At 65.9% G+C, this 57,130-nt stretch carries 51 protein-coding genes; 9 read left to right on the top strand and 42 right to left on the bottom strand.

Going from position 1 to position 57,130, the window contains the following annotated elements:
• The 6 genes from CAL28_RS09430 to CAL28_RS09405 are packed head-to-tail and all read right to left on the bottom strand — an operon-like array spanning position 1 to position 7,514.
• The gene (locus CAL28_RS09430) at positions 1 to 1,449 is read right to left on the bottom strand and encodes an NAD-dependent succinate-semialdehyde dehydrogenase (protein WP_094841152.1); all 1,449 of its coding nucleotides are present in this window, start codon (positions 1,447 to 1,449) and stop codon (positions 1 to 3) included.
• 2 nt (positions 1,450 to 1,451) lie between these two features.
• Entirely contained in the window at positions 1,452 to 3,185 is a 1,734-nt protein-coding gene (locus CAL28_RS09425) for a thiamine pyrophosphate-requiring protein (RefSeq protein WP_094841151.1), read from the bottom strand.
• A complete protein-coding gene (locus CAL28_RS09420; RefSeq protein WP_094844516.1) occupies positions 3,182 to 4,324 on the bottom strand; it encodes a M20 family metallopeptidase in 1,143 nt (380 codons plus the stop codon). Before CAL28_RS09420 ends, CAL28_RS09425 begins: the two co-directional genes overlap by 4 nt.
• Positions 4,325 to 4,332: 8 nt before the next feature.
• Complete coding sequence (locus CAL28_RS09415) at positions 4,333 to 5,286, bottom strand: PDR/VanB family oxidoreductase (protein ID WP_094841150.1); 954 nt, start codon at positions 5,284 to 5,286, stop codon at positions 4,333 to 4,335.
• Between the two features lie 34 nt (positions 5,287 to 5,320).
• On the bottom strand, positions 5,321 to 6,325 hold the full coding sequence (locus tag CAL28_RS09410; protein ID WP_094841149.1) for a D-2-hydroxyacid dehydrogenase: 1,005 nt from the start codon (positions 6,323 to 6,325) through the stop codon (positions 5,321 to 5,323).
• A gap of 1 nt (position 6,326) precedes the next feature.
• A complete protein-coding gene (locus tag CAL28_RS09405) occupies positions 6,327 to 7,514 on the bottom strand; it encodes an aromatic ring-hydroxylating oxygenase subunit alpha (RefSeq protein WP_176463938.1) in 1,188 nt (395 codons plus the stop codon).
• Positions 7,515 to 7,764: 250 nt separating this feature from the next.
• Between CAL28_RS09405 and CAL28_RS09400 the strand changes: the two genes are divergently transcribed.
• The 4 genes from CAL28_RS09400 (at position 7,765) to hslO (ending at position 12,030) form a co-directional block, all read left to right on the top strand.
• On the top strand, positions 7,765 to 8,637 hold the full coding sequence (locus CAL28_RS09400) for a UDP-2,3-diacylglucosamine diphosphatase (protein WP_094841147.1): 873 nt from the start codon (positions 7,765 to 7,767) through the stop codon (positions 8,635 to 8,637).
• 165 nt (positions 8,638 to 8,802) lie between these two features.
• Positions 8,803 to 10,479: an acyl-CoA synthetase gene (locus CAL28_RS09395; protein WP_094841146.1), complete on the top strand. Its 1,677-nt coding sequence runs from the start codon at positions 8,803 to 8,805 to the stop codon at positions 10,477 to 10,479.
• A 19-nt stretch (positions 10,480 to 10,498) separates the two neighbouring features.
• Entirely contained in the window at positions 10,499 to 11,020 is a 522-nt protein-coding gene (locus CAL28_RS09390; protein WP_094841145.1) for a gamma carbonic anhydrase family protein, read from the top strand.
• 89 nt (positions 11,021 to 11,109) lie between these two features.
• Positions 11,110 to 12,030 carry an Hsp33 family molecular chaperone HslO gene (gene hslO, locus CAL28_RS09385; RefSeq protein ID WP_094841144.1) on the top strand — a complete coding sequence of 307 codons (921 nt, stop codon included), beginning with the start codon at positions 11,110 to 11,112 and terminating at the stop codon, positions 12,028 to 12,030.
• A gap of 117 nt (positions 12,031 to 12,147) precedes the next feature.
• Here hslO and CAL28_RS29450 read toward each other — a convergent pair whose 3' ends face one another.
• From CAL28_RS29450 to CAL28_RS09285, 19 genes are all read right to left on the bottom strand, one after another.
• Complete coding sequence (locus tag CAL28_RS29450; protein ID WP_141218157.1) at positions 12,148 to 12,984, bottom strand: hypothetical protein; 837 nt, start codon at positions 12,982 to 12,984, stop codon at positions 12,148 to 12,150.
• 109 nt (positions 12,985 to 13,093) lie between these two features.
• Complete coding sequence (gene ftsB, locus CAL28_RS09370; protein WP_094841141.1) at positions 13,094 to 13,471, bottom strand: cell division protein FtsB; 378 nt, start codon at positions 13,469 to 13,471, stop codon at positions 13,094 to 13,096.
• A gap of 66 nt (positions 13,472 to 13,537) precedes the next feature.
• Positions 13,538 to 14,824 (bottom strand): phosphopyruvate hydratase, encoded by a 1,287-nt coding sequence (eno, locus tag CAL28_RS09365; protein WP_094841140.1) that lies wholly within the window; start codon positions 14,822 to 14,824, stop codon positions 13,538 to 13,540.
• Between the two features lie 93 nt (positions 14,825 to 14,917).
• Positions 14,918 to 16,573, bottom strand: coding sequence for a CTP synthase (locus CAL28_RS09360; protein ID WP_094841139.1), 1,656 nt, complete (start codon positions 16,571 to 16,573; stop codon positions 14,918 to 14,920).
• 169 nt (positions 16,574 to 16,742) lie between these two features.
• The gene (locus CAL28_RS09355; protein ID WP_094841138.1) at positions 16,743 to 18,623 is read right to left on the bottom strand and encodes an aminopeptidase P family protein; all 1,881 of its coding nucleotides are present in this window, start codon (positions 18,621 to 18,623) and stop codon (positions 16,743 to 16,745) included.
• 19 nt (positions 18,624 to 18,642) lie between these two features.
• A complete protein-coding gene (locus CAL28_RS09350) occupies positions 18,643 to 19,461 on the bottom strand; it encodes a M55 family metallopeptidase (protein WP_094841137.1) in 819 nt (272 codons plus the stop codon).
• A 27-nt stretch (positions 19,462 to 19,488) separates the two neighbouring features.
• A complete protein-coding gene (locus CAL28_RS09345) occupies positions 19,489 to 20,670 on the bottom strand; it encodes a DmpA family aminopeptidase (protein WP_094841136.1) in 1,182 nt (393 codons plus the stop codon).
• Between the two features lie 2 nt (positions 20,671 to 20,672).
• Positions 20,673 to 21,590: a glutathione ABC transporter permease GsiD gene (gene gsiD, locus CAL28_RS09340; RefSeq protein ID WP_094841135.1), complete on the bottom strand. Its 918-nt coding sequence runs from the start codon at positions 21,588 to 21,590 to the stop codon at positions 20,673 to 20,675.
• 7 nt (positions 21,591 to 21,597) lie between these two features.
• A complete protein-coding gene (gene gsiC, locus CAL28_RS09335) occupies positions 21,598 to 22,518 on the bottom strand; it encodes a glutathione ABC transporter permease GsiC (RefSeq protein ID WP_094841134.1) in 921 nt (306 codons plus the stop codon).
• Positions 22,519 to 22,608: 90 nt separating this feature from the next.
• Positions 22,609 to 24,165: a glutathione ABC transporter substrate-binding protein GsiB gene (gene gsiB, locus CAL28_RS09330; protein ID WP_094841133.1), complete on the bottom strand. Its 1,557-nt coding sequence runs from the start codon at positions 24,163 to 24,165 to the stop codon at positions 22,609 to 22,611.
• Between the two features lie 82 nt (positions 24,166 to 24,247).
• Entirely contained in the window at positions 24,248 to 26,170 is a 1,923-nt protein-coding gene (locus tag CAL28_RS09325) for a dipeptide ABC transporter ATP-binding protein (RefSeq protein WP_254926065.1), read from the bottom strand.
• Positions 26,171 to 26,216: 46 nt separating this feature from the next.
• On the bottom strand, positions 26,217 to 27,194 hold the full coding sequence (locus CAL28_RS09320; protein WP_094841132.1) for an isoaspartyl peptidase/L-asparaginase family protein: 978 nt from the start codon (positions 27,192 to 27,194) through the stop codon (positions 26,217 to 26,219).
• Positions 27,191 to 28,072, bottom strand: a complete 882-nt coding sequence (locus tag CAL28_RS09315) for a MurR/RpiR family transcriptional regulator (RefSeq protein ID WP_094844514.1) — start codon at positions 28,070 to 28,072, stop codon at positions 27,191 to 27,193. Before CAL28_RS09315 ends, CAL28_RS09320 begins: the two co-directional genes overlap by 4 nt.
• Before the next feature lie 210 nt (positions 28,073 to 28,282).
• Complete coding sequence (locus CAL28_RS09310) at positions 28,283 to 29,290, bottom strand: lysylphosphatidylglycerol synthase domain-containing protein (RefSeq protein WP_094841131.1); 1,008 nt, start codon at positions 29,288 to 29,290, stop codon at positions 28,283 to 28,285.
• A complete protein-coding gene (gene clsB / locus CAL28_RS09305) occupies positions 29,271 to 30,494 on the bottom strand; it encodes a cardiolipin synthase ClsB (protein ID WP_094841130.1) in 1,224 nt (407 codons plus the stop codon). Before clsB ends, CAL28_RS09310 begins: the two co-directional genes overlap by 20 nt.
• 49 nt (positions 30,495 to 30,543) lie before the next feature.
• The gene (locus CAL28_RS09300; protein ID WP_094841129.1) at positions 30,544 to 31,308 is read right to left on the bottom strand and encodes an endonuclease/exonuclease/phosphatase family protein; all 765 of its coding nucleotides are present in this window, start codon (positions 31,306 to 31,308) and stop codon (positions 30,544 to 30,546) included.
• A gap of 211 nt (positions 31,309 to 31,519) precedes the next feature.
• On the bottom strand, positions 31,520 to 32,182 hold the full coding sequence (locus tag CAL28_RS09295) for a CoA transferase subunit B (RefSeq protein ID WP_094841128.1): 663 nt from the start codon (positions 32,180 to 32,182) through the stop codon (positions 31,520 to 31,522).
• A 12-nt stretch (positions 32,183 to 32,194) separates the two neighbouring features.
• On the bottom strand, positions 32,195 to 32,893 hold the full coding sequence (locus CAL28_RS09290) for a CoA transferase subunit A (RefSeq protein WP_094841127.1): 699 nt from the start codon (positions 32,891 to 32,893) through the stop codon (positions 32,195 to 32,197).
• Positions 32,894 to 33,000: 107 nt separating this feature from the next.
• Positions 33,001 to 33,459 (bottom strand): acyl-CoA thioesterase, encoded by a 459-nt coding sequence (locus CAL28_RS09285; protein WP_094841126.1) that lies wholly within the window; start codon positions 33,457 to 33,459, stop codon positions 33,001 to 33,003.
• Between the two features lie 73 nt (positions 33,460 to 33,532).
• Here CAL28_RS09285 and CAL28_RS09280 point away from each other — a divergent pair, with 73 nt between their 5' ends.
• The 3 genes from CAL28_RS09280 to CAL28_RS09270 all read left to right on the top strand — a co-directional run bounded on the left by CAL28_RS09280 (position 33,533) and on the right by CAL28_RS09270 (position 37,151).
• Complete coding sequence (locus tag CAL28_RS09280) at positions 33,533 to 35,179, top strand: electron transfer flavoprotein-ubiquinone oxidoreductase (RefSeq protein ID WP_176463937.1); 1,647 nt, start codon at positions 33,533 to 33,535, stop codon at positions 35,177 to 35,179.
• Between the two features lies 1 nt (position 35,180).
• On the top strand, positions 35,181 to 36,071 hold the full coding sequence (locus CAL28_RS09275; RefSeq protein ID WP_094841124.1) for an NAD-dependent epimerase/dehydratase family protein: 891 nt from the start codon (positions 35,181 to 35,183) through the stop codon (positions 36,069 to 36,071).
• Positions 36,072 to 36,257: 186 nt separating this feature from the next.
• A complete protein-coding gene (locus CAL28_RS09270) occupies positions 36,258 to 37,151 on the top strand; it encodes a GntR family transcriptional regulator (RefSeq protein WP_094841123.1) in 894 nt (297 codons plus the stop codon).
• 27 nt (positions 37,152 to 37,178) lie between these two features.
• On the opposite strand, the gene ltaE is transcribed toward CAL28_RS09270, so the two are convergent.
• The 10 genes from ltaE to CAL28_RS09220 form a co-directional block, all read right to left on the bottom strand.
• Complete coding sequence (gene ltaE, locus CAL28_RS09265) at positions 37,179 to 38,195, bottom strand: low-specificity L-threonine aldolase (protein WP_094841122.1); 1,017 nt, start codon at positions 38,193 to 38,195, stop codon at positions 37,179 to 37,181.
• Positions 38,196 to 38,208: 13 nt separating this feature from the next.
• Positions 38,209 to 39,114: a DMT family transporter gene (locus CAL28_RS09260; RefSeq protein ID WP_254926064.1), complete on the bottom strand. Its 906-nt coding sequence runs from the start codon at positions 39,112 to 39,114 to the stop codon at positions 38,209 to 38,211.
• Positions 39,115 to 39,220: 106 nt separating this feature from the next.
• Positions 39,221 to 41,200, bottom strand: coding sequence for an acetate--CoA ligase (gene acs / locus CAL28_RS09255; protein ID WP_094841121.1), 1,980 nt, complete (start codon positions 41,198 to 41,200; stop codon positions 39,221 to 39,223).
• A gap of 237 nt (positions 41,201 to 41,437) precedes the next feature.
• Complete coding sequence (locus tag CAL28_RS09250) at positions 41,438 to 42,055, bottom strand: TPM domain-containing protein (protein WP_094841120.1); 618 nt, start codon at positions 42,053 to 42,055, stop codon at positions 41,438 to 41,440.
• A gap of 93 nt (positions 42,056 to 42,148) precedes the next feature.
• Complete coding sequence (locus CAL28_RS29910; protein ID WP_094841119.1) at positions 42,149 to 43,249, bottom strand: TPM domain-containing protein; 1,101 nt, start codon at positions 43,247 to 43,249, stop codon at positions 42,149 to 42,151.
• Complete coding sequence (locus CAL28_RS09240) at positions 43,249 to 43,860, bottom strand: LemA family protein (protein ID WP_094841118.1); 612 nt, start codon at positions 43,858 to 43,860, stop codon at positions 43,249 to 43,251. Before CAL28_RS09240 ends, CAL28_RS29910 begins: the two co-directional genes overlap by 1 nt.
• An 85-nt stretch (positions 43,861 to 43,945) precedes the next feature.
• Positions 43,946 to 44,956: a 4-hydroxyproline epimerase gene (locus tag CAL28_RS09235; RefSeq protein ID WP_094841117.1), complete on the bottom strand. Its 1,011-nt coding sequence runs from the start codon at positions 44,954 to 44,956 to the stop codon at positions 43,946 to 43,948.
• A 112-nt stretch (positions 44,957 to 45,068) separates the two neighbouring features.
• The gene (locus CAL28_RS09230) at positions 45,069 to 46,511 is read right to left on the bottom strand and encodes an MFS transporter (RefSeq protein ID WP_094841116.1); all 1,443 of its coding nucleotides are present in this window, start codon (positions 46,509 to 46,511) and stop codon (positions 45,069 to 45,071) included.
• Positions 46,508 to 46,915 (bottom strand): GlcG/HbpS family heme-binding protein, encoded by a 408-nt coding sequence (locus CAL28_RS09225; RefSeq protein WP_094841115.1) that lies wholly within the window; start codon positions 46,913 to 46,915, stop codon positions 46,508 to 46,510. Before CAL28_RS09225 ends, CAL28_RS09230 begins: the two co-directional genes overlap by 4 nt.
• Positions 46,912 to 48,792, bottom strand: a complete 1,881-nt coding sequence (locus tag CAL28_RS09220) for a propionate--CoA ligase (protein ID WP_094841114.1) — start codon at positions 48,790 to 48,792, stop codon at positions 46,912 to 46,914. The genes CAL28_RS09225 and CAL28_RS09220 overlap by 4 nt, the downstream gene beginning before the upstream one ends.
• Before the next feature lie 321 nt (positions 48,793 to 49,113).
• On the opposite strand from CAL28_RS09220, the gene CAL28_RS09215 reads away from it, so the two are divergent.
• Positions 49,114 to 49,800, top strand: a complete 687-nt coding sequence (locus CAL28_RS09215; protein WP_094841113.1) for a C40 family peptidase — start codon at positions 49,114 to 49,116, stop codon at positions 49,798 to 49,800.
• A 105-nt stretch (positions 49,801 to 49,905) separates the two neighbouring features.
• Here the strand turns inward: CAL28_RS09215 and CAL28_RS09210 are convergent, their stop codons facing one another.
• From CAL28_RS09210 to CAL28_RS09185, 6 genes are all read right to left on the bottom strand, one after another.
• Positions 49,906 to 50,223 carry a DUF2325 domain-containing protein gene (locus CAL28_RS09210; protein WP_094841112.1) on the bottom strand — a complete coding sequence of 106 codons (318 nt, stop codon included), beginning with the start codon at positions 50,221 to 50,223 and terminating at the stop codon, positions 49,906 to 49,908.
• 190 nt (positions 50,224 to 50,413) lie between these two features.
• A complete protein-coding gene (locus CAL28_RS09205; protein WP_094841111.1) occupies positions 50,414 to 51,358 on the bottom strand; it encodes a CysB family HTH-type transcriptional regulator in 945 nt (314 codons plus the stop codon).
• Positions 51,359 to 51,562: 204 nt separating this feature from the next.
• The gene (locus CAL28_RS09200) at positions 51,563 to 52,282 is read right to left on the bottom strand and encodes a peptidase E (RefSeq protein WP_094841110.1); all 720 of its coding nucleotides are present in this window, start codon (positions 52,280 to 52,282) and stop codon (positions 51,563 to 51,565) included.
• 47 nt (positions 52,283 to 52,329) lie between these two features.
• Positions 52,330 to 53,079 (bottom strand): hypothetical protein, encoded by a 750-nt coding sequence (locus CAL28_RS09195; protein WP_254926063.1) that lies wholly within the window; start codon positions 53,077 to 53,079, stop codon positions 52,330 to 52,332.
• Between the two features lie 36 nt (positions 53,080 to 53,115).
• Positions 53,116 to 53,472: a VOC family protein gene (locus CAL28_RS09190; protein ID WP_094841109.1), complete on the bottom strand. Its 357-nt coding sequence runs from the start codon at positions 53,470 to 53,472 to the stop codon at positions 53,116 to 53,118.
• Between the two features lie 76 nt (positions 53,473 to 53,548).
• Positions 53,549 to 54,130 carry a TetR/AcrR family transcriptional regulator gene (locus tag CAL28_RS09185; protein WP_094841108.1) on the bottom strand — a complete coding sequence of 194 codons (582 nt, stop codon included), beginning with the start codon at positions 54,128 to 54,130 and terminating at the stop codon, positions 53,549 to 53,551.
• A gap of 228 nt (positions 54,131 to 54,358) precedes the next feature.
• Here CAL28_RS09185 and CAL28_RS09180 point away from each other — a divergent pair, with 228 nt between their 5' ends.
• The gene (locus CAL28_RS09180) at positions 54,359 to 55,558 is read left to right on the top strand and encodes a YbfB/YjiJ family MFS transporter (RefSeq protein WP_254926062.1); all 1,200 of its coding nucleotides are present in this window, start codon (positions 54,359 to 54,361) and stop codon (positions 55,556 to 55,558) included.
• Here the strand turns inward: CAL28_RS09180 and CAL28_RS09175 are convergent.
• The gene (locus tag CAL28_RS09175; protein WP_094841106.1) at positions 55,545 to 57,038 is read right to left on the bottom strand and encodes a CoA-acylating methylmalonate-semialdehyde dehydrogenase; all 1,494 of its coding nucleotides are present in this window, start codon (positions 57,036 to 57,038) and stop codon (positions 55,545 to 55,547) included. The two genes, CAL28_RS09180 and CAL28_RS09175, sit on opposite strands and share 14 nt — an antisense overlap.
• Positions 57,039 to 57,130 lie beyond the last annotated feature (92 nt).

The raw sequence follows: 57,130 nt of genomic DNA, 5'->3' as shown, positions 1-57,130 counted from the left end.
CTAGACCGCCCTGATGACCGATTTGACTTCGAAGTGCTCGAGCAGCCCTTCGCTGCCCATTTCACGGCCCAGGCCGCTGTACTTGACGCCCCCGTAAGGAAGCTCGGGCGGCGTGATCGCGTAGGTATTGAGACTGAAGCAGCCCGCCCGGATACGTTCCTGCAGCAGCCGCGCGGATTTCAACGATGCCGTGAATGCGTACGAGGCGAGGCCGTAGTCGGTCGCGTTGGCGGCCGCGATCGCTTCTTCGATCTCCTCGAACGGCTGCAGCAGCGCCAGCGGGCCGAAGGGCTCTTCGCGCATCGCCCGCGCGCCGCCGCCGGCGCCCGCGATGACCGTCGGCTCCCAGAACGCGCCGGCCGCCGGCACGGCGCGCTGTTCACAAGGCGTCCCGCCGCCCGCCAACACTTCCCCGTTGTGGCGGACGGCGTCCTGCGTGAACTCGCGCATGGCCTGCACGCGACGCGCGTGGATCAACGGCCCCATGTCGACATCGCCGCGCTGCCCGTCGCCGACCCGCAGCGAGCGGGCCAGGGCGGCAAAGCGTTCGGCGAAGGCCTGGAACACGCCTCGCTGGACATAGAACCGCGTGGGGCAATTGCAGACCTGTCCGGCGTTGCGGAATTTAGCCGCGACGCCCTGGCTCGCCGCGCGGTCCAGATCGGCATCGTCGCATACGATGACGGGGGCATGCCCGCCCAGTTCCAGCGTCATACGCTTGAGCGCGGCACCGGCCAGCCCCGCCAGGCGACGGCCCACGGCCGTAGAGCCCGTAAAGGAAAGCTTGCGGATTTCGGGATGGCCGATCAGGCGCTCGGAAATTTCCGCGGGCCGGCCGAAAAGCAGGTTCAGGACACCGGGGGGAACGCCCGACGCCTCGCAGATGCGAGCGATCTCCACCAGGATGCCCGGGGTTTCCTCGGCGGGCTTGATCACGATCGGACATCCGGCGGCCAGCGCCGTGGCGATCTTGCGACCCGCGAGAACGGCGGGAAAGTTCCAGGGCGAGAACGCCGCGACCGGGCCTATGGGTTCATGCAGCACCAGTTGCTCCACGCCGGCAAAACGCGACGGCACGATGCGGCCATAGGCACGCCGGCCCTCTTCCCCCATCCACTCGAAGGTGTCCGCCGTGGCGATGACCTCGGCCAGGGCCTCGCGCAGCGGCTTGCCCTGCTCGCGGGTCAGGATGGCGGAGAGGGATTCCGCGCGCTCCCGCAGGGTCGTTGCGACCCGAGCGAGAATGCGTCCCCGCTCCAGCGGCGTCATGGCGCGCCATCCACCGAAGGCCCGCGCCGCGGCCTGGGCCGCACGATCGATGTCGTCCGGCGTCGCGATCGGCAGTTCCCCCAGCGGCTCGCCAGTCGCCGGATTGCGCACCAGCGTCGCCTCGCGCCGCGACGCGTCTATCCATTCCCCATCGACCAGCAGCCCGAGTCGCGGGTACATGGTCAGCCCCTGCCCAAAACGTTGACGAGCACCTGTCGGCCTTCATCCCGGGCGATCGCGATCGCCCGGCGCAAGGCGCCCTCGAGCTCGGCGCGCTCGGTCACGCGCAGGCCGACACCGCCGGACGCCTCTACATAGCGTTCGAAATCCGGCATCGGATCCAGCGAGCACAAGGGCGCCATGCCGTTGGCCTTCGCATGCGACCTGGCATAGTCCGCCGCGTGGGACGACGGGTAAATGCCCATCGTCGACTTGTGCACGGCCTCCCAGCCTCCGTTATTGAAAACCACGGCGACCACCGGCAGTCCATGCATGGCACTGGCGTGATGGCACACCGCCGGGTTGGCGAACAGATAGGCGCCGTCGCCCATGACCGCGATGACCGTGCGATGCGGCATGGCCTGCTTCGCGCCCAGCGCCGCCGGGTAGCCCCAGCCCAGGCCCGAGGCATCGGGATGCAGGAAATAGCAGCCGGGATCCACGAAGGAAAAACACTCGCGCACCGCGGAGTACTCATTGACCACGATCGCGTCGGCCGGCCGTACCGCATCGATGCATTCGGACAGGAATGCCTTGCTGATCGGTCCGCCCCGCTCGCGATCCCTGGCCATGCGCTGGGCCCGGTCGCGGGCGATGGCCTGGGCGCGCGCCGCGAGCCGGTGCCTGCGCTGGGGGGCCGAGTCCAACGCCCCGCATGCATGCAGCGCCGAGCCGAGCGCTTCTATCAACGCGCAAGCAGTGGTCGTGATGGCCAGGTCGCAGCGATGTCCACGTATGGGGTAACGCGAGAAGATGGGGTCCGTGCCGGCATGCGCGACGAATGCCGTGTCCGCGGGGGCGGCCTTGCCCGGGATCCAGGGCACATCCGCCTCGAGGAACAGCAGCGCGTCCGCCCATTCGAAGATCGGCCCCCGCTCATAGCCCATGTGCAGCGGGTGGCGGGATGGCGCGTTCACATAGCGCGGCCTGGCCTCGCCCACCCCTATCCCGAAGCGATCGCACAGGCCGGCCAGCGCGGCCACGGTGCGCGGATCGGCGCCGCTGGCCGTGCACATGATCACCGGCTCGCGCGCCTTGGCCAGCGCCCGCGCCAGGCGTTCGACGGCGCCCGCGTCGGGCGCGGGCGGCGACGGCAAGCCCGGCGGTGCATGCGGCTCGACGTTTTCGGCGGGCGCCGCCAGGACTTCGCGCGGCAGCGTCAGGTAGACCGGTCCGCGCGGTTCGCTCATCGAGGTCGCCAGCGCGCGGTCGACCACTTCCTGCAGCTGTATGCCGTCGCGCAGCTCGTATTCCCATTTGACCAGCTCCCGCACCATGCCGGCCTGGTCGAAAAGCTCCTGCCCCCAATGGATCTCGATGTCGCGGGCCCCCAGCCGGCCGTGCTCAAACAAGGGAGTGCGCCCCGCCGCGAACAGCATCGGCGCCTGGCCGCGCGCGGCGTTCATGACGCCGCAAAGCGCGTTGGCGGTGCCCACGGAGACGTGCAGCATCACGGCCTGCGGCAGCCCCGTCACCATGTAGTACCCGTGCGCCATGCCCATCGCCAGGTTCTCGTGCGCGCAGACGATGGGTCGGGGATATTCTTGCGCGTCATCCCCGGCGCGCGCATAGGCTTCCACGATGGGCGCGGTATCGGTGCCCGCGCCCACGTACAGGAAATCGATGCCGCGTTTCTTCAGCAGCGTCAGGAAGGCCTCGGCCACCGACCGGATGCCGGGCTGCGCGGCCGCTTTCATCCTGCGTTCTCCGTTTCCTCTTGCGCCCACTCGGCGATCATTTGCCGGTAGATGACGGTAGCCTGGCGAATGCGGCTTACGCTGCACCACTCGTCGGTCTGGTGCGCCTGCCGGGGTTCGCCTGGCCCGAGGATGAGCGTGGGCGCGCCGCCCAGCGCCGGTACCAGCACGGAAGCATCGCTGAAATAGGTGGCCGTGCGCAGCTCGAAAGGAGCGCCCGTGACGCGCGACGCGATGGCGGCCGTCCGCCGCACCCACGGCGTGTCGGGCGCCGTCCAGACGCCCGGCAGATCGATCGCCGTCTCGATCTCCATGTCCTCGTCCATCTCCGCGGCGATCCGTTGCCGCAAGTCGGCGTGGTCCATGCCCGGTATGGTGCGCAGGTCGATTTCTATCACCGCGCGATCGGGCACCGAATTGATATTCAGGCCGCCATGGAAGGTGCCGACGTTCAGCGTTGGCCCGCCCAGCGTGCGGTGAGGCGCAACGCCGAAATGAAAGCAGGAGAGGCGATGGGTGGCGCGCGCCGCCTTGTACACGGCGTTATCGCCGGCCTCCGGCATGGAGCCGTGGGCGGTAATGCCACGGGCGATGCCGCGCAGCCACAAGGCGCCCTTGTGGCCGACATACGGCATATTGGCGGTAGGTTCGGCGACGACCAGGGCGCCGGCCCTCCCCTGCAAGTCCTGCGCAACGATGGCCGAGGCACCGTCGCAGCCCGTCTCTTCGCCGGCCGTAATGATAAGGGTCAATTGCATGCCGTCGCGGGCACGCGGCGCTTCCAGGATGGCGGCGGCCACGAAGGCCGCCACGCCGCCCTTCATGTCGCTGGATCCGCGCCCGTACAAGCGGTCGTCGACGATAGCGCCGCCAAAAGGTGCCTGGCTCCATTCCTTGGTGCCCAGGGGCACCACATCGATATGGCCGGTAAAGACCAGGGCCCCCTTCCCGCCGGGAGTGCCTTTGCTGGCGATCAGGCTGGCCCTGCCATCGCCCAGCGGTACCAGGCGGACATCGAAACCGGCGTCGCGCAGCAGGCAGGCCAGGTACTCGGCGCATTCGCGCTCGTTGCCGGGCGGATTGACCGTGTCGAAGGCGATGAGCCGCCGGGTCAGGTCTATGGGGTCGGGGTGGGACATGGCGGCGTTCACAGATCCAGCAGCAGCCGGTGGCTATTGGCCCGCGAAACGCAGACCATCATGGTACGTCCCGCGGCACGCTCCTCGGGTGTAAGAAGCATGTCGCGATGCTGGGGCTCCCCCTCCAGGACAGCGGTTTCGCATGTCCCGCAGACCCCTTCTTCGCAGGCACATGGCACGTTCACGCCATTTTCCCGCAGTACCTGCAGGATTGTCCGATCGGCGGGTACCGGCAAGACCCTGCCCGAGCGTGCCAGGGTGATTTCGAAGGGCGCGTCGGGCGGCCAGGCGGTCTTGGGGGCGGCAAACCATTCGAAGTGCACATGGCCCGGCGTCCAGTGCGCCGTGGCCGCCTCCACCGCCTTCATCAGCCCTTGCGGGCCGCAGCAGTAGACATGGACGCCGTCCGGCTGATCGGCGAGAAGGGCCGGAACGTCGAGGGTCGGCGCTTCGCTGAAGTACGGCGTTACGCGTCCCCCGGGCAGGGCGCGCAGCTCTTCGTAGAATGCCGCATGGCCCGCCGTCCTGGCGCAATAGTGAAGGTGCCAGTCCTGCCCCCGCGCGGACAGCGCCCTCGCCATGGCGTAGATCGGCGTAATACCGATGCCGCCCGCGATAAGCAGGCTGCGCGTCGCCTCCGTCGCCAATGGAAAATGATTCCTGGGTCCGACGATGCCCAGCAGCGTTCCGACTTCGGTGCCGTCGTGAAGGCTGGCCGACCCGCCTCGTCCGGCCGCCTCGCGCTTTACCGCGATGCGATAGGCACGGGCATCCGCTGGGTCGCCGCACAGGGAATACTGGCGGATCATGCCATTGGGTACCTGCACATCGATATGCGCCCCCGCGGTGAACGGCGGCAGCGGCCGGCCGTCCGCCGGCGCCAGCTCATAGCACTTGATATCCATGGCCACCTCGCGGATCTCACGGATCCTGACCAGGCGGGATTCTTCGGCGGCCTGCATGGCACTGTGCCCTCGGTATGCGACGTTTAGCGGATCAGTAGGCGCGCCCCAGATCGACCTGGTTGGTCAAGGGCTTGCCGTCGAAGTAGTTGCGAATATTGTTGAAGAACAGGTCGAGCGTGCGCGGGACATAGTTCTCGATGTCGTCGGACAGCACGTGCGGCGTGATCAACAGGTTGGGCGTGTCCCAGTACGGCCAGTCCTTGCCCGGCGGTTCCGGATAGGTCACATCGATGACGGCCCCGCTCAGATGGCCGCCGCGCAGCGCCGCGTCCAGCGCGGCCGGGTCCACCAGGCCGCCGCGCGACATATTGGCAAACCCCGCGCCCTTGCGCATCAGGCCGAATTCCTTCGCCCCGAACATGAAGTGCGTTTCCGGCGTCAGCGCGGTGTTCGCCAGAACGAAATCGGCCCGTGGCAGCAAGGCGTGCAGCGCCTCGGGCGGGTGCATTTCATCGACATGCGGCTGCGGCCGACCGCTGCGGCGGATGCCCAGTACTTCCAGGCCGAACTCCTTGGCATATCTGGCGGCGCCCGCACCGATGGCGCCCACGCCGACGATCAGCAGGGTTTTTCCTTCCAGGGTGGAGGTAAAGACGCGATTCCATTCGTGCTTGCGTTGGCTCCAGTTCAGTTCCGGCAGGCGTGCGTTCAGCATCAGAAGAGCCATCAAGGCCGATTGCGACGCCTTGGGCACGTGCGCGCCGCTGTTGGTCAGCACCGTCACGCCGGCCGGCACCCAGTCCAGGGGCAGCAGGTAGTCCACCCCGGCGCCCAGGACCTGCAGCAGCTTCAGATTCGGCGCGTCGGTGGCCAGCGTCTGGTACGGAAAGCGGTAGGTGATCATCGCGTCGGCGGTCTTCGCTTCACGCGCATAGATATCGCCGTCCTCGCCCCAGGTCGTACTGATACGTTCGGCGACGTCAGGGTGGCGCGCCAGCGCCTTTTCGTACTGGTCCGGCCGTACGATGAATACCGGCATCAAGGAGCTGGCATTTTCGATATGGACGTGCAGCGGTTTACTCTTGTCGAAACCCATCTCAGGCCACCTCTTGCGTCATTTCGCCTTCGCGGGCGCGGCGTTGATCCTCTTCGTCGGGACCGATCACGCTATCGAGCACGCGATTGGCGATCCGATGCACGACGTACTCTTCCAGGGAAAACCGCCCGGGCCGATATGCACCGCTGCGCATGGCCCGCTGGACATTGGGATTGATGCCGATGTCTTCGCGGACCACCTGCGAATATCTTTCGTAGTAGTCCGGCCCGACGATGTCGCTGAAATCGGGCATCTCCACCGTGCTGCGCGGAAAGGTCCAGTTCTCGTAGAGGCGCAGTTTTTCGGGACCTTCGGGCAGATACTGGCGGAACTTCATGTACGAAGAGGTCAGGATGATCTGCAGGCTGGGCTGGATCCAGATGTGGTACAGCGTCGAGCCCTTGTTCGCATCCAGGCCGGGAATCGGCGGCAGGCCGGAATAGGCAACGATGCTGCGCTTGCTGGACATGGCCTCCCACGGGCCGTGCGTGCGTTCGAAGGACCAGTTCTGCGGATTGGCCGGGTCATGGTGGTCGCGATGAATCGTGGCCACGTGGTAGTTCTCGAAGGCGTTTTCCAACCACACCTTCCAGTTGCAATCCACCTCGTAGACGTCCTTGTTGGTCCAGACCATGTTCTCCAGGTCGTAGCCTTCGAGGAAAGCGGGCAGGTCGCCCAGCCACTCCAGCAAGGGCGGGGCCTTGTCGTTGAAGGTAATGAAAATGAAGCCGCCCCACAGCTCGGCGCGCACCTGGTTCAGCGTATGGTCTTCCTTCCTGAAACCCTCCACCCCGGCCATGGGCGGCGGATTGCCGGGCGTGGACATCAGCTTGCCGCTCAGGCTGTAGGTCCAGCTGTGATACGGGCAGACGAAGGCACGGCAATGGCCCGACTGTTCGGTAATGATGGCGCCCCGATGGCGGCATAACGCCGATTGAACGCGCACGTTGTTGGCGTCGTCGCGGACAACGACAAGCGGCTGGCCTATCACCTCGATCGAGAAATAGTCGCCCATCTTGGGCACCTGTTCGGCACGCCCCACGCACAGCCAGTCCTTGCGGAACATGGTGTCCAGCTCCCTCTGGTACCACTCCGGCGAGGTGTAGCACCACCCCGGCAGCGGAGACGCCTGGTGCAGGGGCCGCCGCGTGGCGGCATAGGGTTCGGGGGAAAAGATCGGGTCGGACATTCGCACTCCACCTTGTCGCATCTACTAAGCATCTAGTTAACTAGATGGTAGATAGCGTCCCAGGCAGCGTCAACTAGTTTGTCAGTTTTAAGGCGGAACTCCCGGGTTAATCCCGAGGGATTCCCGCGGCGCACCCATGAGGCGACCAGGCGGAAGCGGCGGCGTCCCGGCGGGGGCATCCGCCCGGCGTGTCATGAAACCGCCATGCCAATTTCACATCGGCGTCATCGCGCGGTGATTTCATGCCTGCATGACAGCGCGACCCGAGGGATATGTGGACGAGATTCGCCCGACGCATTGGCGCACCGTGTGGATTTCCGACTTGCATCTGGGCACGACGGGGTGCAAGGCCGAATTCCTGCTGGATTTCCTGGACCACAACGAAGCCGAGACGCTGTACCTGGTCGGCGACATCGTGGATGGCTGGCAATTGCGCAAGCACTGGCACTGGCCGCGCGCGCATAACGACATCGTGCAGCGCATCCTGCGCAAGGCGCGGGAGGGCACCCGGGTGGTATTCGTACCGGGAAATCATGACGAATTCGCCCGCGAATTCATCGGCTACGCGTTCGGCGACATCGAGATCGTCGACGAGGATGTCCACCACACCGCCGACGGCCGCAGGCTGCTGGTGCTGCACGGCGACCAGTTCGACGGCGTGATCCAGCACAGCAAATGGCTGGCGCACCTGGGCGATACGCTGTACCAGTTCGCCCTCTGGCTGAATCATTACTTCAACCGCATGCGGCACCGCATGGGCTTGCACTACTGGTCCTTGTCCCAGTACCTCAAGCACAAGGTCAAGAACGCCGTCGCCTTCATCACGGATTTCGAGCATGCGCTGGCCGGCGAGGCACGCCGGCGCGGCCTGGACGGTGTCGTCTGCGGCCACATCCATAAGCCGGAAATGCGCGACATCGATGGCGTCCTTTACTGCAACGACGGGGATTGGGTGGAAAGCCTGTCGGCACTGGCCGAAGACCATAGCGGCCGCCTGCAGCTGGTGGATTGGGCGGCCACGCTTGCCGAGCGGGTCGCCGGCGCGCCTCCCGCGCGCTCTCCGCGCCCGGTCTCCCTGCCTGCCCTGCCATCGGCCCTGCGCCGTCAGGGCAGGCACCCGTAGGCCCCCGAACGCCCGCGGAACATCCGTGAAAACCCTAGACATGAGTAGGGGCAACACGCCAATGTTGCAGATAGTGGCTCGCTAGGTCATGCTTGCGTCTGGGGCAATCCGGCCCCAAAAGCACTGCCGACGAGTTCCATCGTTGTAACCGCTCATAACAGGGCCATGAACGATCAATACCAGGCGCTTTACGACTCATTCCGCTGGCTAGTACCGACCCAGTTCAACATCGCCGAGGTGTGCTGCCACCGTTGGGCCGAGAGCGGTCTCGACGCGCGGCGCATTGCCATTTATTACGAAGACGAAGCGGGCAATAGAGAGGTCTGGACCTACGGCCGCCTGGCCGAAGCGGTGAACCAGCTGGCCAATGGCCTGTTGCGCATGGGCGTGGGCAAGGGCGACCGCGTGGCTGTTGTTTTGGGACAACGGCCAGAGACGGTCGTGGTCCATATGGCGACCTACAGCGTAGGCGCGGTCATCGTGCCCCTGTCCGGCCTGTTCGGTCCCGAAGCCCTCGAATCGCGCCTGCGCGACTCGGAGGCACGCGTGGCGGTGGTGGACGCCGCCTCCAGCGCCAATCTGCTGTCCATCGCCGAACAATGTCCGGCGCTGCAACAGATCATCGGCATAGGCTTCGCCGACGAACGCGTGCTGCCCTGGCGCAGCCTGCTGGCGCGGCAATCGGCGGACTTCAAGCGGATCAATACGCTGGCGACCGACCCCGCCATCCTCCTCTACACCTCCGGGACCACGGGCGCGCCCAAGGGCGCGCTGCTGCCCCATTCGGTGCTGATCGGCAACCTGCCGGGTTTCGTCGCCTCGCAGGACTGGTTCCCCAAGCAGGGCGATGTTTTCTGGTCGCCGGCGGATTGGGCCTGGACGGGCGGCATGATGGACGCGCTGCTGCCCACGCTGTATTTCGGCCATCCCATCGTCGGGACGCGCGGGCGTTTTTCTCCCGAACGCGCGTTTGAGCTGCTGGAGCGCTATCAGGTCACCAATACCTTCCTGTTCCCGACCGCCCTGAAAGCGATGATGAAAGCGGTCCCCGCGCCGCGCGAACGCTACAAGCTGGTGTTGCGCGCGCTCATGAGCGCGGGCGAAAGCGTCGGCGAAACGGTGTTCGGCTGGTGCCAGTCGGCACTGGGCATCACGCCGAACGAAATGTTCGGGCAGACCGAGATGAACTATCTGGTCGGCAATAGCCAGGCACGCTGGCCCGCCAAGCCGGGCAGCATGGGGCGGCCCTACCCGGGGCACCGGGTCGCCCTGATCGACGAGCAGGGACAGCCGGTCAAAACGGGGGAAATCGGCGAAATCGCGCTGAACCGCTACGACATCCACGGTCATCCGGACCCGATTCTCTTCCTGCAGTATTGGCGCAACCCCGCCGCCACCGCGGCCAAATTCTCGGGCGACTGGTGCCGCACAGGCGACCTTGCCCGCATGGACGAAGACGGCTACCTCTGGTACGCCGGCCGCAGCGACGATGTCTTCAAATCCGCGGGCTATCGCATCGGGCCGGGCGAAATCGAAAGCTGCCTGCTGGGACATCCCGCGGTGGCCAATGCGGCCGTCGTCCCCAAGCCCGACCCGGAACGGGGCGCGCTGGTGAAGGCCTATGTCGTCCTGACGCCGGAATTCGCCGGGCAGCCGACGGAAGGCATCGTGCAGGCCCTGCAGGACCACGTGCGCGAACGCCTGGCGCCTTATGAATACCCGAAAGAAATCGAGTTCCTCGAAGAATTGCCCATGACGACCACCGGCAAGGTCCAGCGGCGGGTACTGCGGCAGCGGGAAGAGGAAAAAGCGGAACAGGCGCGCGGCGACCAGCGCGCCTGATGCAACGGAGAACCGGGCCATGGCCATTTACGAACTCGACGGCGTCGCGCCGCGCATCGACGCCAGCGCCTATATTGCCGACAGCGCCGACATCATCGGCGACGTCACCCTGGAAGCGGAAGTCAGCATTTGGCCGCAGGTAACGATACGCGGCGACAACGCGCCCATCGTCATCCGCCGGGGCAGCAATATCCAGGAATCCTCCGTCCTGCATGTCGACAAAGGCCACGGCCTGATCGTCGAACCGCGCGTCACGGTGGGCCATCAGGCCATGCTGCACGGTTGCACGATACGCGAGGGCGCGCTGGTGGGCATCCAGGCCATCGTACTGAACGACGCCGTGGTGGGCCGCAATTGCCTGATCGGCGCCGGTGCCCTCATCCCGGAAGGCCGGGTCATCCCGGACAACAGCCTGGTCATCGGCATCGGCAAGGTCGTACGCGAACTGACACCGGAAGAAATCGACCAGATGCACCGCAATACGCAGGGCTATGTCGATCGGGGACAGGAATACAAGCGCGTGCTCAAGCGGATCGCCTGACAGGGCCTGCTCAGCCATAGGCTCGATGGCCCTAATGAGAGGGCGGGCGCGGTCCGGCCGCGCGGGCCGTATCGGCTAACATTCGAGGCATGACTGATCTTCTGAAGAAATACCTGTTCGAGGATCGTACCGTGCGGGTGCAGGCGGTACGGTTGCAGGATACCTGGCGTTCCGCCCAGGTCAACCACGACTACCCCGTCGCGATCAAGCGGCTGCTGGGCGAACTGATCGCCGCCTCCACGCTGCTGGCCGCCAACCTGAAGTTCGACGGCTCGCTCGTCATGCAAATCCAGGGCGATGGGCCCATCGCCCTGCTGGTGGTGGAATGCCGGGCGGATCTCAGCCTGCGCGCCACCGTCAAGCTGCGCCAGGATCACGCGGTGCCGGATACCGGCACCATGCAAAGCCTGATGAACCCGGGCGGAAACGGCCGTTTCATCGTCGTCCTGGATCCGCAGCGCAAGGCCCCCGGGCAGCAACCCTACCAGGGCATCGTGCCCATCGTGGGTGAAACCATCGCCGACGCGCTGAGCCACTACATGCAGCAGTCGGAGCAACTGGAAACCCGCTTGTGGCTCGCCGCCGACGAAAACCAGGTGGCCGGCATGCTGCTGCAACGGATGCCGGGCCAGGGCGGCATGGCGCAAACGCCGGAAGCCGCGGAAGAAACCTGGAACCGCGCGGTCCAGCTGGCGCAGACATTGAAGCCGGACGAACTGCTGGCCACGGACATCGATACGCTGGTCCACCGGCTGTATTGGGAAGAGACCCTGCTGACTTTCGAGCCGGCCGGGGTCCGCTGGCATTGCCCATGCAACCGCGGCAAGGTGGCCGATATGCTGCGCATGCTGGGGCGAGCGGAAATCGAGGACATCCTGGCCGAGCGCGGCCAGGTCGAAGTGGCTTGCGACTTCTGCGGCAAGCCGTATCTCTTCGACGCGGTGGACTGCGCCGGTTTGTTCACGGACTCGAAAGCGGTGCCGGAGCAGGACCCGCCCACGGTTCACTGAAGATAGGCGCAACGCGCGCGACGTAGACACGCGCTGCCCGGATGCGGCGAAAAGGGCGCGCCCCGCTACAGGCAATCCGTGTCACGCACGTCACGCGTAGATGTCGCAATCGACGCGTCACGCGCGGCACCGCAGACTGGCGGGATGCTCTTCTTTCCGCATCCCATTGCCCGCCAGCGCGGCGCAGCCATGGCCAGCTTCACCGTTACCACGCTGCCGCTGCTGTTCTGCGCGCTGTTCGCCATCGAAGCCGCGCGCTGGCACATCGTGCGGCAGATGCTGCATCTCGCCTTGCTGGAGGCGGCCCGGGCCGGCGCGACCGTGCACGGCCGGCCCGCCGCCATCGAACGGGCCTTCGAAACCGCCCTGCTGCCCCTGTTTCAACCGCCCGGCCGGCATGACAGTCCGCGCGCCCGCATGCGGGCCACCTTCCAGGACATGATGCTGGAAACCGGCGCGCCCCCATGGCGTATCGACGTCCTGTCCCCCACGGATGGCGCCTATGCGGACTTCGCCGATACGGCCCTGCGGGTGGCTGGCGCGGCGGGCCTGGCCGCCATCAGCAACGACTACCAGGCCGAGCAGCACCTGCGGCGTCGCCGCATGGGGTGGCCGGGCGGCCGGGGCCCGCGCTCGGGACAGACCATCTTCGAGGCAAATATGTTGCGGCTGCGCCTGAGCTATGCGCATCGCCCCGGGGTGCCGGGGCTGCGCGCCGTATTGCGGCAACTGGCGGCGATGCGCGGCGACCGTGGCCCGGCGGCCCGCGCCGGGATGCTGCCGATCTCGATGGAGATCGCCCTGCCCATGCAGTCGCATCCGGTGCGGTGGCAGGCGGCCCCGGACGGCGCATCGGTTCGCCGCGCGCAGGGCCCGGCGACGCCATGGCGCGCCGGTGGCAAGGCGGAACCCGGGCGGCGCGCGGCGCAGGCGCCGCCACGCCAGGCTTCGCACGACATCATCGCTCCGCCTGCGGGCGCCAGCGATATCGCAAATGGGGAACAGGCGGACGATCCGGCATGCGGCGTCCTGTTGTGCTGCGCGCCGAGGCCTTCGGCCGCGTTCAGCGACGCGCCGGCTGCTGGGCGGGCGCGGGGCGGTTGGCCGGCGCGGGGGCCGTACCGGTGGCGCCGCGGTCGGACGCGGGCGCCGTGGCCGGCGGATTGGTGCCGGCCGGGACGATCTGTACGAATACCTCGCCTTCCTTCATCATGCCCAGTTCGCTGCGGGCCCGTTCTTCCAGGGCGCCGGTGCCGGTCTGCAGGTCGCGCACTTCGGCGTCCAGCGCCGCATTGCGCGCACGCATCCCTTCGTTCACCGTGCGCTGCGCCGCGACCTGTTTCTGCAGGTCCCAAACCTTGAACCACCCGCCCTTGCCCAGCCAAAGCGGGTATTGGATCAGGCAAACCAAGGCCAGCAGAACCAGGAACAACAGGCGCATGCGGGAGTTATCCGATTGAAGTTGAACGGCGCGCCGTATCGGGCGCGCCGCCGGGCGCACTAAACGCTAGCGCAGGTTGTAGAAGGCTTCCAGGCCGGGGTAGGAGGCGACCTCGGCCAGTTCCTCTTCGATGCGCAGCAGCTGGTTGTACTTCGCCATGCGATCCGAACGCGAGAGCGAACCGGTCTTGATCTGCATCGCGTTGGTGGCCACCGCGATATCCGCGATGGTGGAGTCTTCCGTTTCGCCCGAACGGTGCGACACCACGGCGGTGTAGCCGGCGCGCTTGGCCATTTCGATGGCGGCGAAGGTTTCGGTCAGCGTACCGATCTGGTTGATCTTGATCAGGATGGAATTGGCCACGCCCTTGGCGATGCCTTCCTTCAGGATGCGCGTGTTGGTCACGAACAAATCGTCGCCGACCAGCTGCACCTTCTTGCCCAACTGGTCGGTCAGCAGTTTCCAGCCATCCCAGTCGTTTTCGGCCATGCCGTCCTCGATGGAAATGATGGGGTACTTATCGCACCACGTCGCCAGCAGATTGGCGAATTCCTGCGAGCTGAGCGAAATGCCGCCCTCGCCTTCCAGCACGTACTTGCCGTTCTTGAAGAATTCGGAGCTGGCGCAATCCAGGCCCAGCGCGATCTGCGTGCCCGGCTCGTAGCCCGCTTCGCCGATTGCCTTCAGAATCAACTGGATGGCCGCCTCGTGATTGGCCACGTTGGGCGCGAAGCCGCCTTCGTCGCCCACCGCCGTCGACATGCCCTGGGCATTGATCAGCTTCTTCAGGGCGTGGAAGACCTCCGCCCCCCAGCGCAGGGCTTCGCGGAAGCTGGCCGCGCCCACCGGCAGGATCATGAATTCCTGCAGGTCCAGGGTGTTGTTGGCATGCGCGCCGCCGTTGATGACGTTCATCATGGGAACGGGCATGCTCATGGGGCCGCTGCCGCCGAAATAGCGGTACAGCGACAGGCCGGACTCATCGGCCGCGGCACGCGCCACCGCCATGCTGGCGGCCAGGATGGCATTGGCGCCCAGGCGTTCCTTCGCGTCGGTCCCATCGAGCTCGATCAGGGTGCGATCGACGAAGGTCTGTTCCTGCGCGTCCAGGCCCATCAGGGCTTCCGAAATCTCGGTATTCAGGTTTTCCACCGCGCGCAGCACACCCTTGCCCAGGTAGCGGCTTTTGTCGCCGTCGCGCAATTCGATGGCCTCGCGCGTGCCGGTCGAGGCGCCGGACGGCACCGCGGCGCGGCCCATGGCGCCCGATTCCAGCAACACATCGCATTCCACGGTCGGATTGCCGCGGGAATCCAGGATCTCGCGGCCGATGATGTCGACGATTGCACTCATGATGGTTCTTCCCTAAGTCGATAAGATCAAGAAACTTTTACGCGGCGACGCCGGGGTGGCCGGCGTCGCCGGGGGTGAAGCGGGCGTGGCGCTTCACGCGGTGTCCTTGGCGCGCCGGTCCTGACGATCGATGGCGGCCTGGATATAGCTGGAGAACAAGGGATGCCCATCGCGCGGCGTGGACGTGAACTCGGGGTGGAATTGCACCCCCACGAACCAGGGATGCGCCGGCAGTTCCATCATTTCAGGCAGGTTCTCGGTCGGCGTGCGCGCGCTGATCACCATGCCGGCCTCTTCCAGGCGCGGCACGTATACGTTGTTCACCTCGTAGCGATGGCGATGCCGTTCGTTGACTTCCGGCCCGTAGATCTGCGCGGCGCGCGTGCCGGGCTTGACCGGGCAGCGCTGGGCGCCCTTGCGCATGGTGCCGCCCAGGTCGGAATTGGCATCGCGCTTTTCGACGCGGCCTTCGCGGTCCATCCATTCGGTAATCAGCGCCACCACCGGGTGCGGCGCGGCCGGGTCGAATTCGGTGCTGTTGGCACCGCCCAGGCCGGCGACATGGCGCGAGAACTCGATGACGGCCAACTGCATGCCCAGGCAGATGCCGAGGTAAGGAACGCCGTTTTCACGGGCGTAGCGTATGGCCGCGATCTTGCCCTCGGTACCGCGCTTGCCGAAGCCCCCCGGTACCAGAATGGCGTCCAGGTGCTTGAGGCTGTCCGTGCCGTGCGCTTCCAGGTCTTCCGAATCGATGTATTCGATCTTGACGCGGGAACGGGTATGGATGCCCGCATGCACCAGGGCCTCGGTCAGGGATTTATACGATTCGGTCAGGTCGACGTACTTGCCCACCATGCCGATGGTGACTTCCCGCACGGGATGTTCCAGGGCTTCGACCAGGTCGTCCCACATGGAAAGATCCGCCGGCGGCGGCGTCAGGCCCAAGGCGTCGCACACCAGGTTATCCAGGCCCTGCTTGTGCAGCATGGCGGGGATCTTGTAGATGGAGTCCGCGTCCCACACCGAGATCACGGCATCCAGCGGCACGTTGGAAAACAGTGAAATCTTGGCGCGTTCGTCTTCGGGGATGGGACGGTCGGCACGGCACAGCAGCGCGTGCGGATAGATACCGATTTCGCGCAATTTCTGCACAGAGTGCTGCGTGGGCTTGGTTTTCAGTTCGCCCGCCGAGGCGATGAAGGGCACCAGGGTCAGGTGGATAAAGGCCGCATTATTGCGGCCCATGCGCAGGCTCATCTGCCGGGCGGCTTCCAGGAACGGCAGGGATTCGATATCGCCGACGGTACCGCCGATTTCGACGATGGCCACGTCGGTATTGCCATCCCAGCCGGCTTCCGCGCCGCGCGCGATGAAGTCCTGGATCTCATTGGTGATGTGCGGAATGACCTGGACGGTTTTGCCCAGGTAGTCGCCACGGCGCTCCTTGCGCAGCACCGATTCGTAGATCTGCCCGGTGGTGAAGTTGTTCACCTTGCGCATGCGCGTCGAGATGAAGCGCTCGTAGTGGCCCAGGTCCAGGTCTGTTTCGGCGCCGTCTTCCGTGACGAACACCTCGCCATGCTGGAAGGGGCTCATCGTGCCCGGATCGACGTTGATGTAGGGATCGAGCTTGAGCAGGGTGACTTGCAGACCGCGCGATTCGAGGATCGCGCCGAGGGACGCGGCGGCAATGCCTTTCCCCAGGGAAGACACCACGCCGCCGGTGACAAATACGTATTTGGTCATCGTGAATAGCGCCCGGGGCGGCCGGGCGCGTGCGGGAAATTTGGATTATAGCCGCCAGGGCGTCGAATCCTTCTATTTCGCCCGGCGTCGTGAAGTAACAACGCCGGGGCCGCCCCGCGGGCGCCCGCAACCGGATCGCGGCCGGTGGCCCGCCGGGGGCCGGCGGCCTCTAGGACGCCGCCAACGGCCGGGTCCGCGCCACCAGCCACTCGCGCGCCGCGCCGTCGACGTAAGGCAGCAGCCGCTCCCGGACCTGGGCATGGTAGCCGTCCAGCCAGGCGATTTCGTCGGATCGCATCAGATCGGCCTGGATGCAAGACGTATCGATAGGACACAAGGTCAGGGTTTCGAAGGCAAGGAATTCGCCAAGCTCCGTCGTCTGCGCCGGCCGGTTGCAGACCAGGTTTTCGATGCGCACGCCCCACCGGCCCGGCCGATAGATCCCGGGTTCGTTGGACGTGATCATGCCCGGCTCCATGGCCGTGTGCGGCGACACCGGGGCGCGATGCGAAATCACCTGCGGCCCTTCGTGGACATTCATGAAATAGCCGACGCCGTGGCCGGTACCGTGGCCGTATTCCGCGCCCCCTTCCCAGATCGGCGCGCGGGCGATGGCGTCCAGCATGGGCGAGAGCACGCCGCGCGGGAAACGAGCGCGGGACAGCGCAATCATGCCCTTGAGCACCAGCGTGAAATCGCGCTTCTGCTCCGCCGTCGGCGTACCCACCGCCACCACCCGGGTGATGTCGGTCGTGCCGCCCTCGTACTGCCCCCCGGAGTCGATCAGCAGCAGGCCGTCGCCTTCGATGACCGCGTGCGACGCGGCGGTGGCTCGGTAATGCGGCATGGCGCCGTTGGCGTTATAGGCGGCTATGGTGCCGAAGCTGAGCGAGACGAAGCCCGGCCGGCGCGCGCGGGCGGCCGACAGTTTTTCGTCTATGGTCAGCTCGGTAATGCGCTCGCGTCCGGCGGCCGCCTCGAACCAGGCGAAGAATTCGCACAGCGCCGCGCCGTCCTGCTCCATGACGGCGCGCACATGGGCCAGCTCGTCGTCGGTCTTGCGGGATTTCGCCAGCGTGCTGGGGTTGATGGATTCCACCCGGCGAGCCTGCGCCGGCAGGGCCGCCAGCACACCGATCGTCGTGCGCGCCGGGTCGACCAGGACCGCGGCGTCCGCGGGCAGCGCCGCCAGCGCGGCGGCGAAAGCCTCGTAGGGACGCACCGCCACGCCGTCGGCGGCCAGCCGGTCGGCCAGCGCAGCGTCGATCTTGCCCGCAGCCGTGAAAACCTCCGCGCGGTCTGGCAGGACCAGCGCGTGCGCCACGAACACCGGGTTGTAGTCGACGTCGGCGCCGCGCAGGTTGAACAGCCAGGCCACGTCGTCCAGCGAACTGATGACGTGCGCGCCCGCGCCTTTGGCCCGCATGGCGGCGCGCAGCTGGGCGAGTTTGTCGGCGCGCGGGACGCAGGCGTATGGAGGCTGGTGCTCGCGCACCGGCGCGGCCGGCAGGCCGGGCCGGTCCGGCCAGATTTCGGCCAGCAGGTCGTGCCGGATGTCCAGGCTGCCGCCCGCGGCGCGGACCGCATCGGACAGCGCCCGATGCGCCGCCAGCGAGAGGACCTGGCCGTCGGCGCCCACGACCGGGCCATCGGCAGCGCCGCCGGCCGGTTTGCCCTGGCCTGCCTGCGAGGACCCGTCCGGCGCGGTCGCGGAGCCGCCGGAAACGAGGTTTGCGCAGTAGTCGCGCAGCCATTCCGGGTGGGCGGGCACGTCCGCATCCCCCAGCTTCATCAGGCTGACACAGGTGCCGGCCAACTGCGCCCCGGCCTGAACCCAGTACCGGCTGTCCACCCACAGGCCCGCGAAATCCGCCGTGACCACCAGGGTACCCACCGAACCGGTAAAGCCGGACAGCCACTGGCGCCCCTGCCAGCGCGACGGCAGGTACTCGGACAAGTGCGGGTCGGCGGAAGGAACGACGTAGGCGGACAGGCCGTGCGTGGCCATGGCCTGGCGCAGCGCGGCGATACGGGCGTCGGTATGCGACATCGGAATCCTCGGGCGCCTTTCAGCGCAGCATGAATGACATGGCGGCCAGGCTGTTCAGCGTCCGGATGGCGGCCTGCATGCTTTCCGTGGTGAAGCGCAGCGTCACGCCGTCCACGCGCTCCAGCGCGGGCCAGGTGCAGAACAGATCGGCCAGGGCCGAGGTCTGGGTCTGCAGGACGCATTCTATAGGCGGTTCGATGCGCCAGGGCTTGAGCGTGCCGATATTGCCCATGGCCGCGCGCGCGGCCTCGCGGATGGCGGCTCGCGCGGCGGCCGGCGACAGCGATACCCCGCTCCCCTGCCCGCGCGCGATCTTGGTCTGCACCCAGACCGCGCCGGGGAAGAGCTCGCGCGTTTCGCCGATGAACACATCGTCGCCGCTGGCCAGGGCCACGGGCACGCCCAGTTCCCCTGCCAGCGCGCCGTACAGTCCGGCTTCGCCCAACTCCATGCCGTTGATGCGGACCTTGGCGAAGGAAAAACCGTTGATGGTGTGGGCCAGCACGCCGCGTCCCTGGGCGCGCGAGTGATAGCCGACCATGAATACGGCATCGCAGGCTTCCTCCAGGCCGCCGACCATGCCGAGATAGCGCGGCTTGCCCAGTACCAGGCGGGCGCGTTCGTCGATACCGTCGGGCAGCAGATTGCGATAGCCGCCATGCGAGTCGTTGACCAGCACGTCGTCGGCGCCGCCCTCGAAGGCGCCGGCGACGGCGGCATTGGCTTCGCCCGTCATCCAGGCGCGGGCACGCTCGTATTCGGTATTGCCGGCGGTGACCTGCTGGGAATGGAAGACGCCGGCGACGCCCTCGATATCGGTGGAAATCAATATGCGCATGACTGCTCGATCAAGAGAGGAAGGTGATCATGGCCCCGCGGCCAGCCATTGCGGCCACGCGGGAATGGCATCGCGGATGGCCTGGCGTTCATGGCCGTCGCGGCCGGTCACGCCCTCGGCATGCCACAGGGCGTGCAGGATGGCCTGCTCCGTGGCTTCCGCGGCCGCCTCGAACAGCGGATCGATGCGGGTTTCGTGCAGCATGGCGATGGCCGGCATCGGCCGCTGCGCCAGGTGCGGCACGGTGTACGCCGTGGAAAACGCCAGGGCGATGTCGCCGCTGCCGTGGCCGAATACCGAACCGGTGCGGGCCAGGCCGGCGCCCGCGCGCAGGGAAAGCCGGCGCAGTTGCCGGGCGTCGAGCGGCGCGTCGGTGGCCAGCATCAGGATGATGGAGCCTTTCTCGGCGTCGTCTTCAGCCGGGCGGGCTGCGTGGCCGGCTGGGTGGCCGGCGGTGTGGGCGCCGGCATGGCTCGACTGCCTCGCGCCGCCATGCGGCGCTCGTTCGCCGCTCGCCGCGGCGAGGCCGCCGGCCCCGGTACGCGCCTGTTCCAGCCAACGGCCGAACGGCCTGCCGGCGACCGTCAACAGCGGCTGACGGCCGAAATTGGCCAGGACCAGCGCGCCAACCATCCACGACCGATCGTCGATCGACCGCGTGCGCCGCGATGCGCTGCCGATGCCGCCCTTGAAGCCGAAGCAGGACATGCCGCGGCCGGCACCGACGGCGCCCTGCGCGCAACGCGGCCCCGTGGCCTCCAGGGCGGCCACGTAGTCGGCTTCGCTGACCGCCATCGCCTGGATGTCGTTCAGGTAGCCGTCGTTGCATTCGAACACCAGCGGATTGACCGTGGGCCAGGCTCGGCCGATCTCCGCGTTGGCCGCGACGGCCTGGCGGATCTGGGCGTTCGCCACCGTACCGACGGCGAAGGTGTTGGTCAGTGCGATCGGCGTTTCCAGTACGCCGAGCTCTTCCACCTGCACCAGGCCCACGCTTTTGCCGAAGCCGTTCAGCACGCTGGCCGCGGCCGGCACCTTGTCGCGATAGATATCGCCCGCATGCGGCCGCACGACGGTCACGCCGGTCTGTACGGATCCCCGCGCCAACGTGGCATGGCCGACGGTCACGCCATCGATGTCGCACAGGGAATCCAACGGGCCGCTGGGCAGCGTGCCGACGCGCGGGAAACGGGGTTGCGGCTCGATCATGCCTACCGCCGGTCGATCTTGGGATCCAGGGCGTCGCGCAAGCCGTCGCCCAGCAGGTTGAACGCCAATACGGTCAGAAAGATCGCCAGCGCCGGAAACACGGCAATATGCGGCGAGGTCACCATATCGGCGCGCGCCTCGTTCAGCATCGCGCCCCACTCCGGCGTGGGCGGCTGCGCGCCCATGCCCAGGAAGGACAGGCTGGCGGCCGTGATGATGGAGGTGCCGATACGCATGGTGCCGTAGACCACGATGGGCGAGATCGTGCCCGGCAGGATATGGCGCAGGATGATGGTCCAGTCCGAAGCGCCGATGCTGCGCACCGCTTCCACATAGGTCATGTGCTTGATCGCCAGCGTATTGCCGCGCACCAGGCGGGCGAAGGCCGGTACGCTGAACACCGCCACGGCCACGACCACGTTGACCATGCTGGAACCGAGGATGGCCACCACGCCGATGGCCAGCAACATGCCGGGAAATGCGAGCAGCACGTCGGAAAGACGCATGCTGATGCGTTCCCACCAGCCCTCGTAATAGCCGGCCATCAGGCCCAGGAACGTCCCCACCGCGGCGCCCAGCACCACCGACACGAAGCCGGTCACCAGCGAAATGCGCGCGCCCATCAGGATGCGGCTGAAGATATCGCGGCCCAGCGCGTCCACGCCCAACCAGTGCGCCAGCGACGGGCCGGCGTTCAGGTTGTCGTAGTCGAAATAGTTCTCGGCGTCGAAGGGCACGATCCACGGCGCGAATACGGCCACCAGGATCAGCAGCAGCACGAAAATGCCGGCCGCGACCGCCAGGTGCTGCTTCTTGAACTTGCGCCAGAACTCGCTGAAAGGCGTGCGCACCGCTTCGGTGGCGGCGGGCACGGCGGCCGTGGTGGCGCCCGCTGCGGCAGTGTTATCGAGTTGCGTCATGGCCGCCTCACTTGTACCGGATGCTGGGATTGATCACGCCATACAGCACGTCGACCACCAGGTTGATCAGAATGAACTCCAGGGAAAACAGCAGCACCAGGCCCTGGATGACCGGATAGTCGCGCTGCGTGACGGCATCGACCAGCAGCGCGCCCAGTCCGGGCCAGCTGAAAACGGTCTCCACCACGATGGATCCGCCCAGCAGGAAGCCGAACTGCAGGCCCATCATCGTCACCACGGGAATCAGGGCGTTGCGCAGGGTGTGCTTGGCCACGACCACCGATTCGGCCAGGCCCTTGGCCCGCGCCGTGCGCACGAAGTCCTCCTGGATGACCTCGACGAAGGAAGCGCGGGTAAAACGCGCCATCACGGCCGCCACGGCGGCACCCAGCGTAATCGAGGGCAATATGTAGTGTTGCCAGCTGGACGCGCCTATGGTCGGCAGCCACCCGAGCTGGACAGAGAAAACCTGCATCAGCATCATGCCCAGCGCGAATGCCGGAAACGAAATGCCGGAGACCGCCAGCGTCATGCCCAGCCGGTCGGGCCAACGGTTGCGCCACACGGCCGACGCGATGCCGATGATCATGCCGAACAGCACCGACCACACCATGCTGGCCAGCGTCAGCAGCAGCGTCGGCACGAAGCGATCGGCGATCTCGGTGCTGACCGGACGCTTGCTGCGCAGCGAAACGCCCAGGTCGCCCTGGAGCATATGCGTGAAATAGCGGACGAACTGCTGCGGCAGCGGCAGGTCCAGCCCCAGCTCCTGGCGCACCAGCTGCACGGTCTGCTCGTCGGCATCCTGGCCGGCCGCCAGCCGCGCGGGGTCTCCGGGCAGCATATGGACGAACATGAACACCACCGCGATAACCAGCAGCAGCGTGGGGATCATGCCCAGAAGGCGCTTGACGATATAGGTAAGCATAAGAATTCCTGCGCGCGGATGCGCGGCATCCGCGCGGTCATGCCACGGCGCGGACATGGCGCCGCGGCGCCATGTCCGGCCGAACGTTCATCACTTCAGATCGACGTCGCCGAACCAGAAGCTGGTGTCGGGCATCACATACACGCCGGTCAGGTTCTTCGACTTGATGTACACGTTGCCCTGGGTGACCAGGAAGGCCCACGGCGCATCCTTCCAGATGGTTTCCTGCGCGTCCTTGTACAGGGCCGTCTTCTCGTCCTTGTTGGTGGTCGTCAACGCCTTCTTGATGTCGTCGTCGACCTTGGGGTTGGAGTAGTAGGCCGTGTTGTTCAGCTGCGGCGGGAAGGCTTCGGTGGCCAGCAAGGGACGCAGGCCCCAGTCTGCCTCGCCCGTGGACGACGACCAGCCGGCGTAGTACATCCGCACCTTGGCATCCGCGGGCTTTTGCACCTGCTGGACGCGCTGCACGCGCTGGCCGGATTCCAGCACCTCGACCGACACCTTGATGCCGACCTGGGCCAGCTGCTGCTGCAGGAACTGCACGATCTTCTGCGACGTGCCGTCGTTATAGGCGGACCACAGCGTGCTTTCGAAACCGTTGGGATAGCCGGCTTCCTTCAGCAGTTCGCGCGCCTTCTTGGGGTCGTAGGGCCAGCCCTTCTTGTCGATCTCGTAGGCATACTCGACGCCCTGCGGAACCACGCCGGTGGAGACGGTGGCATAGCCGGCATAGGCGACCTTGATCAGCGCCTGCTTGTTGATGGCGTAATTGATAGCCTGGCGCACCTTCGGGTTATCGAAAGGCTTTTGCTGGACGTTCATCGACATATAGCGGGCCATGATCGAGTTCTTGCGGTCGACCACGTCGATCTTGTCGTTCTTGGCCAGCGTGGCGGCCTGCTCGTACGGGACCGGGAAGGCGAACTGCGCCTCGCCGGTCTGCACCACGGCGGCGCGGGTATTGTTGTCCGTCACGGTGCGGAAGGTCAGCGTATCGACCTTGGGATAGCCCTTGCGCCAGTAGCCGTCGAACTTCTTCACCTTCAGGTATTCGGCCGGCTTCCATTCGACGAACTCGAAGGGGCCCGTGCCGACGGGGTGAAAGCCGATATCCTTATTGCCCCACTTCTTCAGCGCGGTGGGCGAGATCATCATCGCCGCGGGATGGGCCAGCGCGTTGATGAATGCCGAGAACGGACGCTTAAGGGTGATGCGGACGGTGTAGGGATCGACGACTTCGGTTTTCTCCACCTGGTTGAACTGCGTATAGCGCGTCAGGCGGTTCTCGGGATTGGACACGCGGTCGAAGTTGACCTTGACGGCCTCCGCCGTGAAGTCCGTACCGTCCTGGAATTTCACGCCCTTACGCAGCTTGATCGTGTAGACCAGGCCGTCGGGGCTGACTTCATAGCCGGTGGCCAGCACGGGCTGGATCTTCAGGTCCTTGTCGAACTCGAACAGGCCTTCGTAGTACGCCTTGCCGGCGGCCTGGTTCAGGGTGCTATTGGTGTTGTAGGGATCCAGCGTTTCCAGCGCGATGGACACCGCGAAAGTCACATCCTTGGTCGCGTGCGCGAGCGGCGACGCGGCGATGCCGAAGGCCAGCGCGGCGGCGGCCATCAGGCGGGTGGGGCGCAATGTTTTCATGTGATGCACTCCTGGTTCGTAAAGGAGGGTTGGTGGAGAAACAACGGCAGATATGGCGCGACGGAATGCGGATAGCCTGGTTTCAATACAGGCCGCCCACGGCATGCCGCGCCACGAAATGGCCCGGCCCGACGTTGACCAGCGGCGCGACGACGGGCTCGTCGCCAGGCTTGCGGATGGGACTGGGAATCTCTTCGGTCAACAGGGTGCGCTTCAGGTGGCGTCGCGCCGGATCGGCGATCGGCACGGCCGCCATCAGCTTCTTGGTATAGGCGTGCTGCGGATTCTCGAAAATCGCCCGGCGCGGGCCGATCTCGACGATCTGGCCCAGATACATCACCGCCACGCGATGGCTGACGCGTTCGACCACCGCCATATCGTGCGAGATGAACAGGAAAGACACGCCCAGGTCGCGCTGCAGGTCGATCAGCAAATTGACGATCTGCGCCTGGATGGATACATCCAGCGCCGACACCGATTCGTCCGCGATCACCACTTTGGGGTTCAGCGCCAGCGCCCGGGCGATGCACACCCGCTGCCGCTGGCCGCCGGAAAACTCGTGCGGATAGCGCTGTGCCATGGCTGATGGCAAACCGACGCGCTCCAGCAGGTCGGCGACGCGGCGCTCCGCTTCCTTGCCGCTGGCCACGCCATGCACCAGCAGGGGTTCCATGATGGAGAATCCCACCGTCACGCGCGGATCGAGCGACGCGAACGGATCCTGGAAAACGAACTGGATATCGCGGCGCAGCGCCTGCAGCTCCTGCCCCTTGAGCTTGCCGATATCGCGGCCTTCCAGCACGATGCTGCCCCCCTGGCTTTCCGTCAGGCGCAGCAGCGAACGGCCGGTCGTCGATTTGCCGCAGCCCGATTCCCCGACCAGCGCCAGCGTCTCGCCGGGATAGAGATCGAAGCTGACCTTTTCCACCGCATGCACGCGCCCGCGCACGCGGCTCAGGATGCCGCCGCGCAGATCGAAACGCGTGACCAGGTCGCGCACGCTCAGTATGGGGTCGCCCGCCATGTGCGGCGGCCGCGCTTCGGCCCGCGCGCGCGCCGCGGCGGCATCGGCCGCGGCGGAAGCCGCATCCAGCCGCACCAATTCGAAACGTTCAGGCAGATCCGTGCCGCGCATGGAGCCCAGCCGGGGCACCGCCGACAGCAGCGCCTGCGTATAGCGATGGCGCGGGGCGCTGAAGATCTCCGCCGACGGCCCCTCTTCCACCTTGTCGCCGCGATACATCACCAGTACACGGTCGGCGACTTCGGCCACCACGCCCATGTCGTGCGTGATGAACACCACGCCCATGTGCATCTCTTCCTGCAGCGCGCGGATCAGTTGCAGGATCTGCGCCTGGATGGTGACGTCCAGCGCCGTGGTAGGCTCGTCCGCGATCAACAGCGCCGGTTTGCAGGCCAATGCCATCGCGATCATCACGCGCTGGCGCATCCCGCCGGACAACTGGTGGGGATACCGGTCCATGATGGACCGCGCCTCGGGGATGCGCACCTGTTCCAGCATGCGCAGCGCTTCGGCGCGCGAGGCCGCGCGATCCTTGCCTTGATGCAGGCGGATGGATTCCGCGATCTGGTCGCCGGCCGTGAAGACCGGATTGAGCGAGGTCATCGGCTCCTGGAAAATCATCGCCATATCGGCGCCGCGCACGCCGCGCATGTCGCGCTGGCTGGCGCCGGCCAGTTCGATGACCTGGCCGGCACGCCGGCGCAGCAGCATGCTGCCCTGGGCGATGCGGCCGCCGCCGTGCTCGACCAGGCGCATCAGCGCCAGCGATGTCACCGACTTGCCCGATCCGGATTCACCCACGATGGCCAGGGTCTCGCCCCGGTCGACGTGGAAGGACAGGTCGCGCACGGCCTCCACGGTCCGCTCCGCGGACACGAAGCGCACGGTCAGGTCGCTTACCTGGACCACGCGATTTTCCGGCAACGCCAGCCGATCGACGCGGCGGTCCGCTGCCTGGTTGGCCATCCTGCTATCGGCCATATTCATCCCCTTGCAAAACAATTGCCATGCGCGTTCGCCACCGCGATCATCGATAGATCGCGGCCACCGGCGCTTCGCCCACGCGGGCGTACCCGCGGTACATCCCTTCGGTATTGAACGTCAGCGACACATTGCCCCTGGCGTCCACCGCGATCAGGCCGCCCTTGCCGCCGATGCGCGGCAGCTTTTCGTGCATGACCGAATGAGTCGCCTCTTCCAGGGATACGCCGCGGTATTCCATCTGCGCCGCGACGTCATAGGACGCCACCATGCGGATAAACATCTCGCCGGTTCCCGTGGTGGACACCGCGCAGGTCGCATTGGCGGCATAGCAACCGGCACCGATCAGCGGGGCATCGCCGACGCGGCCCACCTGCTTGTTGGTCACGCCGCCCGTCGAGGTCGCCGCCGCCAGATTGCCTTGCGCGTCCAGCGCCACCGCGCCCACCGTGCCGAACTTGCGGTCCGGGTCGATGGGCGCCGCGGCCGGCTGCACGCCCGCCACTATGGCCTGGCCATCGTGGTCCAGCACCGCCGCGCCGGGCTGCTCGCGCTGGACGCGCAGCAGCTGTTCGTAGCGCGCCGGCGTCGAAAAATACGACGGGTCGACGATTTCCAGCCCTTCCTCGCGGGCGAATGCTTCCGCCCCCTCGCCCACGAAGAACACATGCTTGCTGTCTTCCATGACACGGCGGGCGGCCAGCACCGGATTGCGCACGCAGCTCACATTGGCGATGGCGCCGGAACGCAGCGTGGCGCCGTCCATGATGGAGGCGTCCAGCTCGTGCGTGCCCGCGCTGGTGTAGACGGCGCCATGACCGGCATTGAACAGCGGGCAGTCCTCCAGCCGCGTGACGGCCTCCGTCACCGCGTCCAGCGCGCTGCCGCCCCGCGCCAGCACGGCTTGCGCGGCGGCCAGGATTTCGTTCAGGGCGTCCAGGTACTCCCGTTCCTGCGCCGGGGATATCGAGGCCCGGGACATGGTGCCGGCGCCGCCATGGATGGCAACTACGGGTTGGATCATCGGTTTCTATCTCCTGCGCCATGGATCAGCCACGGCATGATGGATTGGGTCGCTTCAAGCGCGGAGGCGACCGAGTCTTTCGCGCGGAACGCCACGGCCGCGGCCAGGGCCTCGATCAGGCCCAGCGCCGCGGTTTCCGCGTTGGCGGACAGCTGCCGCTCGGAATAGGCATACAGCGCCACGGACGCCAGCGGCGCCAACGGCGACGTGGGCTTGTCGGTCAGCGCCAGCACGGGAACGCGGGCATCCTTGGCGGCCTTGGCAAGCGCGACGGTATCGTTGACGTAGCGCGGAAAGCCGATGACGATCATCAGGTCGTCCGGCTTCATGCGCGGCAGCCGCCGCGCGGCCTGCGACACGCCGCCCGGCCCCGCCAGGGATTCGACCACGTCGCAATGCATGAACAGCGAGCGGTGCAGCAGGCCAGCCAGGAAGCCGCTGGCGCCGAAACCGACGATGTAGATCCGGCGGGCCGCCAGCACGGCATCCACGGCGCGCTCGCAGGCGGCCGCGTCCAGCGATTGCAGGGAACGTTCGGCATTGCGGATGTCTTCCTGCAGCGACGCGGCGAACACCTCGGCCGCGGTGGCCGGATGCGCGAGCCGGGTGCGCAGCTTTTCCACCGGCGCCAGTGCCGACTCGAAGCCGCGCGCCAGTTCGGCGCGGAACTGCGGATATCCCGGCAGGCCGAGGGTGCGGGCGAACCGGTTCGCCGTTGCCACCGAGACGCCATTCGCGGCGGCGAACTCGTCGATGGTCATCGTCGCGGCGCGGAATTGATGCGCCAGCACGTATTCCGCCAGCCGGTGCTGGGTACGGCTGAACGCGGGCTGCGCACTGGCGATACGCTCTGCGATGGTGACGGCGGGCTGATTCATGCGGGGCAGGCGGGCTTCATCGTCCGCCACGCCCCATGGCTCGGCCAACGCGGGTGGCTGAGGCTAAGCGACGATGACGCGGACGGGCCGAGGACCGTTGAACGGACGCAAAAATGTAAACAGATTTCGGGCGCTATTGTATTTATGAAAATAAATTTTCACACCCGGGTTTACCCCTGCTGCGGTGCAGCACGGCCGCCCACGGCCGTGCTATGTCGCCGACTTGGGCGCCGGTGGCAGCTCCGCGCCCTTGCGGATCCCCGCTTCCAGGATGAAATACAGGACCGCCGCCAGCGCGAACGGCCCCAGGTAATACACCGCCCGGTACGTCAGCAACGTCCCCAGGATTTCATAATGCGGAACCTGGCCCGACAGCATGGCGACGAAGACCGCCTCCACGACCCCCAGCCCGCCCGGGATATGCGTCACCGCGCCGGCGATGCCGCTCAGCAGCAGCACCCCCAGCACCAGGGGATACGGCACGTCATGGCGCATCAGCACCCATACCACCAGGCCGATCGACATCCAGCACGCGCTGCCCAGCACGCTCTGGCCCAGGGCGATCTTCCCCGAGGGCAACTGGATATCATGGCCGCGTACCGTCCACGAACGGCGCCGCGACCAGGCGCACGCCGCCACATAGGCGAATGCCGCCGCCACCATCGCCACGCCGATCAGCCGCAGCGCGCCGGCACCGATGCTCCAGCTATCCGGGATGGGCAGCACGCCCCAGGCGAACAGGCCGCCAGCCACCCACAGATATCCCAGCCAATTGGTCGTCAGGCTCAGGCCGACGATGCGCGTGATTTCGGCTGCTTCCAATCCCAGCTTCAGGTACAGGCGGAAGCGGAATCCCACGCTGCCCACCAGCGAACCCATGTTCAGGTTGAAGGCATAGGCCACGATGCCCACCGCCATCACGCGCAACGGCGGAATCCTGTGCCCCAGATAGGGAATCGCCAGCAGATCGAAACAGCTATAGATCAGGTAGCTCGCCAAGGCCACGCCGCTGGCGCGCAACAGCACAGGCCAGGTGTTGGCCTGCACGGCCTCCATCACTTTTTCCCATTCGACCTCGCGCGCCTGGTCCACCAGCAGGCCGATGACCAGTAGCGCGAAGGCGATGAAGAGGATCCGGCGCAGCAGGGGCCAGCGGGCCCGCAACTTCCGCATGACGCCATCCCTGCCGCCAGTGGCGCTAAGCGGGTCGCTGCTCATGGGCCTTTTCCGTGTCGGAGGGTAGCGAGGGCGCCAGCGTGTGCAGACGCGGCCTGTGGGCAGGCAGCCATCCCGTCCAGGAAGGAAACCGGCGCAGGAAGTGGTAGACGAAGACGCCCCACAGCAGGCGCCGCAGCTTGCGGCTGCCCGGCGGCGCGGGCTCCGGCTGGCGGCAGTGGTTTTCCATCAGCCACTCCAGGCGCGCCCGCAGCTCCGCGGCGAACTCCTGTCCGCGTACCATCACATTCGCTTCCAGGTTCAGCGCCAGGCTCAGCGGGTCCAGATTGCTGGATCCCACCGTGGCCCAGGTATCGTCCACGCAGGCGACCTTGCCGTGCAGCGGGCGTTCGCAATATTCGTAGATCTGCACACCCGCGGCGGTCAGGTGGTCGTACAGCATGCCGGCCGCGACTTTCACGATAGGCATATCGGGTTCGCCCTGCAGGATAAGGCGCACGCGCACGCCGCGCCGCGCGGCGTTCCGTATATCCCGCAACAGCCGGTATCCAGGGAAGAAATAGGCATTGGCGATGGTCACTTCGCGCCGCGCCAGGCGTATCGCGGCGCGGTAGTGCCGCTCGATATCCGTGTGGTGCTCCTCGTTGTCGCGCACCACGAACATGGCGTCGGCATTGCCCGCGTGACGGGCGGGCTGCGCACGGGGCGCGCGCCGCGGCCACCAGCGGCGGCGCCGTTCCGGATCGACCGTCCGGCGCGCGAAACGATGGATCTCGGCAACGATGGGGCCGCGCACTTCCATCGCGTAGTCCTGCTTGGCCTGCGGACCGAAGTCGGCCAAGTGATCCGCGGAAAAATTGATGCCGCCGATGAAGGCCAGTTCGCCGTCGATCACCACGATCTTGCGATGCATACGGCGGAATACATTGGTGCGCAGGCCCAGCACCTTGGCGCGCGGATCGAATACCCGGATGACGACCCCCGCCTCGACCAGGCCCCCCACGAACTCCTCGGACAGCCCCTCCGAGCCATAGCCATCGATCAACAGGCTGACGCGGGCGCCGCGCTTGGCCGCCTCGATCAACGCGCGACGCAGCTCCTGCCCGACCTTGTCGTCGAACAGAATGAAGGTTTCCACCAGGACTTCCTCGCGCGCCGCATCGATGGCCTCGAAGACCCGGGGAAAGTAGGCTTCGCCATTCTCCAGCAAGGTGAACGCGTTGCCCGGTATCCAACGCGCGCTCATGGGGCGATCCTCCTGTAGGCGGGCGGCGTGGCCAGGGTGGGCGATGCGTTCATAGCACCACCTCGGCCGCCAGCGGGGCATGGTCGGACAAATGGGTCCAGGGGCGCGTGGCCAGGGCAAGCGGACGGAATCGTGCCATGTTGCGCACGTAGATGCGGTCCAGCCTGAGCAGGGGCCAGCGCGCCGGGAATGTGCGCGCCGCCACGCCCTGGGTGGCGACAAAGATTTCCTTCAGCCCGGCGCAGCGGCTTAGCTTGCCGTGCGCGCGCAACCGCCAGTCGTTGAAGTCTCCCGCGATCACCACGGGCTCGCCGTCGGGAATCTGGTGTTCGATATGCCCGCACAGCAGGTCCAGCTGTTTCTGGCGGTGTGCTTCCTGCAGGCCCAGATGCACGCAGATCGCGTGCAGGCGGTTTTCGCGATCCGGCGGCTGGATCACACAATGCAGCAGCCCGCGCTTTTCGTGATGGCCTACGGATACGTCCATGTTGTCATACTGCACGATGGGAAATTTGGATAGGACCGCATTGCCATGATGGCCGTGCGGGTACACCGCGTTGCGACCGTAGGCGAAGTCGTTCCAGATGCTGTCGGCCAGGAACTCGTACTGCGAGGTCTCCGGCCAGCCCTTGAAGCGCGCGGCGTGTATCTCGTGCGCGCCGAGTACTTCCTGCAGGAACACAAGGTCGGGCGCCACCGCCCGCACCGCGTCGCGCAACTCCGGCAGGATGAATTTGCGATTGAAGAAGGTGAATCCCTTATGGGCGTTCACAGTCAGGATTTTCAGGGCGAGCGGCGCGTTCGCGGCAGACATACCGTCCCAGGGTCGAAAATGGTGAAAGCCGTGGGCAAGAACCGTGCCCGGGACCGCTTCCCCAGCGCCCGACCGGGACAAAAGACGCAACGAAAAATACAGCGGCCCGGTACGCCCCTCCCCCGGAAGCGCGACATCGCGCCTGCTTACGGGGAGGTTCGTACCGGGCCGTTTCCTTGCGGGAACGCCGGGACCGGCGCCCGGAGGGGCGTCAGGCCGCGGCCTTCACGCCGCTGGTATCCAGCGCCGCCAGGGTTTTCGCCTTGACCTCTTCCACGGTGACGCCAGGAGCCAGCTCGACCAGCTTCAGGCCGTCGGGGCCGACTTCCATGACGCACAAATCGGTGATGATCAGATCCACCACGCCCACGCCGGTAAGCGGCAAGGTGCATTCGGGCAGCAGCTTGATGTCTTCGGTGCCGTCCTTCTTGCGCGCGACGTGGTCCATCAGCACCACGACGCGCCCTACCCCGGCGACGAGGTCCATGGCGCCGCCCATGCCCTTGACCATCTTGCCCGGAATCATCCAGTTCGCCAGGTCGCCTTTTTCGGACACCTGCATGGCGCCCAGGATGGCCAGGTTGATCTTGCCGCCGCGGATCATGCCGAAGGAGTCGGCGGAAGAGAAAATCGAGGAACCCGGCAGCGTCGTCACCGTCTGCTTGCCGGCGTTGATCAGGTCCGCGTCGACCTGATCGTCGGTGGGAAAGGGGCCGATGCCCAGCAGGCCGTTTTCGGATTGCAGCCAGACTTCGATGCCCGGCGGCACATGGTTGGCGACCAGGGTCGGCATGCCGATGCCCAGGTTCACATAGAAGCCATCCTGCAGTTCGCGCGCCGCGCGCGCGGCCATTTCGTCACGAGTCCATGCCATGATTTTTTCTCCTCAAGCGGGACGGGTGGTGCGCTGCTCGATGCGCTTTTCGGGTTGGGCATTGAGCACGATGCGGTGCACGAAAATGCCCGGCAGGTGAACGTGGTCCGGGTCGATATCGCCGGTCTCCAGGACTTTCTCGACCTCGACGATCGTCACCTTGCCGGCCATCGCCACATTGGGATTGAAGTTGCGCGCCGTCTTGCGGAAGATCAGGTTGCCGGAGCGGTCGGCCGCGTAGGCCTTGACCAGCGACACATCCGGCACCAGCGAACGTTCCATGATGTAGGTTTCGCCGTCGAATTCGCGCGTTTCCTTGCCCTCGGCCACCAGCGTGCCCACGCCCGTGCGTGTGAAAAACGCGGGAATGCCGGCGCCGCCGGCGCGCAGTTTTTCCGCCAGCGTGCCCTGGGGCGTGAATTCGAGCTCGAGCTCGCCGGCCAGGAACTGGCGTTCGAACTCCTTGTTTTCGCCCACGTAGGAAGCAATCATCTTGCGGATCTGCCGGGTGGCCAGCAACTGGCCCAGCCCAAAGCCGTCCACGCCGGCATTGTTGCTGATGCATGTCAGGTTCTTGACCCCGGTGTCGCGCAACGCGGCGATCAGGGCTTCCGGGATACCGCAAAGGCCGAAGCCCCCCACGGCAATCAGTTGGCCGTCCTTGACGACACCGGCCAGCGCCTCCGCGGCGCTCGCGTAAACCTTGTCCATCGCTCCAGCTCCAGAATAGGGATTAGCGTTATTGTCCGCGCGGCGGTAGCCGGCGCGGCGGTCGAATCAACGTTGTGCGTCTGGTCGACGCGTTCGATTTTACGGGCTTACGGGGAAAAACCGGGCCGGGCGGATTGCAGCACGCCCCCGAGCGCGGCCAGCACCTGGGTAGGCCAGGGCTGGGGGCGGTTCCCGATGTAGTCCATCCAGACCAGGACGTTGCGCCCGCGGGCGTAGGGTCCGCGCGGATCGCCGACCTTGTCGATGACCAGGTCGAACTCCATGCTGGATTTTCCGATACGCGTCAGCGTATGGGTCACTTGCACCGACGCGGGATACGTTAGGGGGCGCAGGAAGTCGCAGGAGGCATGGGCCAGTATGGGTCCCACATCGGCCGGCAGCCTGATGCCCGCGGCGTACAGCAACTGCATGCGCGCCTCTTCCATCAGGCGGAAATACAGCGTGTTGTTCAGGTGGTTGAGCGCGTCGGAATCGCCCCAGCGCAGGGGCATTTCGACGATATGGGTGCTGCCGGGCGCGGGCGCGGGGGTGTCGGGAAGGGTCATGGAGAGCTGCAATACAATCCAGGGTTGATCCGAATCATACTTCCAGCCCACATCGCATCAGGGGACAAGGCGCATGTCAGAACGGGAATCGATGGAATACGACGTGGTGGTGGTCGGCGGCGGGCCCGCCGGCCTGGCTGCCGCCATCCGGCTAAAGCAGTTGGCCGCCGAGAAAAATCACGACGTCAGCGTCTGCGTGCTGGAGAAAGGCGCCGAGCTAGGCGCCCACATCCTGTCCGGGGCCGTCATGGACCCGCGTGCCCTGACCGAACTGATTCCGGACTGGAAAGAAAAAGGCGCTCCGCTGAACGTACCGGTCACGCGGGACAAATTCCTCTTCCTGAGCCGCACCGGCGCCCGCGCCACGCCGCACTTCCTCCTGCCGGACTGCTTCCGCAACGAAGGCAACTACATCGTCCGCCTGGGCGAGGTCGTGCGCTGGCTGGGCGAACAGGCCGAAGCGCTGGGCGTGGACATCTTCCCGGGCTTCGCCGCCGCGGGCGTGCTGTACGACGAGCAGGGCGCGGTGCGCGGGGTGGTGACGGGCGATATGGGCGTGGCCCGCGACGGCAGCCATACCGCCAATTATCAGCCCGGCATGGAGCTGCTGGCGCGCTACACCCTGTTCGCGGAAGGCTCGCGCGGCCAGTTGGGACGCCAGTTGATCGAACGCTTCCGCCTGGACGAAGGGCGCGACCCGCAAAGCTACGGCATCGGCATCAAGGAATTGTGGGAAGTCGATCCCGCGCAGTCGCACCCCGGGCTGGTGGTCCACACGGCCGGCTGGCCGCTGGATTCCGACACCTACGGCGGCTCCTTTCTTTATCACCTGAACAACAACATGGTCGCCGTCGGCATGGTGGTCGGCCTGGATTACGCCAACCCCTGGCTTTCGCCATTCGAGGAATTCCAGCGCTACAAGACGCATCCGGCCATCCGCGGCACCTTCGAAGGCGGCAAGCGTATCGCCTACGGTGCGCGCGCGCTCACGGCCGGCGGCCTGCTGTCCCTGCCCAAGCTGGCTTTTCCCGGCGGCGCGCTGATCGGCTGCGAAGCCGGCTTCTTGAACGCGCCCCGCATCAAGGGCAGCCACGGGGCCATCAAGTCCGGCGCCATGGCGGCCGAAGCCGCGTTCCAGGCCGTGACGGCCGACCGCCGGCAGGACGTCCTGGCCGCCTACCCGGCCGCGTTCGAGTCGTCCTGGCTGCGGGAAGAGCTGTACAAGGCGCGCAATTTCAAGCAATGGTTCAAGAAGGGCCGCACCATGGCGACCCTGATGACCGGGATCGAGCAATGGCTGCTCAAGGGCAAGTTCCCGTGGACCATCCATCGCACCAAGCCGGATCACGCCTGTCTGCAGCCTGCATCGCAGTGCGCGCGGATCGACTATCCCAAGCCCGATGGCAAGCTCACCTTCGACAGGCTCAGTTCGGTCTTCATCTCCAACACCAACCACGACGAGAACGAACCCGTCCACCTGACGCTGAAGGACCCCAGCGTGCCGGTCGCCGTGAACCTCGCCCGCTACGGCGGCCCGGAGGCGCGCTACTGCCCGGCGGCGGTCTACGAGTTCGTCAAGGACGATCACGGGGCGGACCGCCTGCAGATCAACGCGCAGAACTGCGTGCACTGCAAGACCTGCGACATCAAGGACCCCACGCAGAACATCGTCTGGGTGGCGCCGCAGGGCGGCGAAGGTCCTGTATACACCGGCATGTAGCATGGATACCGGCGCGGCCGCGGATAGCGACGAACGCATCCTGCTGGTGGGCGGCGGCGATCTCGGGCGGCGCGTGGCGGACCGGCTGTCCCGCGCAGCCCGCCCGCCGCGCATCTGGGCCCTGCGGCGCACACCGCCGGCGCGGGAGGCGACCAACATCCAGGCGGCCAACATCCGCTGGCTGGCCGCCGACGTCACGCGACCGGACACGCTGCGCCAATTGCCGCCCGATCTGACCCGCGTCGTGGTCGCGCTAAGCCCGGGCCGGCGGGAGGAATCCGCCTACCGGGCCGTCTTCATCGACGGCCTGCGCCATGTGATCGGCCAGCTGGACCGGCGCACCCTGCGCCGGCTGGTGTTCGTGTCGTCGACGGCCGTCTACGGCGACCATGGCGGTGCCTGGATCGACGAAGCCACGCCGCCCTCGCCGCCCGGCATGAACGGCGCCGTGCTGCTGCAGGCGGAACAATGGCTGGCCGCGCAGGACCTACCGTCGACCATCCTGCGGCTATCGGGGCTGTACGGTCCCGGCCGCCTGCAGTTGCTCGATCGCCTGCGCGCCGGCACGGCGGTGGTCCCCCGGGATATCCCGCATTGGGCCAACCGCATGCACGCCGACGACGCCGCGGGCGCCATCGCGCACCTGCTGATGCTGCCGGCGGCCCAGCCGCTCTACATCGGCAGCGACGATACGCCGCTGCCCATCGACGTCCTGTACGACTTCCTCGCCGACCGCCTGGGCTGCGCGCGGCCCGCGGCCGGACCTGCGCCTGCCGGGATAGGCAGCAAAAAGCTGCGCAACGACCGGCTGCGCGCCGACGGCTACGCATTGGCGTGGCCCGATTCCCGCGCGGGCTACGCGGCCCTCATGATGTTGCGAGAATCCCAATAAGCGCGCGCCGAAGTCGCCAATAAGCGCTATTGCGCGTATCCTGCCTGGACATAAGGCTTGTGCCCAGACTCCTGCTTCTGCAATCGTTTTCTCGTTTCCGCGATCGCGTCGCGCCACGCCGCGATCCCATAAGAAAAATACCGCGGTAGGCCGTTCGCACGCTGTTGTGATCGATCAGGGAGCATTATGCAGGTCCGGAAAGACGCTTCGCAGCCCACCGGGCTGCAGGTCGACCTGGCGAGACGCATTGCCGGCGACATCATTTCTCGCATACACGAGACGGGCACGCACCTGTCGGAAGAATCGCTGGCCAAGCGCTACCAGGTCTCCCGCACGCCCGTCCGGGCGGCCCTGAAGCTGCTGGCCGCCGAGCATTTCATCGAATCGCGCCCGCACAGCGGTTTCTACGTCAGGGAAATGGAAGACGGCGTCAGCCCGCCGCTGCTGCGGGCACCCGGCATGACGGCCAACGACCTGTACGCCAGGTTGATCGAAGACCGCGCCGCGCGGCTGATACCGGACAGCTTCACCGATCGCGACCTGCAGCAGCGCTACGGGGTCACCCGCAGCGTGCTTGCCAAGACACTGGTGCGCCTGAGCGCCGAGGCGCTGATAGAAAAACGCCAGGGCCATGGCTGGCGTTTTACGCATTCGCTACTGGAATCCGACGCCCGCCAGGAAAGCTACCGCTTCCGCGCCGCCGTGGAATGCAGCGCCCTGCTGGAGCCGACATTCAAGGCCGACCAGTCGGCCTTGCGGCGGCTGCGCGCGGCCCACGAGGCGTTGCTGCGCGACAGCGCGGACGGAAAGATATCCGTGGATACCTTTTTTGCCCTGAATTCCGATTTTCACGAAACCCTGGGCCGCTTCTGCGGCAATCGCTTCTTCCTGCAAACCATCCAGCAGCAGAACCAGTTGCGGCGGCTGGAAAACCACAGCTCGTTCCTCAGCAAGGCACCCCGCTTCCGGGTGTCTCTGGAGGAACACCTGGCCATCATTCAGGCGCTGGAGGAAGGGGACCAGGAATGGGCGGCGGCCATCATGCGCCGCCACCTGATGCAGGTCATGCTCCACACCTGATCCGGACGCGGCGGCGATGCCGGCTCGCTAGGCGCGCGCGAAATAGTCCTTTACGGTGGCGACAGCGGTATCGATGTCGGCCCTGGACACGTCCAGGTGCGTCACCAGCCGCGTCGTACCGCCATAAACGGCGTTCATCAGCACCCCGCGCGTCCCGGCATAATCGGTCAAGGCCCGGCAATGGCTTGCGGGGACATCCACGAACACCATATTCGTGGACTGCCGCACCACGCTGATCCCGGCCACCTGGCGCAGCCCGTTTGCGAGTCGTTCGGCGTTGGCATGATCCTCTGCCAGGCGATCGACGTGATGCGCCATTGCGTATTGGCAGGCGGCCGCCAGGATGCCGGACTGCCGCATGCCTCCGCCCAGCACCTTGCGCCAGCGCGTCGCGGTGGCGATCAGGTCGCGGCTGCCGACCAGCACCGAGCCGACGGGCGCGCCCAATCCCTTGGAAAAGCAGATCGATACGGAATCGAAGGGCCGGCAAATATCGGCCAGGTCGCGGCCGGACGCGACGGCCGCGTTGAAGACACGCGCGCCGTCCAGGTGCAGGGCCAGCTCATGCTGGCGGGCCAAGGCAGCCGCCTCCTCGATGTAGGACTGCGGAATCACCTGCCCATGGAAGGTATTTTCCAGCGCCAGCAACCGGGTACGCGCGAAATGGGGATCCCCCTTGGGCTTGATCGCCGCGCGCAGCTTGTCCAGCGGCAGGCTGCCGTCGGCGGCATGCTCGATGGGCTGTGGCTGCACGCTGCCCAGGACGGCGGCGCCGCCGCCCTCGTACTTGTAGGTATGGGCCAACTGGCCGACCAGGTATTCGTCGCCTCGGCCGCAATGCGCCATAAGCGCGGCCAAATTGCTCTGCGTGCCAGAGGGAAAAAACAGGGCGGCTTCCTTGCCAGCCCGCGCCGCCACATCGGACTGCAGGCGCAGCACGGTGGGATCGTCGCCCATGACATCGTCGCCGACCGGCGCGTCGGCCATTACGCCGCGCATGGCTGGCGTGGGACGCGTCACGGTATCGCTGCGCAAATCGATCATCTTGTCTTTCCTTTCATACCGGTAAGGGACGCGGCGGGGAACGGCCCGCCGCGCGCGCGACCACCACCAGGCCGCACAGGATCAGGACCATGCCCAGGCCTTCGACAGGCGGCGGGCGTTCGCCGAAAATCGGCCAGGCCAGCAGCGCCGCGATGACGGGCGTGCCCAGGCTGGACATGCCGGCCACGGAGGCCGGCACGCGCCGCACGACGATCAGCCACAACAGCCATCCGGCCGCCGACGCGATAAGAATGATGTACGCCATGCCCAGCACGAGCTGCCGGTTCCACACCGCGTCGATCTGCGGCACGGCCAGCGCCACGGGCACCATGGCGATACCGCCGAAAAACATCTGCCATCCCGTGAACACGACGATATCCGGCTCGAGGCGGTTGAAGCCGCGCTTGGCCAGCACGGTCCCCAGGCCCCAGAACATGCCGCCGGCCACGCCCATCAGCACGCTGGCGTTGTCGCCGATGCGGTTCCAGGGGGCGATGACGCAGACCAGGCCGACCGCCGCCAGGCCGATGCCCAGCCAATGGCGGCGCGTGGGCCGTTCGCCCAGCAGGATCCAGCCGAACAGCACTACCCAGAAAGGCATGGTGTAGGCCATCAGCGAGACCTTGGCGACACCGCCGTGCACCAGGGCCATTTGCACCATGCCCTGGAATGCCGCCGTCTGTGTCAGCCCGACCGCGATGGTCAGCCGCCACGACGGCATGGACAGCGAACGCCGCATCGCCAGCGCGACCGCCAGCAGGACGGCGCCGCCGCACACGTAGCGGATCACCACGAAATCGAAGGGGCCGATGTACGGGACCACCATTTTCATGGCGATCCAGCTGCCCGCCCAGGCCAGGACGGTCACCACCATCAGCACCCATGCGACGCCATCGACGGCGCCCTGTCGCGCTTGCATTTTTCCTCGCTTGCGCCGGCCTGCGGACCGGCGAAAGCGGGCATTCTACTGCGCGCTCACGGCGGCGTCGTGGCGGCGGGACAGCGCCCGTTGCCCTGGCGGATCGCTACAGCGACTTGGCCAGTTGCTCCAGGATCTGCGGGTTTTCCAGCGTGGATACGTCCTGCGTGATCTCTTCGCCCTTGGCTACCACGCGCAACAGGCGGCGCATGATCTTGCCGGAACGCGTCTTGGGCAGGTTGTCGCCGAATCGGATGTCCTTGGGCTTGGCGATGGGGCCGATTTCCTTGGCGACCCAGTCGCGCAGCTGCCGCGCGATCTCCGTGGCCTCGGCGCCTTCCGGCCGGGCGCGCTTGAGCACCACGAACGCCACCACGGCCTCGCCCGTGGTCTCGTCGGGACGGCCGACCACCGCCGCCTCCGCCACCAAAGGATGCGCGACCAGCGCGGACTCCACCTCCATGGTGCCCAGCCGGTGGCCGGACACATTGAGCACGTCGTCGATGCGCCCCATGATCCAGAAGTAGCCGTCGCCGTCGCGCTGCGCGCCGTCCCCCGCCAGGTAATACCCGCGCAGTTCGGACGGGAAATAGCTCTTCTTGAAACGTTCCGGGTCGCCCCAGATATTGCGGATCATCGCCGGCCAGGGCTTCTTGATGACCAGGAAGCCACCGTTGCCCGATTCGACATCGGCGCCGGTCTCGTCGACGATCGCCGCCGCGACACCCGGCAGGGGCAGCGTGCAGGAACCGGGCTTGGTCGGAGTGGCGCCCGGCAGGGGCGTGATCATATGGCCGCCCGTCTCGGTCTGCCACCAGGTATCCACGATGGGGCAGCGCTCGTTGCCGACATTTTTGTGATACCACATCCAGGCTTCGGGATTGATGGGCTCGCCCACCGTGCCCAGGATGCGCAGGCTGGCCAGGTCGTAGCGGCCGGGATGGGTGTCGGGATTGGCGTCCGCCGCCTTGATCAGCGACCGGATGGCGGTGGGCGCCGTATAGAAGGTGGTGACCTTGTGGCGGGCAATCATGTCCCAGAAACGCCCGGCGTTGGGATAGGTCGGCACGCCTTCGAACATGACCTGCGTCAGGCCCGCGGCCAGCGGTCCATAGGCGATATAGGAATGGCCGGTGATCCAGCCGACGTCGGCGGTGCACCAATAGACGTCGTCGGGCCGCGCGTCGAACGTCCATTTCACCGTCAGCAGCGCCCACAGCAGGTAGCCCGCCGACGAATGCTGCACGCCCTTGGGCTTGCCGGTCGAACCGGACGTATACAGGATGAAGAGGGGGTGTTCGGCCTCTACCGGGACCGGCTCGCAGGTATCCGGCTGGTTGGCCTGGACTTCGTGCATCCACAGGTCGCGGCCGGCGTTCCACGCCACCTGCCCGCCCGTGCGTCGATATACGACGACCTGGCGCACGGCCTCGCAGCCGCCCATGCCGAAGGCTTCCTCGACGGCGGGCTTGAGCGGGATCACCTTGCCGCCACGGACCTGTTCGTCGGCCGTAATGACCAGCGTGGCACCGACGTCCACGATGCGTTCCTGCAGGCTCTTGGCCGAAAAGCCGCCAAAGACCACCGAATGGATGACGCCCAGCCGCACGCAGGCCTGCATCGCCACCACGGCCTCCACGGACATCGGCATATAGATGATGGCGCGGTCGCCCTTCTTGTAGCCCAGCGATTTCAGGCCGTTGGCGAAACGGCAGACCCGCGCCAGCAGGTCGGCATAGGTGACCTTGTCCACCTTGCCGTCGTCGCTTTCGAAAATGATGGCGACCTTGCCGGCGTTGCCGTTCTGGACCTGCCTGTCCAGGCAGTTGAACGATACGTTCAGCTCGCCATCGGCGAACCATCGGTAGAACGGCGCATTGCTATCGTCCAGGACCTGGGTAAAGGGCTTGGTCCAGGCAAGGTTCTCGCGCCCCATGCGGGCCCAGAAATTCGAACTGTCCTGGTCGGCCTCCCGATACAGCTTTTCGTAGGCTTCCATGCTGGGAATGCTGGCTCCCTGCGATGCGCGCTGGGGCGGTGGGAATACCCGGTTTTCGACCAGCACGGATTGGATGGCGTTGGACATGGCGGTCTCCTGAAGACGATATGCGTGGTTCTGTTGTTCTTTGCTGCCTGGCCGGCGGCCTGTGCGGGCGGCGAAAGCCCGCGCGGCACGCGCGTTATGGGGTGTCCTGGCGAGCCCGCTGCCCTGTCGGAACGGGCCTCGCCGACAAGAAAGAAGAATAGCAGCAGCGCCGGATATCCGCCGCCGTCCGGACTGGGAAAAACCCTAGGCGCGGCGAACGCTGCGCGCGGCCACGCGCTAGGGAAGCACGATCAGCCGGTTCGGCAATTCGTCGCGCTGCGACGTGCTGGGAAGATGCTGCGCGAGCAGCGCCCCGCAGCGTTCGATGCAGCCTACGAAGCCCTGCAAGGTTTCGCCCTTGCGCACCTGTTCGGTGAATGTGGCGATGATGGGCTCCCACGTCGCATCCGGCAGCCGGGCGCTGATACCGCGATCCACCAGGATCTCGACGTAGCGTTCGGCTTCCGACACGAAAATCAGCATCCCGGTTTCGCCTTGGGTATGGTGCAGGTTCTGCTCCAGGAACTGCCGGCGCGCCAGATTGGCCGCGCGCCAGCGGCGCACATGCCGAGGGATCAGGCGCGTCGTAATCGATGGAATCCGGAACAGCAAAGCCAGCACGATAAAAACCGCCCATTGCGTCATCAGCAGCTCGTGGGGGCCTAATACGACGACGCCGTAGTTCAGCAGGCCCGGCACCACCAGCGCGATCACACTGGCCCACAGCAGCGGGATATAGGCATAGTCGTCGGCCCGCGCGGCCAGTACGGTGACGATCTCCGCGTCGGTATCGCGCTCGATCCGGGCGATGGTTTGCGCCACCTGCCGCAGTTCGGTTTCATTCAGCAGTGTCATATCGTCCCGTCATTGCTGGCCGGCCGTTATCCGGCCAGGTTTCGCCCATCGCCTTGCGCCCGGCATCGCTGTCCTGGATGCCGGCGCGTACCGCTACCAATTGCCGGAGGCACCGCCGCCACCGAAACTGCCGCCGCCGCCCGTAAACCCGCCGCCACCGCCGAACCCGCCACCGCCGCCAAATCCGCCGGACGACCCGTACCGGCCTCGGCTGCCGGCGATGCCACCGAGTATGGCGCCAGGCAGCACGCCGCCCCTGCGGCCACCTGTGCCACCGCCACGCATGCGCGAAATCACGACAATGACGATGAACAGCAGGATGATGAAGACAGGAATGGATGTGGGCCCGTCCCGTTCGGCCGCCACCTGGCGTTGCGGAACCGCGTCCGGATCGCCGCTCAACACCTTCAGCATGGTCGTGGTGCCGTCGACGATGCCCTTGTTGAAGTCGCCCTGCCGGAAGGCGGGAATGATGACCTGGTTGATGATGGACGACGAGATCGCATCCGTCAGCGTCCCTTCCAGGCCATAGCCGACCTCGATGCGCACCTTCCGATCGTCGCGCGCGACGATCAGCAGCGCGCCGTTGTCCTTGCCTTTCTGGCCGATGCCCCAACGGCGCCCCAGCTGGTAGCCGAAATCCTCGATCGGTACGCCGCGCAAGCTGGGCACGGTGACCACCACCACTTGCTGGCCCGTGGCCTTCTCGTGCGCGGCCAGCATCTCGGCCAACCGCGAGCTGCTGGCCGGGTCGAGCAAACCGGCGTCATCGACGACACGGCCCACCAGGGCCGGCGTGGGGGCACCCGCCGTGGCGGAATCGGACGCCGCATCGCCGGCCGCGCCAGGCGCGGGCGCCCGCGCACCGGGCGCGGTGGGGCCGGCCGCGCCAGGCGCGGGCGCCCGCGCATCGGGCGCGGTGGGGCCGGCCCCACCCGGCGTGGGAGCGGGCGCATTGGAGCCTGACGTGTTGGCCTTGGCCGTATCGGCCCCCGGGGTACCGGCGGCAGGAGTGCCAGCCCCGGACGTGGACGGCGTCGGCGCATCCGACGGCGCCCCCGCCGAAAACGGCCCGGAAATCGTCGAGCGCGAAGGCTGGGCGCCCTCTTTCTGCGCTGGTACCTGGGCCCCGGCCGCCAGCGCATAGGCCGACAGCACGACCGCGGCCACCCACCCGGCTGCCGTGCGCCTCATCAGAATTTCACCTTGGGCGCCTGGTCCGCCTGCGGCGCGCTCGCCTTGAAGGTTTCGCGCAGCGGCAGGTCGCGATACAGCACCATATGCCACAGGCGACCCGGGAAGGTGCGGATCTCGGTGTTGTAGCGCTCCACCGCCGCGATGTAATCGCGCCGGGCCACGGCGATGCGGTTCTCCGTTCCCTCGAGCTGCGATTGCAGGGCCAGGAAGTTCTGGTTCGACTTCAGGTCCGGGTAGCGCTCGGAAACCACCAGCAGGCGGCTCAACGCGCCGCCAAGCTGCTGCTGTGCCTGATCGAACTGCTGCAGCTTCTGCGGATCGTCGATGGTGCTGGCATCCACCTTGATCGACGTCGCCTTGGCACGCGCCTCTACCACCGCGGTCAGGGTGTCCTGTTCCTGTTTGGCATAGCCCTTGACGGTCTCCACCAGGTTGGGAATAAGGTCGGCGCGGCGCTGGTATTGGTTTTCCACCTGCGCCCAGGCTGCCTTGACCTGTTCGTCCAGCGTGGGGATGTTGTTCATCCCGCAGCCGGACAGCAGCGAAGTCAGCAGCATCAGGGCCAGCACGCGCCAGGACGAAAAGAAAGTGGGTAGCCTGATTTCCATTGGGACCTCGCCTGTGAAAAAGTGTGGCCGGGGAACTCCCCGTCGGGGAGTAGCATCTCGCGCGATGCTGCCCGCCAGGGACACGCTAAACCTTGTCCTTCAATTGGAACCCATGCTTCAGGGGATCGCGGTCGTCGATGAAGATGGTGTTGTACCCGGTCATGCGCGCCCAGCCTTCGATGGACGGCACGATGGCGTCCAGGTCGCCGACCCGTGTGCGCGATTCCACGCGGCCGCGGAACAACGTACCGATGATGCTCTCGTGCACGAAATCGCTGCCGACATCCAGCTTGCCCTGCGCCGCCCACTGGGCCATGCGCGCCGAGGTCCCGGTACCGCACGGCGACCGGTCGATCGCCTTGTCGCCATAGAACACGGCGTTGCGGGCATGAGCTTCCGGATGTTGCGGCGTGCCCGTCCACAGGACGTGGGACAGTCCATTGATGGCGGGGTTCTCCGGATGAACGAATTGATACTTGCTGCCGAACGCCTGCCGCAGCCGGGGGCTCCAGCGCAGCAGGTCGGAAGGCTGGACGTTCTCCAGGCCGGCGAAAGCCTGCTGCGGCGACACGATGGCGTAAAAATTGCCCCCGTAGGCGACATCGGCCTTGACCAGGCCCAGGCCCTCGACCTCGGCTTCCAGGCCGGTGGCGAACAGAAAAGACGGCACGTTGGTGATCCGCACGCTATTCACATAGGGCCCGTCCATTTCGTAGCGCGCTTGCACGAGGCCGGCCGGCGTATCGATGCGCAGGACCCCGGGCTCGCGCGGCGTCACCAGCCCGCGTTCGAGAGCCATAGTCACCGTGCCGATGGTGCCGTGCCCGCACATCGGCAGGCATCCGGACGTCTCGATGAAGAGAAAGGCGATGTCGCAATCCGGCCGCGTCGGCGGATACAGGATCGCGCCCGACATCATGTCGTGGCCGCGCGGCTCGAACATCAGGCCGGTGCGTATCCAGTCGTACTCGCGCAGGAAATGCGCGCGTTTCTCGACCATATTGGCACCCTGCAGTGCCGGGGCACCGCCCGCGACCATGCGCACGGGGTTGCCGCAAGTGTGGCCGTCCACGCAGAAAAAGGTATGGGAGGTCATGGAAGTCAGGATCAGGCAGTGGGAACGATACGGCGCGATGCGACGAAATGCGACAGCGCCAGGGCGACGGGGCCGGGCGCGGCCCGGCGTCGCCTACCGTCCGATGATAGCGTCAAACCGGCGACCCGGGCGACGCCGGCGCCGGGTCGGCACCGGGGAGGTCGGAAGCGGCCTGGCGTTCCGCCATGCCGCGCGCCAGGTCCACCCGCTGCAACAACGCCAGGCCACCGACGAAAAACACGCCCGTCACCAGGATGGCCAGGCGATGATTACCGTGTGTCAGCCAGGTTACCAGGCCATAGGTCAAGGGACCGACGACGGCCGCCAGCTGCACGGAAAAGGTCCACAGCGCGAAGAACTCCGCCAGCCTTTTCTTGGGCGCCAGCGCGCCGACCATGGCGCGCCCCGCACTTTGGCTGGTACCCATGCACAGCCCCGCGAGCGTGGCGGCGATCCAGAACACACTGACGGTCACGGCCGCATAGGCGATCAGTACCATGGCGATCCAGCCGCACAAGGTGATGGCCAGCGCCCGCTTGTGGCCGATGCTGTCCTGCAGATAGCCGAACAGGAAGGCGCCCGCCGCCGCCGCGATGTTGACCAGGAAGACGAGCATCATGATCTGCGCCATCTTGAAGCCCATGGCCTGTTCGGCATAGACCGCGGCCAGCGTGATGACCACGGCGATGCCGGCCTGGTAGCAGGCCACGCACATCAGCAGGCGGCGGAACTGCAAATGATGGCGCCCCGTATCGCGCCACGCGCGCAACAGCTGGCCCAGCATGTCGGGCGCGGCCTGCGCCCCCGTACGCGGCCGCGCACGTTCGCGCAGCCACAGGAAGGACGGCAGCGCCGACAGCGCGAATACCAGGCAGGTCAGCGCCACGACCCATGGCACGAATTGCGGCGCGCTTTCGCCGCGCGCCTGCGCCAGCGACACGACGACCAGGGACAGGCCCAGAGTGAGCATGCCTCCGCAATAGCCGAAGCTCCAGCCCCACCCCGACACCCGGCCCAGCGCCTGCGGCCGCGCCAGTTCGGGCAGGAAAGAAGCCACCGCGGATTCGCCGATGCAGTAGAAATAGTTGGAGACGGCGATGCCGATCAGCGCCGGCCATACGTCGCCCGGCCCGGCCTGGGTCAGCGTCAGGGTAGCGAGAATGCACCCCACCGTACTGCCGAATAGCAGCTTGCGCTTCGCGCCGCCCGCGTCGGCGCGCGCGCCCAGCGTCGGCATGGTCAGCATGATGGCAAGATAGGAAACCGACAGCGCGCCCGTCCACGCCAGCGTTGCCCAATGGGCACCGCCCCCCACCACGCCCACAAAGTAGGCGCTGAACACGGTGGTCAGGATGACGGTCGTATACCCGGAATTGGCGAAGTCGTACATTGCCCAGGACCAGACCTCGCGCCGCGACACGCCCGGGTTCAGGCTGCCCTCGACCGTGGCGGGATTCCCTGGGGGCACGCCGGCGGCCGCCAGGCCGGCGGCATCCTCGGCCGCCGGCGTGCCGGCCCGGGATGGCTCCGGGGCCGACGACGGCGACCGCGTCATAGGCCCAGCGCCGCGATGCCGGCTTTGGCGGTCTCCGCGTCTTCCGGCGCCTTCACGCCGGACACGCCCACCGCGCCCACGGTATGTCCATCCACCACGATGGGCACGCCGCCTTCCAGCAGGCCGTTGATCGCCGGAACGGAAAGGAAAGCGTAGCGGCCGTTGTTGATGCTTTCTTCATAGACGCGCGATTCGCGCCGGCCCATGGCCGCGGTCTGCGCCTTGGCGGGCGCGATATGCGCGCTGACGGGCGCGGCACCGTCCAGGCGCAGCATGCCCAGCAGGTGCCCGCCATCGTCCGTCACCGCGATCGTGACGGGCCATTGGTTCTTCAGGGCATGCGCTTCGGCCGCGGCCAGGATTTTCTTGACGTCGTCCGCGGTAAGGGCTGGCTTGGTGATCATATGAGGGATTCCTTGAGCTTTTGCAGGGCATTCGGATCTTCGATGGTCGGCAGATCGCCGGGATCCCGCCCTTCGCAAACCGCGACGATCGCGCGTCGCAGCACTTTGCCCGAACGGGTTTTCGGCAAGGCGCTGACGAAGCGGATACGCGCGGGCCGCGCGACCGCGCCCAACTGTTCTTCGACCACGCGCATCATATCGCCTTCCAGCGCGGCAACGGCGGGACGGTCCGCGGGTTCTTCCTTCAGCACCACGAAGGCGTGGGCGACTTGTCCCTTCAGATCGTCCGCCACCCCGACCACCGCGCACTCGGCCACGTTGGGATGGCTGCTTATCGATTCCTCGATTTCCCGCGTGCCCAAACGATGGCCCGCCACGTTGATGACATCGTCGGTACGTCCCAGGATGTACCAGTAGCCCTCGTCGTCCACCATGCCCCAATCGAAGGTCGAATACACCTGGCGTCCTGGGATGGATTCGAAATACGTGCGCACGAAGCGCTCGTCATCGCCCCATATCGTCGTCATCGCGCCCGGCGGCAAAGGCGGGACGATCACGACCACGCCCTTCTGGCCGGGTCCCAGGTCCTCGCCGGTGGTCTCGCTGACCACCCTCGCGTCGAAACCGTAGCAAGGAAACGAAGGGCTGCCGAATTTCGTGGGTACCCGCTCCACACCAGGTTGCCCCGACAGGATCGGCCAGCCGCTTTCGGTCTGCCAATAGTTATCGATGATGGGCTTGCCCAGGCCTTCGCCGATCCAGCGCGCGGTCGGCTCGTCCAGCGGTTCGCCGGCCAGGTAGACCGCACGCAGCGAGGACAGGTCATGACGCCGCAGCAGCGCCGGGTCCTGGCGTTTGAGCACGCGTACCGCCGTCGGCGCGGAAAACAGGGTGTTGACCTTGAAGCGCTCGACCAGCTTCCACAGGATGGCGCCGTCGGGCCGTACCGGCGTGCCGTCGTAGAGCAGCGTGGCCTGCCCGCCGATGAGCGGCCCATAAATGATGTAGGAATGGCCCACCACCCAGCCAATATCGCTGGTGCAGAAGAATGTCTCGCCCGGCTTGCCGTCGAAGATGTATTCCATCGATGCGGCCAGGGCAACCGCGTAGCCGCCGGTGTCGCGCTGCACGCCCTTGGGTTTGCCCGTCGTCCCGGAGGTATAGAGGATATAGCTGGGGGCGTCCGACTCCATCCAGGCTACCGGGACGCGCGCGCCTTCGTGGCGGGCGCGCAGCTCGGCGTAGTCGTGGTCGCGCGGGCCACGGGGCACGGGCGCCAGGCCGCGGTCGACCAGGATCACCGCGTCCGGCTGCGCCTGGCTCATGCCCAGCGCCTTGTCCAACAGCGGCTTGTAGGGCACCACCTTGCCGGCGCGCGAGCCGGCATCGGCCGACACGATGACCTTGGGCCGCGCATCGTCGATGCGCTGGGCCAGGTTGTGCGAGGCAAAGCCGCCGAAGACGACGGAATGAATGGCGCCCAGCCGGGCGCAGGCCAGGATCGCGAAGACCGCCTCGGGCACCATGGGCATATAGATAAGAACGCGGTCGCCTGGCCCGACACCCTGTTCCCGCAACATGGCCGCCACCGCGTTGACCTCATCGAAGAGCTGCGCGCGCGTATATATTCTTTCCTGATCGACTTCCGTGGATACCCAGATCAGCGCTTGTCTATCCGCCAGTTGGGGGAGCCAGCGATCCACCGCGTTGAAACACAGATTGGTACGGCCGCCGGCAAACCAACGAGCAAAAGGCGGCCGGCTGAAGTCGAGAACGGTCTCAGGCGGCACATCCCAATGGATACGCCCGGCCTCACGGTGCCAAAATGTTTCAGGGTGATGGACCGAGGAGTAATGGAAAACCCGGGTTTTTTGCATGGCGGTCTCCTGTTATCTTCCGTCTGTTGCAGATTCTGACGTTCCTTACGAGTTGTCCGAGTCTGCGCGGCGGGACATGGCGAAGCGGTCACCTGGCTCGCACGAGCGCCCGTCACGGCAGTGCTGCTCTTTCGGCATTTTTATCCGCCGATTCTATCCATCTTATGCAGTGCGCCAGCTTCGGCGCTGGGTGAGAGAAGGCGTATACGCGGTTCCCCGGGAACCTATACGCAGGTCTGATAGAATCGCCCCGCAGAATTTTCCTACACGGCGGTCGTCCGTCGTCTTCCAGGCGTGCTCATCCGCGCCTTCAAGCGAACAATGCAACGATACGACTACCGCACACTATCTTTTTATCGATTCCTAACCCATCAGGCCCGCGTCCTGCGCCTTGCCGCCATCATGGCCGGCATGGCCGTTCTGGCGGGCTGCGCCAACACCGCGACCAGCCGCGATACCGCCTATAGCGGCTTCGAGCAGGACGCCTACGACGCCGCCTGGACCACCGCCGACAGCGACGATCCCATCGGCATGCTGCTGGCGCAGAAGATGCGCCGCTCCGGCCGTACCGCGGCCAGCTATCCCGGTGCCGGCGGCACGACCGACAATACTGTACTGGCAGGCGAAGCACTGAACTATCTGGGTATTCGCTATCGTACCGGTGGCGAGTCGCCCAGCACGGGGTTCGATTGCAGCGGCCTGGTCAACTACGTCGCCGAACAATCCCTCGGCTTGAAGCTGCCGCGCACCGCCGCGGAAATGTACCGGGTAGGCGTGCCGGTGGCGCGCAACGACCTGCAAGTGGGCGATCTGGTGTTCTTCAACACCATGGGCCGCCGCTATTCGCATGTGGGCATCTATGTGGGCGAAGACCGCTTCGTGCACTCGCCCAGCCGCGGCGGCGTCGTCCGCATCGAACGCATGGACATGGCCTACTGGAACAAGCGTTACAACGGCGCCCGGCGCATCGATACCACGCTGGTGGCCTCGGCGCGCGCCCAGAACTGATCCCCTGCCCGACCCATTACGGGTGGCGGGATATTCCCGGCCCAAGAAAAAAGGCCGGTCGCTATTGCAGCGACCGGCCTTTTTCCTTACTGCCTGACCCGAGCCCTACCCGGCCGCCCGGGCACACAGCCCGCACTGCGTCAGCGCCTGCTGCATGCTGCATACCGAGCGCCGGCAGGCGACGACACGGATACCCGAACGCTGGGCCGACTGCCGAAACGTCTTCATAACGTTATGACCGAGGAAATCGGTCAGCAGAATCACCAGTTGCGTGCCCGAAGGCAGCTGCAGCCCGCGTTTCTGATGGGAGGGATCGCGTCCGCTGATGTGATGCGTGATCGCGATATTGTGCCCTTTCAGCAGATCCGGGATATTGCCCAGCCGGTCCGCGCCCACCACCACTGCGCTAAGTGCCGTCGACATGACAGACCTCGTTGCGTCGTTGATCGTGAACCAATGATAATGATTCTTGTTTGTCTGGGCAAGTAAATGAGATGAATTCTCATTTAATTTCGCTATGAGAGGGCGCAGGCATATAGCCCCCCTGGGCGGAATGCGCTTCCCGCCCCGCGTGCGGTGGGGTCATCGATGCTGGCGCCGAACCGGCGGCTTTTTATTCCTTCACGCCTTGAAGTGCGTCCAGGACTGCCTGGCGGGTCAGCGCCGGCGTCAGCATCTCGATAAAGGTGTAGACGTAATCGCGCAGGAATACGCCGGCCTTGATCCCTATCCGGGTCGTATGCGTGCCGAACAGATGCCCCACGGGCAATCCCACCAGGTTGCTGTCGCGCCGCGGATCGTAAGCCACGCCCGCGATGATGCCGATGCCCAGCCCCACGTCGACATAGGTCTTGATCACGTCCGCGTCGATGGCTTCCAGCACGATATCCGGATGCACGCCCTGCGCCGCGAAGACCTCGTCGATGGTCGTACGGCCGGTGAAGGCACGGTCGTAGGTGACCAGCGGATAGGCTGCCAGCTGCGCCAGCGTCAGGCGCTTCGCCTCACTGGAAGTCAGCTCGGCCAGTGGATGGTCGGGCCGCACCACCACGGTGTGTTCCCAGGTATAGCAAGGCAGCGTGGCCAAACCCGGCGTCAGCGCCAGCGATTCGGTGGCGATGGCCAGGTCGGCCTGTTCATGCAGCACCATCTCGGCCAATTGCCCCGGACTGCCCTCCGCCAGCGACAGGTGCACCTTGGGAAACTGCCGGCGGAATGCCGGGATGACGCGCGGCAAGAGGTACCGCGCCTGGGTATGCGTGCAGGCGATGACCAATCCCCCCTCGTCCCGGCGCGCGAACTCGTCGCTGACTTTCTTCAGGTTGTCGACTTCCCGCATGATGCGGTCGATCACCTGGGAAACGGCCAACCCCGGCTTGGTCAATCCTTTGATGCGCTTGCCGTGTCGCTCGAAGATCTTGACGCCCAGTTCATCCTCGAACTCGATGATGGCCTTGGAGACGCCAGGCTGGGAGGTGTACAGCATGCGCGCCGCTTCCGTCAGATTGAAATCCCGGCGGATGGTCTCGCGGACGAAACGGAACTGTTGCAGGTTCATGAAGCGGATTCCTAGGAGGGAATCCAATTATAAGTAATAAAGAGATATTTCTAAATTACTTTACGGTCTATGCTTCTGCCCATCGGTGGAAAGACCGTAGCGCTCAGGTGTGACATACCTTACGTGCCTATCATTCCGGCGATCGATACCGACCGTGAATGAACTTCGATTCGTCGCCGCCAAAGCTGCGGCAGACCCTTCAATCTATCGACCGATTTGCTTGACCGGCAACGCCATTTCGGTCACCGCCTCGCCTTCGCAACGAACCTGATAAGCGGTAGAGCCAGTTCGCCAAGCAAGCACGCTTTCCAATGCAATGCCGGCGTAGACCGCGGCAGCAAAATCATCGATGGCAATGGATGGCGGCATCGTTCCCGCCCGTTGTACGGCATGTAGATCCTGACGCTTCTTTCCATCACTGCTGTAATGAGTCGCGCAGCCACCAGGCAAGAGTCCCAAGCAGTCCAGTGGACGATAAGAGCCGTCACGGAACGAATCGGTCAGGCCGGCCTCGAACCAGCACATTGCGCCGGCGCTCATGCCCGCAAGAACGACATTGCTCTCCCAAGCCTCCCGCAACACCGTATCGAGGCCCCATTCGCGCCAGACGGCAAGCGCAGACTTGGTGTTGCCACCGCCGACAAATATGGCGTTCTGTTCCAGAAGCGCTTCGCGCAAGCTCGCAACTGGAATAGCCCGCGAATCCGGTCGCCGGAAGAACGCCAGGTGCGACGTTTCACAGCCCAAATTGCCGTAGACGGCGTGAAATTTTTCGAGATGCGCAGGAAGATCTCCGCCAGCCGTTGCGAGATAACAGATCCGTGGCCGCGCTTTCCCCGTGAGCTGAACCAGATACTCATCGATTGGAGATAAGGCGTCTTCCATCATGAAGCCGCCACCACCTATGGCAAGGATCCGTCTCATTGACACCCCCAGTCGTTGGCCGTGGGTCCTTCGGCATTGCTTTGCACCTACAGTCCCAACGCCGTCATAATCTGCCGCTGATAGGCCGCCCACTCTCTCCGGGAATTCTCGATTGCCATTTTCGCAAGGGGTATCTCTTCAAAGAGACGGTCCGTCAGGTCCCGGTAGTCGCGATACAAGGAGATCAAACCCGCCAGCCCTCGGTAGCCTTGGCGAACACAGTACGGACCGGCAAGCTTCCAATTCACCTGATAGTTCACCCATTCGGGGCCACGCTCCGTACAGACCGTCCGGATTGCTTTTTCGACGTCCTCTTGCCAGAGATACAGCACGAACGGGCTGAGCGGCGCAACGGTCGCAGCCAAGGCCCGCACGTAGTCCGCAATCAGAGCAGCATCCGCATCCATCAGCAGGAGATGGGTCAGGTCCCCATGAAATAGCTGGCCGTCCAATACGGGAATAGTCGAATCATTCCGAGCCTTTTCGACGAATGCGGCCCACCTGGCCAGTGCGCTGGACGCAAGCTGCCGCGGCGTCGCATCCCGCCATGGCTCAAACCAATGCTCGAGATCATCGGTTGCGCGGACTGGGTGCGGCTCTGTCCTTTCATGTATGGGCAACGCCAACCGCCCCGACTCTTCAAGAGCCTTGGCTATGAAGCGCATGGTCGTTGACTTGCCCGACCCCATGATGCCTTCGACAATGATCAGCCGATGGCGGAACGGCTCTGTACGGATAGCGTGCGCGGGATTCGTCACGAGGCCTCTGATAATGGCTTCTGCCCTAACCTGCAGCACGAGATTGTCGATGAATCGGGCTGACGAAGCGCTTTATCACATTCTGCCGTGCGCCAGGATGTTCACCAGCTTACCCACCGGATCGCGGACGAAGAAGCGCCGCACGCCCCAAGGTTCATCCGTCAGCTCGTAGACCATATCGAGCCCGAGCGCCTTGGCACGGCGATACACCTCGTCGACATCGTCGACTTCGATGGAAAGATCGGGTACCGGCGTTCCGGAGCCGCCCTCCGTCGCGATACTTACCTGGGTAAGAGCAGACTCGCCCGACGACAGTGTCACCAGCCAGCCGTGGTCCATGATGACATCCAGATCGAACAGGGCTTGGTAGAAGCGTTTGACCTGTTCGATCGAAGGGGCAGCGATGTTGGTCACGATACGCCGTACCGCCATTTGATGTCTCCTGATGGTCTATGTCTCATGGCCCTGTCGCGGCCACGGAGCGCTGCGATACCGCGCAGGCTTCGCTTCATTCCGGTTTCAACAATTGGCCGATCAGCAGATCCGCCATCCTGCGCATGCGCTTAACGTCCTGGTAGACGCGCTCGATCACCACCAGACCCCGCGTCATGGTCACGATCATGCGGGCGGCGTCCCGCGCGTCCATAGTCAGACGCCCTTGCGCGTCCGCGCGGGTCAACCGGTCGTAAAGCGCCGCTTCGATTTCATCGAGCAGGCCCCGGATGACGGCGCGCATGGGCTCGTCGAGTTCTTCCGTACCGACCGCCGTCTTGGTGCTCAGGCAGCCGCGCGACGGCGTGCCGGTCGTCATCATGCTTATCGCGAACGCGAAGAATTGCCGCAAGGCTTCCCGGGGATCGGCATGGTCCAGGGCTTTGCGCATCTGCTCGACATAGCTCTCCCTGTAGACGTCGAACACACGCAGGAACAAGGTCTCCTTGTCGCCATAAGCGTTGTACAGGGATCCGCGCTGCACGCCCGTCGCGGCGGCCAGCTCCTGCATCGTCGTATTGGAATAGCCCTGCTTCCAGAACAGGGCCAAGGCCTTGTCCAGGGCCTCGCGCTCATCGAATTGGCGGACTCCAGCCATCTTGTACTCCGGTCGGTTGCGTCGCGGTCCAGGTAATGGCCGCCGCGCCCTTTACAAAGATTGGAGCACATTCTTGACACAAGCGTCAATCTTGACTAGATTGTCAAACTTGACACTAATGTCAAACAACCGACCCGCCGGCCGCGGCCAACCGCGCCCTTCACAACGCTGATCAAAATGCCGAGCTCCTCTTCCGCCTCCCGCTTATCGCCCCGAGCCATCGACCGGATGCTCGTCTGGCGATACATATTCGCCGGCCTGTGTGCCAGCCTGGACAGCATCGGGCTCGCCCGCTTCGCCTTCACGCCGCTGATACCGGAACTGATACACGCGCAGTGGTTCGCGCCCTCCGTGGTGGTCTATCTTGGTTCCGCCAACCTGGCCGGCTATGTCGTCGGCGCGCTGATGGGCCGGCCCCTGGCCTCGCGCCTGGCCAACGAACACGTATTGCGGCTGATGATGCTGTTGATTTCCGCCGCATTCTTCGCCTGTGCGCTGCCCTTGTCGTTCTGGTGGTACTTCGGCTGGCGCTTCGCGTCGGGCATTGCCGGCGGCGTCGTCATGGTGCTAGTCGCGGGGACGATATTTCCCCATGTCCCGCCGGCCCGCAAGGGCGCCGCGGGAGGCGCCATCTTCCTGGGACTAGGGCTGGGCATCGCGGGGTCCGGCACCGTCATTCCGCTGTTGCTGGAGTTGGGCCTGGCGCAAACCTGGATCGGCCTGGGCGTGATTTCCGCCCTTTTGACGGCGGTCAGCTGGTTCGCCTGGCCGTCCAGCAAGCTTGCTTCCGCCCCGTCACCATCGGCGCCCCATTCCACGCGACCCGCGCGCTTCGGGCGGGATGTGGGATGGCTCTATCTTCAATACGGGCTGATGGCCGGCGCCGCCGTGCCGACGATGATCTTCCTGGTCGATTTCATCGCCCGCGGTCTTGGACGCGGCACGCACCTGGGATCGGTGTTCTGGGCGATCTATGGCGTGGGCGCGATCGCGGGTCCGCCGCTGTATGGCTACCTGGCCGACCGCCTGGGAGCGAAGTCGACGGTCAGCATCGTCTCGGTCGTGATGGCTGTCGTATTCCTGGGGCTTTACGCCAGCAGCAATCTGCTGGTGCTGGGTCTTCTGACCGTCATCACCGGGACTTTCGCGCCGGGCATGGTTCCCCTTGCCCTGGCCCGGGTGCACGAAGTGGTCGAGCACAATGCGACGCGACAGAACATCGCCTGGTCCCGGGCCAGCGTCACATCGGCCATCAGCCTGGCCATCGCCGCCTATGGCTTTTCCGCGCAGTTCAACGCAACGGGGGGCAACCACCGCCTGCTGTTCCTGGACGCGGCCGCCATGCTGGTCATCGTGCTGCTGATCGGGCTGGTCGCCGGCGGCGGCCAGCCCTCGGGCACGGCTGCCGCGCGCGTCAACGCATCGTGATGGTCGTATTGACCGTGCGTCCATGGGCGGCCCAGCGCGCGGTGACGGTCTTGGTTTGAGTCCAGAACTGCACCGCCTGCTTGCCGTTCGGCCCCAGGTCACCCAGCTTGGAGCCGCGCGATCCCGTAAAGCTGAACCAGGCCACCGGCACGGGGATGGGGATATTGATGCCCACCTGCCCGACGTCGATGTTGTTCTGGAAATAGCGCGCCGCGCCGCCATCCTGCGTGAACAGGGCCACGCCGTTGCCATTGGGATTGGCGTTGATGAATTCGACGGCCTCTTCCAGCGTCTCGACGCCCACCACGCACAGGACGGGTCCGAAGATTTCTTCGGTATAGACCTTCATGCCGCCGCGCACGCCGCCAAATACGGTGGGACCGACGAAATTGCCCTGTTCGAATCCGGCAACCCGGATGCCGCGGCCATCCAGCAGGAGTTCGGCACCCTCGTCCACGCCGTGCTGGATCAGGCTTTCCACGCGCGCCTTGGCGGCCTGCGACACCAGCGGCCCCAGGTCGGCGTTGCGGTCCGTGCCAGCATTGACCTTGAGTTGCCTGGCGCGGGCGACGAATTCCGGCAGCCAATCGCGCGAGGCCCCCACGAAGACCGCCACCGAGGCCGCCATGCAGCGCTGGCCGGCGGCCCCGAAGGCCGCGCCCAGCAGCTGGTTCAAGGCGACTTCAGGGTCGGCGTCCGGCAGGATCACGCAGTGGTTCTTGGCGCCCATCATGGCCTGGCATCGCTTGCCGGCATCGGAAGCGCGGCGATAGATTTCCGTGCCCACGCGGGTCGAACCGATAAAGGAAACCGCCTTGATATCGGGGTGCTCGCACAACGCGATGGCGGTGTCCGCGCCGCCATGGACGACATTCAGCACGCCGGGCGGCAGGCCCGCCTCGAGCGCCAGTTCGGCCAGGAACAGGGACGATGAAGGGTCCTGCTCGGAGGGCTTCAGCACGAAGGTATTGCCGCAGGCCACCGCGATGGGGAACATGAAGCAAGGCAGCATGACCGGGAAATTGAAGGCCGTGATGCCCGCGCATACGCCCAGCGGCTGGATCAGCGTATAGACATCGATGCCGGACGCCGCGTTCTCCGCGTACTCGCCCAGTTGCAGGCTGGCGATGGCGCAGGCATGTTCGACGACCTCCAGCCCCCGTCCGACCTCTCCCTCTGCATCCGGCAGGGTCTTGCCGTGTTCCCGGGTGATCAGTTCGGCGAGCTTGCCGGTGTTTTCGCGCATCAACTGCTGCAGCTTCAGCATGACACGCATGCGCGCGCCCTGGCCGCTGTTGCGCCAGGTCTTGAAGGCTTCCTTGGCATTCGCCACCGCCCGGTCCAGTTCTTCCGGGGTGGCATAAGGCACTTGCGCCACGACTTCCTGCGTGGCGGGATTGATAACGTCACGCCATTGGCCGGCGCGGGATTGGATGCGTTCGCCGCCGATCAGCAACGGTATGCGCGGGATTTCCTTCATGGTCTCCTCCTGGTTCCTTGTGGGAATCGTCGTCCGGTAGCCCGTCATGGTTGCGGCGGGCCCTGGCCTTATGCAGCCAGTGTAGAGGAAAC

This window comes from Bordetella genomosp. 11, assembly GCF_002261215.1.
Lineage (GTDB): Bacteria > Pseudomonadota > Gammaproteobacteria > Burkholderiales > Burkholderiaceae_B > Bordetella_C.
This window is presented reverse-complemented; position numbering and strand designations above follow the sequence as displayed.

Coding starts and splice junctions, on each gene's coding strand:
- CAL28_RS09430 (WP_094841152.1), bottom strand. CDS start 1,449: ATGTACCCGCGACTCGGGCTGCTGGTCGATGGGGAATGGATAGACGCG.
- CAL28_RS09425 (WP_094841151.1), bottom strand. CDS start 3,185: ATGAAAGCGGCCGCGCAGCCCGGCATCCGGTCGGTGGCCGAGGCCTTC.
- CAL28_RS09420 (WP_094844516.1), bottom strand. CDS start 4,324: ATGTCCCACCCCGACCCCATAGACCTGACCCGGCGGCTCATCGCCTTC.
- CAL28_RS09415 (WP_094841150.1), bottom strand. CDS start 5,286: ATGCAGGCCGCCGAAGAATCCCGCCTGGTCAGGATCCGTGAGATCCGC.
- CAL28_RS09410 (WP_094841149.1), bottom strand. CDS start 6,325: ATGGGTTTCGACAAGAGTAAACCGCTGCACGTCCATATCGAAAATGCC.
- CAL28_RS09405 (WP_176463938.1), bottom strand. CDS start 7,514: ATGTCCGACCCGATCTTTTCCCCCGAACCCTATGCCGCCACGCGGCGG.
- CAL28_RS09400 (WP_094841147.1), top strand. CDS start 7,765: ATGACAGCGCGACCCGAGGGATATGTGGACGAGATTCGCCCGACGCAT.
- CAL28_RS09395 (WP_094841146.1), top strand. CDS start 8,803: ATGAACGATCAATACCAGGCGCTTTACGACTCATTCCGCTGGCTAGTA.
- CAL28_RS09390 (WP_094841145.1), top strand. CDS start 10,499: ATGGCCATTTACGAACTCGACGGCGTCGCGCCGCGCATCGACGCCAGC.
- hslO (WP_094841144.1), top strand. CDS start 11,110: ATGACTGATCTTCTGAAGAAATACCTGTTCGAGGATCGTACCGTGCGG.
- ftsB (WP_094841141.1), bottom strand. CDS start 13,471: ATGCGCCTGTTGTTCCTGGTTCTGCTGGCCTTGGTTTGCCTGATCCAA.
- eno (WP_094841140.1), bottom strand. CDS start 14,824: ATGAGTGCAATCGTCGACATCATCGGCCGCGAGATCCTGGATTCCCGC.
- CAL28_RS09360 (WP_094841139.1), bottom strand. CDS start 16,573: ATGACCAAATACGTATTTGTCACCGGCGGCGTGGTGTCTTCCCTGGGG.
- CAL28_RS09355 (WP_094841138.1), bottom strand. CDS start 18,623: ATGTCGCATACCGACGCCCGTATCGCCGCGCTGCGCCAGGCCATGGCC.
- CAL28_RS09350 (WP_094841137.1), bottom strand. CDS start 19,461: ATGCGCATATTGATTTCCACCGATATCGAGGGCGTCGCCGGCGTCTTC.
- CAL28_RS09345 (WP_094841136.1), bottom strand. CDS start 20,670: ATGATCGAGCCGCAACCCCGTTTCCCGCGCGTCGGCACGCTGCCCAGC.
- gsiD (WP_094841135.1), bottom strand. CDS start 21,590: ATGACGCAACTCGATAACACTGCCGCAGCGGGCGCCACCACGGCCGCC.
- gsiC (WP_094841134.1), bottom strand. CDS start 22,518: ATGCTTACCTATATCGTCAAGCGCCTTCTGGGCATGATCCCCACGCTG.
- gsiB (WP_094841133.1), bottom strand. CDS start 24,165: ATGAAAACATTGCGCCCCACCCGCCTGATGGCCGCCGCCGCGCTGGCC.
- CAL28_RS09325 (WP_254926065.1), bottom strand. CDS start 26,170: ATGGCCGATAGCAGGATGGCCAACCAGGCAGCGGACCGCCGCGTCGAT.
- CAL28_RS09320 (WP_094841132.1), bottom strand. CDS start 27,194: ATGATCCAACCCGTAGTTGCCATCCATGGCGGCGCCGGCACCATGTCC.
- CAL28_RS09315 (WP_094844514.1), bottom strand. CDS start 28,072: ATGAATCAGCCCGCCGTCACCATCGCAGAGCGTATCGCCAGTGCGCAG.
- CAL28_RS09310 (WP_094841131.1), bottom strand. CDS start 29,290: ATGAGCAGCGACCCGCTTAGCGCCACTGGCGGCAGGGATGGCGTCATG.
- clsB (WP_094841130.1), bottom strand. CDS start 30,494: ATGAGCGCGCGTTGGATACCGGGCAACGCGTTCACCTTGCTGGAGAAT.
- CAL28_RS09300 (WP_094841129.1), bottom strand. CDS start 31,308: ATGTCTGCCGCGAACGCGCCGCTCGCCCTGAAAATCCTGACTGTGAAC.
- CAL28_RS09295 (WP_094841128.1), bottom strand. CDS start 32,182: ATGGCATGGACTCGTGACGAAATGGCCGCGCGCGCGGCGCGCGAACTG.
- CAL28_RS09290 (WP_094841127.1), bottom strand. CDS start 32,893: ATGGACAAGGTTTACGCGAGCGCCGCGGAGGCGCTGGCCGGTGTCGTC.
- CAL28_RS09285 (WP_094841126.1), bottom strand. CDS start 33,459: ATGACCCTTCCCGACACCCCCGCGCCCGCGCCCGGCAGCACCCATATC.
- CAL28_RS09280 (WP_176463937.1), top strand. CDS start 33,533: ATGTCAGAACGGGAATCGATGGAATACGACGTGGTGGTGGTCGGCGGC.
- CAL28_RS09275 (WP_094841124.1), top strand. CDS start 35,181: ATGGATACCGGCGCGGCCGCGGATAGCGACGAACGCATCCTGCTGGTG.
- CAL28_RS09270 (WP_094841123.1), top strand. CDS start 36,258: ATGCAGGTCCGGAAAGACGCTTCGCAGCCCACCGGGCTGCAGGTCGAC.
- ltaE (WP_094841122.1), bottom strand. CDS start 38,195: ATGATCGATTTGCGCAGCGATACCGTGACGCGTCCCACGCCAGCCATG.
- CAL28_RS09260 (WP_254926064.1), bottom strand. CDS start 39,114: ATGCAAGCGCGACAGGGCGCCGTCGATGGCGTCGCATGGGTGCTGATG.
- acs (WP_094841121.1), bottom strand. CDS start 41,200: ATGTCCAACGCCATCCAATCCGTGCTGGTCGAAAACCGGGTATTCCCA.
- CAL28_RS09250 (WP_094841120.1), bottom strand. CDS start 42,055: ATGACACTGCTGAATGAAACCGAACTGCGGCAGGTGGCGCAAACCATC.
- CAL28_RS29910 (WP_094841119.1), bottom strand. CDS start 43,249: ATGAGGCGCACGGCAGCCGGGTGGGTGGCCGCGGTCGTGCTGTCGGCC.
- CAL28_RS09240 (WP_094841118.1), bottom strand. CDS start 43,860: ATGGAAATCAGGCTACCCACTTTCTTTTCGTCCTGGCGCGTGCTGGCC.
- CAL28_RS09235 (WP_094841117.1), bottom strand. CDS start 44,956: ATGACCTCCCATACCTTTTTCTGCGTGGACGGCCACACTTGCGGCAAC.
- CAL28_RS09230 (WP_094841116.1), bottom strand. CDS start 46,511: ATGACGCGGTCGCCGTCGTCGGCCCCGGAGCCATCCCGGGCCGGCACG.
- CAL28_RS09225 (WP_094841115.1), bottom strand. CDS start 46,915: ATGATCACCAAGCCAGCCCTTACCGCGGACGACGTCAAGAAAATCCTG.
- CAL28_RS09220 (WP_094841114.1), bottom strand. CDS start 48,792: ATGCAAAAAACCCGGGTTTTCCATTACTCCTCGGTCCATCACCCTGAA.
- CAL28_RS09215 (WP_094841113.1), top strand. CDS start 49,114: ATGCAACGATACGACTACCGCACACTATCTTTTTATCGATTCCTAACC.
- CAL28_RS09210 (WP_094841112.1), bottom strand. CDS start 50,223: ATGTCGACGGCACTTAGCGCAGTGGTGGTGGGCGCGGACCGGCTGGGC.
- CAL28_RS09205 (WP_094841111.1), bottom strand. CDS start 51,358: ATGAACCTGCAACAGTTCCGTTTCGTCCGCGAGACCATCCGCCGGGAT.
- CAL28_RS09200 (WP_094841110.1), bottom strand. CDS start 52,282: ATGAGACGGATCCTTGCCATAGGTGGTGGCGGCTTCATGATGGAAGAC.
- CAL28_RS09190 (WP_094841109.1), bottom strand. CDS start 53,472: ATGGCGGTACGGCGTATCGTGACCAACATCGCTGCCCCTTCGATCGAA.
- CAL28_RS09185 (WP_094841108.1), bottom strand. CDS start 54,130: ATGGCTGGAGTCCGCCAATTCGATGAGCGCGAGGCCCTGGACAAGGCC.
- CAL28_RS09180 (WP_254926062.1), top strand. CDS start 54,359: ATGCTCGTCTGGCGATACATATTCGCCGGCCTGTGTGCCAGCCTGGAC.
- CAL28_RS09175 (WP_094841106.1), bottom strand. CDS start 57,038: ATGAAGGAAATCCCGCGCATACCGTTGCTGATCGGCGGCGAACGCATC.